The following is a 56,240-nucleotide window of genomic DNA, read 5'->3' as shown; positions in this document are numbered from 1 at the left end:
GTGTGGGCCGACGGCGCCGACACGTACACCGACGAGCCGGTCCCGGAGGGGCTCCGGGACGAGGCCCGGCACCGCAGGCGACGCCTGGAGGAGACGGTGGCGGAGCTGCACCCCGCGGCCCTGGAGGAGTTCTGCGCGGAGTCCGCGCTCTCCGAGGGGACGCTGACGGGCGCGCTCCGGGACCTGACCCTCGGCGGCGAGGCCGTGGTCGTGCTCTGCGGCTCGGCCTACCGCAACCGGGGCGTCGAACCGCTCCTCGACGCCGTCGTCGCGTACCTCCCGGCTCCGTCGGACATGCCTCCGGTACGCGGCGAGACGCCGGCGGACCCGGCGGCGCCGTTCACCGCGCTCGCGTTCAAGGTGAGCGCGACGGCCACCGGCCGTATGACCTACGTCCGCGTCTACGCGGGCACGATCACGAAGGGGGACACCGTGCTCGACACCACCACCGGCCGCACCGAGCGGATCTCCCGCATCCTGCGCGTCCAGGCCGACCGGACGACGGAGCTGGACTCGGCGCGCGCCGGGGACATCGTCGCCGTCGTCGGGCCGAAGACGGCCCGGCCGGGCGCGACGCTCTGCGCCCCGGACGCGCCGGTCCTCCTCGAACCGCCGACGACCGCCGACCCGGTGGTCTCGGTCGCCGTGGAGGCCCGCCGGAGCACGGACACCGGCCGCCTGGCGACGGCCCTCGCCCGGCTCTCCGAGGAGGACCCGTCGCTGGTCGTGCGGTCCGACCCGGAGACGGGCCAGACCGTGCTGTCAGGCCTCGGCGAACTGCACCTGGAGGTCGCGGTGGAGAAGCTGCGGCGCGACCGCGGCCTTGAGGTGACGGTGGGCCGTCCGCAGGTCGCGTACCGGGAGACGGTGGCGAAGGGTGTCACCGGCCTGCTGTACCGCCATGTCAAACAGGACGGCGGCGCGGGCCAGTTCGCCCATGTCGTCATCGACGTCGAACCGCTCGGGTCCGATGTCGACGGGGAGTTCACCTTCTCCTCGTCGGTCACGGGCGGCCGCGTACCGCAGGAGTACGTCCGCGCGGTCGAGGCCGGCTGCCGGGACGCCCTCGTCGAGGGCCCCCTCGGCGGCCACCCGGTGACGGGTGTCCGAGTCACGCTCACGGACGGCGCCACGCATCCGAAGGACTCCTCGGAGATGGCGTTCCGCACGGCGGGCCGCTTCGCCCTGCGCGAGGCGCTCCGCGCGAGCGCGATGACGCTCCTGGAGCCGGTGGCCGAGGTCACGGTCACCGTCCCGGCGGAGTCGGTCGGCGCGGTCCTCGGCGACCTCGCGGCCCGCCGGGGCCGGGTGACGGACCAGACGACCCGCTCCGGTACCGCGGTGGTGTCGGCGACGGTCCCGCTGGCCGAACTCTTCGGCTACGCGTCCCGCCTCCGCGGCCGCACCCAGGGCCGCGGCACCTTCACCACCCGCCCGGCGGGTTACGCCCCGGCCCCGCAGGGCTGAGGCCCGGCCCGGGCGTGTCCGTGAGCGCCGACTCACGGACACGCCCGGGCACCCGACCGCCGACTGGCCTGACCAGAGCCCAGGAGCTCGCCGCGAGCATCGGCGGCGAGGTCCTGGGTGGGCCACAGCTCGGATGGTGATGCTTGCTCGTCGTCAGTCGACGGCCTGGTAGAGCGTGGTCCAGAAGTCGTTCATGACCCGCGGGGAATCCGGGGTGGACAGTCCGACCTGGGTGAGCAGGACCCCGGTGAGCTGGTTGGTCCTGTCCGCGTAGGCGGTGGTGCCGGTGCCGCCGAACCAGCCGAACTGGCCGAGGGGCGCGTAGTCGCCGCGAGAGGTGCGCACCGCCATCCCGAAGCCCCAGCCGCCCTGCGAACCCTGGCCTGACGACAGGTGGGCGATGTTGTCGAACATGGCCTCGCGGGCGGCCAGTTGCCCGGGCGAGAGGCGGTTGGTGGTCATCAGCTCCACGGCGGCCCGGGACAGGATCCGTTCGGTCCCGTGCATCCCGTGGTTCAGCAGCATCCGGAAGTAGGCGTCGTAGTCGTCGACGGTGGAGACGAGCCCGCCGCCGGCGCCCTGGAACACGGGAGGCGTGCTTGCCCTTCCCCCGGCTGCCTCGTCCCACACGACGAACTCGCCGGTCTGCGGGTCGGGCCCGTACAGGGGCGGGAGCCGGTCGATCTTGTCGGCGGGCACATGGAAGGCGGTGTCCTTCATCCCCAGCGGGTCGAGGACGCGTTCGCGCAGGAACGTCTCCAGCGACTGTCCCGTGACCCTGGAGACGAGCACGCCGACCACCTCGTTGCTGAGGTCGTACTGCCACCGCACTCCGGGCTGGTACTGCAGCGGCAGCTCGCCGAGGCGGCGCATCCACTCGTCCGGCTCGGGCGCCGGCCCGGATGCCACGCTGTAGTCGAGCCGCTCGAAGGTCGCGGCCCTGATCGGGGAAGCCATCGACTCGAAGTCCGTTCCGAGCCCGAACGTGGAGGTCAGCAGGTCCCGTACGGTGATCGGCCGCTGTGCCGGCACGGTGTCGTCCAGCGGTCCGTCGGGCCGCCTCAGCACCTGCCGGTCGGCGAGTTCGGGCAGCCACCGATCCACCGGGTCGTCCAGCCGCAGCCGGCAGTCGTCGAGCAGGACCATCGCCGCCGCCATCGTGACCGGCTTGGACGTCGACGCCATCCGGAAGACCGTGTCCCGGCGCATCGGCGCGCCACCGTCGTGACGCATCGTCCCGATCGCCTCGACGTGCGTCCGGCCGCCGCGGCTGACCAGGGCGACGAGTCCGGGAATCTTCTTGGACTCGACGTGCCGTTCCAGCACCTCGCGCAGTCGGCGGAGCCCTGCGTCGGAGAAGCCGTTGTTGCTCGTTCCCATGATGAATCTCCCTGTTCACAGTGTGCGTTCCCACGGCGGCCCCGATGGCTGCCTGGCCTTTCGAGCGGCCCTGTGAAGAGCTTCCGACCTTGACCCAAGGTCAAGGTCAACCCCTATCCTCGTTCTTGTGATCGTCCGGACGTGCCGGTCGTCGCCGGCGCGGTGCGCGAGAACCGCGGCCGCCCGCGATCCGGAGGTGCGCCGACCCGATGGCAGACGGACTGACGATCGGTCAGGCGGCGGCGTTCGTCGGTGTCACGATCAAGACCGTGCGGCACTACCACCGGCTCGGGCTGGTCGCCGAGCCGGAACGCGACCGTTCCGGCTACCGCCGTTACCGGTCGGGCGAGCTGTTCCGGCTGGTCCAGGTCAGGACCCTGGCCGCGGCCGGCGTTCCGCTGGCCGAGATCGGTGACCTGCTCGACGCCGATCCCCGGACGTTCGCCGCCACCCTGGACGACGTCCATCACCAGCTCACCGAGCGGATCGACGAGCTGACCGCGCGCCGCGACAGGCTGCACCGTCTCGACCACGGCGACCGGGCCCTGCTGCCCGACCGGGCCTGCGCGGTCCTGGACCGGCTCGACGGACTCGGCTTCGGCCCCGACTACGTGGCCGGTCAGCGGGAGGCCCTGGTGCTGGCCCGGGCGCTGGTCCCGGAGATCTTCGACAGCTTCCTGACGCGGCTCGAACACTCGCTGGACGATCCCGAGTCCGTCGAGCTGACCAAGCGCGGTTGGGACGCGAGGACCTGGGATCCGGACGACCCGCGGATCGAGGAGCTGGCGGCCACGCTCGCCGACAAGCTCCTGGCCGACCGCGCGCTGCTGGCGATGCCGACCGGGTTCGGGGACCAGTCCGACGCCGCCTCCCGGTACGGGATGGTCAACCACCACCGGGAGGACCAGTCACCGTCCATCGCCCGGCTGAACACGCTGGTCGAGGCGAAGCTGCGGGCTGCCGGCATCGACGTCCCGAGGCAGTGACGGCCGCCGAGGCCCCTGTGCCAGGATGCGGGGACCTGCCGTCCACCGCACGCGGACTGGCGGGTGCCGTACGACACGAGGAGTGACACGACGATGAGCACGACCCCCGCCGGCTATCTCTCCGGGCTGTTCTCGCTCGACGGGCGCACCGCCCTCGTCACCGGCGGCAGCTCGGGAATCGGCCGCGCCATTGCCGGGGCGCTGGCCCGGGCCGGCGCGCGTGTCGTGATCCTGGCCCGCAAGGAGGACGAGCTCGCCGCGACGATGGACGAACTGACGGCCGACGGCTGCCGGGCCGCCTGGGTGAGCGCCGACCTGAGCACCCGTGAGGGGATCAAGGCCGGGGCGGAGGCCGCGGCGGCCGTCTTCGGGGAGCCCGACATCCTGGTCAACTCGGCGGGCATCAACCTCCGTCCGCCGTTCGGCGAGCTGGGCGAGGAGGTGTGGGACACGACGATGACCGTGAACCTGGAGGCGCCGTTCCTCCTCGGTCAGCGCTTCGGCCCCGGCATGGCCGAGCGGGGCTTCGGCCGGATCATCCACATCACCTCCCAGCAGGCGCACCGCGCGTTCGTCCAGAGCGGTGCGTACGGGGTCTCCAAGGGCGCCCTGGAGTCGCTGGCCCGCTCGCAGGCGGAGGCGTGGTCACCGTACGGCGTCACGGCCAACACCCTGGTCCCCGGCTTCGTCATGACCGCGCTCAACCGGCGGCTCTCCTCCGACCCGGAGAAGGTGGCGGCCCTGGCGGCCCGCACGATGGTCGGCCGCAACGGCCTCGCCGAGGACTTCGCGGGCGCTGCGGTCTTCCTGGCGAGCACCTCCTCGGCGTACGTCACGGGCCAGTCGCTCTTCGTGGACGGCGGCTTCTCCGTCCACTGACCCGATCAGGGCCGGAGCGGGCTTCCCGACCAGGCGGCGAGGGACTTGGCACAGGTGTCCAGGGCCGTCGCCGTGGGGCCCGTGGACGCGGACAGGCCGGCCGTGAGGGTCAGTGCGGGGGGTTCGGCCGGGTTGCCCACCGTCACCGCGCACTCCGCGGTGGCGGGCGGCCCCTCCGTGCCGGGTGGGACGGGGATCGTCAGGGTCAGTTCGCAGGCGGCCGCGCGGGCGCCCGAGGCTTCGAGGCGCGCGGTCATCCCCGTGATCAGCGGTTCGGCGCTGCTGTCCAGGGAGCCCGGGCCCAGCGGGAAGTCCTCGTCGACCGCCACGACGCCGATCCCCCGCAGGGTGGTGGCCCGCAGGTGCAGCGCGCGGCCGCTGTACACGCCCGCGCTGTGCAGGACGTAGACGGCGACGAGCGCGGCCCGTACGGCGGCGCCGAGATCGGCGTTCCCGTCGGGCAGCGGGAAGCTCCAGCGGGGTGCGCGGAGCCGTACCGGCGCGATCCCCTCCGCGAGCGCCGTGAGGCCGTCGTGGACGGTCTCGCCGAGGAGCCAGGGCCCGCCGGTTCCGAGCATCAGCAGCCTGCCGTGCTCGTCGACCGCGAGCGGCGCGTCCGTGTCCGTACGGCCGAGCGGGAAGAGGCGTACGCCGAGGGCGTCCGCGACCCGGTGCAGGGACGGGACGTCGAAGCGGGCTTCGCGGGGGTCGACGACGCTGCCGACGGCGGCGACGTCACGGCCGCCGGTGTCGGCGGGGAGGACGGTGAGGCCGTGGAACTCGCGCACGGCCCGCTCGGCGGCGGGGAAGAGCCTCGCGCCGACCGCCACGGAGGTCAGGATCGCGAGCATGGCGGCGTCCCCGGCGTCGCGGTCCGGCTGCCACCCGGCCCGTGTCAGCACGCCGGTCATGCTTCGTCGTGGATGATCGTGATCCCCAGCCGGTCGAGGAGCGCCGAGCAGGAGCGGCACACCTCGGCCTCGGTGCCGTGCTCGGGGTCCCCGTGCGGGCGGATCTTACGGGCGACGATCGCGGCTCCCGCGAAGTGCGGGACGGCCTCGTCGAGGCCGGCGGCACGGCCGTCGCCGCGCTTCCGGTCCCATCCGAAGAGTTCGTCGGAGACGAGCGCGGACTCGGCGCAGTAGCCGATGAACGGCTCACGCAGGGCCGGCGGGAGCCCGTCGAAGAACTCCTGGACGGCGGGGTGGAGGTGCGGCTCGCCGTCACCGGTGAGGCTGGTGTGGCTGGTGATCGTGCCGTGGATGAGCAGCGAGGCTGCCGTGCCGGGAATCAGGTCAGACATAGAAATCCTCCGCGTCCCGCATGGGAGACCGGTAGAGGGCGATCATCGCCTCGTGCTTGTCGGTGCCCACGTAGTAGTCGCCGCTGTGGTGCATGCAGAAGAACCGGCCCCCCTCGTCGATGACGAACACCTCGCCGTCCGTGGAGTCCCAACCGACCGGAAACAGTCGCACACCCAGTCTGCTGCTCAGCTCCGCCATGTCCTCGAAGAGATGGCCCCAGACGGGAACGGCCGTGAAGTCGATGTAGTCGTCGCGCTGGACGTCGTGCATCACCCGGAGCCCGGCGTGCTCGGTGAGGAAGTCGGTCGCGGCGGGGAAGGGCACCACCGGGAATCCGCGCTTCCGGCTCTCCTCGACGGCCTCCGCCACGAACGCCGAAGCCTGCTCGGCGGCGTTCCGGCCGGGAGACCAGCCGTACACGCCGAACCAGGCGTCGACATCCACGGAGGTGCGGGGACGGGACGCGCGGGGCGCCTCGCCCGCCGCTGTGCCGAGGACGGGGTCAGACAAAGTAGTCCTCCGCGTCCTGCATGGGGGCGTGGGCCAGGGCGATCATCGCCTCGTACTTGTCGGCGCCCATGTAGTAGGCGCCGGTGTGGTGCAGGTAGAAGAACCTGCCCCCCTCGTCGACGAGCACCGGGGACGAGTCCGAGCTGTCGAGGCCGACCGGGAAGAGGCGTACGCCGAGGTCACGGCTCAGCTCGGCGACGTCGGCCGGAGCCGACCGGTAGCCCAGGTACGGGGTGAAGTAGAGGTACTCCTCGCGGGGTTCGTCGATCGCCAGGCGCAGCCCGCCGTGTTCGGCGAGGAAGGCGGTCGCCGCCTCGAAGGGCTCCACCGGGAACCCTGCTTCCCGGTACTGCCCGGCGACTTCCTCGATCATCGCCGTCGCCTGCTCGGTCACGTCGCGGCCGGGGAGCCATCCGTGTTCTCCGAACCAGGCGTCGACGTCCTCCCTGGTTTCCATTCGCGCCACGGGAACTCCTTTATCCGGTGTAGGCGGAGACACCCGCCATGTCCATTGCAATCTCGCACGATCGGCACGGCGGTTTGTACTCGCCGTGGCCGAGGGGGTGCGGTTTGACCTGCTCGCCGATCTGCACGCTGTAGACCTGCGATCCCCGCATGGCCTCGCGGACGTCGTCGGCCGACTTGATCGAGGTGCCGTCCGGGTCGAGGCTCCGCAGCCGGTCCGAGACCAGATTGGCCTCCGCGCATTTACCGTGTCCCGCGCCCGGATTCCTGCCTTCGCCCTCGATCTGCGCCTTGACGTCGTCGTAGATCGACTGCATCGCGGGGTGCAGGTCGGGGAGCTTCTGGCCGGCGCCCTTGGTGGAGCTGGAGTGGCTCGTCACGGTTCCGTCGTGCAGAAGACTGCCGGAGCACGAACCGTCGAGGAGGTTCGTGCCCGGCGGGAAGTGGGTCTTGGCCAGGTCGATCTGGTGCTTGGGGTCGTTCGGGTTGTTCGGATCGGCCTTCCGCGCCTTGTCGGCGAGGTCGCGGGCCTCCTGGACGAGCGCCGCCCGCTGCTGTTCGGGCGTCAGGTGGCTGACGTCGAGCGGGTCCGTCCGGTGGTGCTTCATGCCGCCCGCCGAGCTGCCGTGCCAAGGCGGGGCCGGGGTGATGCGGTTGCCGCCGGGGTTGTTCCCGGAGCCGCCGTAGTGGCTTCCGCCGGGGGGATTGCCGTTCCCACCGCCACCGCCTCCGCCGCCGCCCTTCCCGCCGTTGTCGTGGTCGCCCTTGCGCTGGCGGGCGAAGCGGTCGCGGAGGTTGTCGTCGGTGTTCTTGTGGTCGACGGAGATCTGCTTGACGGCCTTGGGCAGCGTCTGGCCGACGTGGTCGCCCATGTTCTTCGCCGCCTTGGTGAGGGCTTCGAGCGCCTTGTCGGCGATCGGGTCGATCGCGTCCGCGATCGAGTCGCGGCCCCGGGCCCGGCCGTGCGCGGTCTTCGCCTTCGTGAGCTTGCCCGCGGTCTTGCCGTGGATGCCCGCGGAGACGGTGTTGAGCTGGGTGGAGGCGTGGGTGTGCTCGGCGTGCTCGATGTGCAGGTTCTTCAGCCCACCGCCCTTCGAGCCGCCGCCGGCCGAGGCCAGGTTCATGGCCTCCTTGCCGGACTGGACCCCGTCCTTGAAGCCCTCCTGCCCGGCGTCCTTCGTCTGGTCGAGGTCGACCCCGTCCTGCAGACCGATCGCCACCGCGCCCAGCTGGACGACGAGATCGGCGGCCATGCCCTCGAGGGCGGCCACCGCGGGCTCGGTCATCGCCGCCACGACGTAGCCGACGGCCTCCTCCACGCACTCCTTGATCAGCCGCTTGATCACCTCTTGCGTGGCCCGCATCGAGGCCGCGCCGATCAGCGCCGACAGACCGCCCGTCACCGGGATCAGGGAGATCGCGATACCCGCCTCGGCCGCCAGATAGCCCAGCTGGACGAGTGCGGCGAGCTTCATGCCCTCGATCGCGCCGGCCGCCGTGTCCAGACCGCCCGCGACCGTCCGCGCCGCACCCGAGATGTCCTTCAGGTGCTTGGTCTTGATCTTCGCCCAGTGCTCGTTGAGCGCGTCCAGCGCCTCGCCCTCACCGGACGACAACAGCCGCTCGAAGTGGTTGTTCGCGAGCTGGCCGTCGTCCTCCAGGTCCTCCGCGAACTCCCTGAGCGCGTCCGCCATCTCGCGGTACGCGTCCTCGTCGACGTTCGGCCAGGACACACCGATCAGATCGAGAAGTGTGTCCGCCCAGTCCGGAACCGTGACTGCCACGTTCCCCCGCCCCCCGTTGAAGACTGTTTGCAATCCGCAATAGTCCTACCACAGGGGGCTGGTGACGAGCCGTCCGGGCGTCAGCCCTCCTCCGGCTCCAGCCGGAGCGAGATCGAGTTGATGCAGTACCGCTGGTCCGTCGGGGTGGGGTAGCCCTCACCCTCGAAGACATGCCCCAGGTGCGAACCGCAGCGCGAGCAGCGGACCTCGGTGCGGAGCATGCCGTGCGAGCGGTCCTCGATCAGCTCGACCGCCCCGGAGTCCTTGGGGTCGAAGAACGAGGGCCAGCCGCAGTGCGACTCGAACTTCTCGTTCGACGTGAACAGCTCCGCGCCGCAGGCACGGCAGGAGTACACGCCCTTCGTCTTCGTGTCCGTGTACTCCCCGCGGAAGGCCGGCTCGGTGCCCGCCTGGCGCAGCACCTGGTACTCCGCCGGGCTGAGCTCCGCCCGCCACTGCTCGTCCGGCTTCTCGACCTCGTACGCCGCCATCAGATGCTCCTCAGTTCGCCAGCTGGTCCAGGATCCGCGGCCCGAGGTCCGTGACGTCGCCCGCGCCCATCGTCAGAACGAGATCGCCGGGCTTGGCCATTCCCGCGACGACGTCCGGGACGGTCGCCTTGTCGTGGACGGCCGTGACGTCGGCGCCGGCCCGCTGCGCGGCGGCGATGATCAGCTCGCTCGTGATGCCCGGGATCGGGTCCTCGCGGGCCGGGTAGATGTCGAGGACGACCGAGGCGTCGGCGAGGGCCAGCGCGTCGCCCATCTCCTTGCCGAGCTCCTGCGTGCGGGAGAAGAGGTGGGGCTGGAAGACGACGAGCAGGCGGGCGCCTCCGGCGGCGCCGCGCATGGCCTCCAGGTCGGCGGTCATCTCGGTGGGGTGGTGCGCGTACGAGTCGATGACCTGGACGCCGGCGGCCTCGCCCTTGAGCTGGAGGCGGCGGCCGACGCCGGTGTAGGCGGTGAGGGCCTGGGCGAGCTCGGCCGGGTCGATGCCGACGCGGGCGCCGGCGGCGAGGGCCGCGGCGGCGTTGTGGGCGTAGTGGCGGCCGGGGACGGAGACGGTGAAGGTGTGCTCGACCCCGTCGAGGAGGACGACGACCTCGCTCTTCATGCCGTTCGGGGCGATCTTCAGGATCCGGGCGTCGGAGTCCTCGGACTCGCCGACGGTGACGATGTTCAGGCCGTCGCGGTCCGCGACCCGGCGGGCCAGCTCGCGGGCGCCGGCGTGCTCGCCGACGACGAGGGTGCCGCCCGGGCGGATCTTGGCGGTGAAGGCCTCGAAGGACTCGTAGATCTCGTCCATGGAGGCGTAGTTCGCGTGGTGGTCCAGCTCGACGTTGAGGACGATCGCGACCTCGGGGTCGTACTTCTGGAAGCTGCGGTCGCTCTCGTCGGCCTCGGCGACGAAGACGTCTCCGGAGCCGTGGCGGGCGTTGGTGCCGGGGCCCGCGAGGTCGCCGCCGATGGCGTACGAGGGGTCGAGGCCCAGCTCGGTCAGGGCGACGGCCAGCATCGAGGTGGTCGTCGTCTTGCCGTGCGTGCCGGCGACCGCGATGGCGCGCAGGTCGTCCATGAGGGAGGCGAGCGCGTCGGAGCGGTGCACGACGGGGATGCCGAGCTCGGCGGCGCGGGCCAGCTCGGGGTTGTCGGCGCGGATGGCGCTGGAGACGACGACGGCGGAGGCGTCGTCGGCGAGGTGCTCGGCGGCGTGGCCGATGTGCACGGTGGCGCCGAGGGCGCGCAGCGCCTCGGCGGTCGGGGACTCCTTGGCGTCGCTGCCGGCGACCTTGGCGCCCCGCTGGGCGAGGATCTTCGCGATGCCCGACATTCCGGCACCGCCGATACCGATGAAGTGCGGTCGTTCCATGGCGGCAGGGATGGCGGGTGCCATGCGGATCTCTCCCCGGGGGTGCGTCTGGCTGTCTCGTACTGGAAGGACCAGCCTAGTGGCTCCGACCTGCCGGGCCCGGGCCAGGCACGTCGGGCGGTGCGGTGACGGCGGGGCCGCCCCGGGCCGCGCCCCCTGCACGGGGCGCGGCCCGGGACAGGCCCTAGGCGCCTTCCTGCGCGCTGTGGGCGAAGAGCTTGAGCACCGGGACGCCGACCTTGTGCCGGGCCCGGGAGGCCCAGTCCCGGTGGAAGAACTCCTCCACGTAGTGCGGGGCGGTGAGAACGATCACCTCGTCCGCCTCCGACTCCTCGACCACCGCCTTCATCTTGGTGAGCGGGTGGTCCTCGACGACCTGGCCGACCGCTTCGCAGCCGGCGTCTCTCAGGGCCTGGAGCGAGTGCTCCAGGGCCAGCTCGGCGGGGACCCGGGCGGCCTTGCCCTCCGGCTCCTCGCCCTCGTGGGCGGCTTCCTTCAGTTCGCCCATGGCGACGTCGTCGATGGCCCGCAACAGCACATCGGCCTGGTCACCACGCGGCTGCATAAGGACGATGAAGGACACGCCCTCGTCGCCGTGCAGCGTGGTGACGAACTCCACGTCGACGGACGTCAGGGGCTTCTCGATCATCAGAACGCTTGTGAACACCTCAGGAGCCCTTCTGCGGAAACCATCCTTCCCCGTGCCCGCACGGGGTCTGCGACATAAGTGTGCCCAGCGGACGGAAAGCGGAACGACAAATTCCGCCGATTGTCAGATCCGACGGTAGCGGGTGAAGAGGAAGCCGTCCTGCTCCAGCACGGAAGCCACGGCGAAGCGTGTCGGGACGGCCACCGACGGGCCTCCGGCGATCCGCTGGGCGTCGCCCGCGGTCATCGTCGGCGAGATCGCCAGACACAGCTCGTCGAGGACGCCCGCCGCCACGAACTGGCCGAGCAGCCGGGGCCCGCCCTCGGTCAGCTGGCGCCTCAGACCGCGCTCCGCGAGGGCGGCCACCGCACGGGCGGGGTCCACCCCGGCGCCGTCGCCCGCGACCACCACCTCGGCACCCGCCTCCCGGGCGGCCCGTACGCGCTCGGCGGGCGCGGCGGCCCCCGTCAGGATCAGGGTCGGCACGAGCGGCTCCGTGAAGAGCGGCAGCGAGAAGTCGAGATCCAGGGAGGCGGTCACCACGGCGATCACGGGGGCGGGGCCCTGTCCGGCGGCGGCCCGGCGGGCCGCGAAGGCCTCCCGCGCCCGGGCGGGGCGGTACCCCTCGAGGCGTACCGTTTCCGCGCCCACGACGATCACGTCGGCGAGGCCGCGCAGGGTGCCGAAGATCCGCATGTCCGTCTCGGAGGAGAGCGGCTGGGAGCGGCCGTCGTGCTGGCCGGCCCCGTCGAGGGACGAGACCATGTTGGCCCGCAGCCACACAGCGTCACCCTCCGGGTACGCGTAGGCGTCGGCCAGCTCGTCGAGGGACCATTCCCGGCCGGCGGCCGTGACCTCCCCCGCGGCGGTCTCGTGGGCTGTCATGTCCGTCACAGGGAGCAGGCGTCGCATCCTCGCAGTCTGACATGGCGCTTACAGTGGGGAACTGTGTCGACCCACGCCCTCACCGAAGCGGCTTCCACCGAAGCGGCCCCGCTCTCGCTCTGCTCCCGAGAGCCCCACGTCCCCGCCGACCGTCTCGTCGCGGAGATGGTGCCGCCGCCGCGCTTCGACTCCGTACGGTTCGACACGTACCTGCCGGACCCGAACCAGCCCAGCCAGACGGACGCCGTCAAGGCGCTGAGCGGCTTCGCCGAGGGTCTCGGCGGGGCGCACGCCTCCGGCGCCGGGAAGCGCCGCTGGTTCGCCAAGAAGCCGGCCGCCCCGAGCGGGCCGCGCGGGGTCTACCTGGACGGCGGGTACGGCGTGGGCAAGACCCACCTGCTGGCCTCCCTCTGGCACGCGACCCCCGCCGAGCCCTCGCTGAAAGCTTTCGGCACCTTCGTCGAGCTGACCAACCTGGTCGGCGCGCTCGGCTTCCAGCAGACGGTGAAGACCCTCAGCGGGCACCGTCTCCTCTGCATCGACGAGTTCGAGCTGGACGACCCGGGCGACACCGTCCTCGTCTCCAGCCTCCTCGGCAAGCTCGTCGAGGCGGGCGTGGCGCTCGCCGCCACCTCCAACACGCTCCCGGGCAAGCTCGGCGAGGGCCGCTTCGCCGCCGCCGACTTCCTCCGCGAGATCCAGGGCCTCTCCGCGCACTTCATGCCGCTGCGGATCGACGGCGAGGACTACCGTCACCGCGGCCTGCCCGAGGCCCCCGCCCCGTACTCCGACCAGGTCGTGACGGAGACCGCGTACAAGACGCCGGGGGCCTCCCTCGACGACTTCCCGCACCTGCTCGACCACCTGGCCAAGGTGCACCCGAGCCGCTACGGCGCGCTCACCGACGACCTCGCGGCGGTCTGCCTCACCGACGTCCAGCCGGTCCCCGACCAGTCGACGGCCCTCCGGCTCGTCGTCCTCGCCGACCGCCTCTACGACCGTGAGATACCCGTCCTCGCCTCCGGACTGCCCTTCGACCGGCTCTTCAGCGACGAGATGCTGAACGGCGGATACCGCAAGAAGTACTTCCGTGCGATCTCCCGGCTCACCGCGCTCGCGCGCGACGCGAAGGGGCTTGTCGGGCAGTAGGTTGGGGCCATACCCGATCGAAAGGGATCCACCATGGCCGCAACGCGCAGCGCTCACGCCGTCTGGGAGGGCGACCTCCTCAAGGGCTCCGGTGTCGTCACGCTTGACTCCTCCGGTCTCGGCAAGTTCGACGTCTCCTGGCCTGCCCGCACCGAGCAGCCGAACGGGAAGACCAGCCCGGAGGAGCTGATCGCCGCCGCGCACTCCTCGTGCTTCAACATGGCGTTCTCCAACATCCTGGCCAAGGCCGGCAACGCGCCGGAGCGCCTGGAGACCAAGGCCGACGTGACCTTCGTGCCCGGCACGGGCATCACGACCAGCCACCTCACCGTGCGCGGCACAGTCCCGGGCCTGGACTCGGACAAGTTCCAGGAGCTGGCCGAGACCGCCAAGCAGAACTGCCCGGTGAGCCAGGCCCTCACCGGTGTGACGATCACGCTCACCGCCGAACTGGCCTGACCCCCGGTCAGAACCCGCGCCACACGAGGCAGTTGTGGCCCGCATGGTTCACGTGTCACCACAGTGCGTGATACACACATGCGGGTCACACGTCACATCACACACCTGTCCGCCAACAGGAAAAGTGGGTTGCCTCATGTCCGCAACACGACGTCAGATCCTCTCCCGCACCGGCGCGTCCGTCGCCGGGATCGCCTTCACTGGCGCCCTCTCCGAACTCTTCGCCGGCAGCGCGGCCGCCGCCGGGGACCTCGGGAGGCTCGGGGCGCGGGGTGGCTACGGCCCCCTCCTCCCCGACCCCGCCGGACTCCTCGACCTCCCGGCCGGCTTCCGCTACAAGGTCCTCTCCCGGCAGGGCGATCCACTCCGCTCCGGCGAGGGGCCCGTCCCCAGCAACCACAACGGCATGGGCGCCTTCGCCGGCCGTCGCGGACGCGTCCACCTCGTCCGCAACCACGAGAACCGGGTCACCGGGAAGATCGGCGTCCCGACCGTCCCCGGCCTGACGTACGACCCGGCCGCGAAGGGCGGGTGCACCGCCCTCGAACTCGACGGCCGGAACAACGTCCTCGGCGAGCGCGTCGCCATCGCCGGGACCGCCGTCAACTGCGCCGGCGGGCCCACCCCTTGGAACACCTGGCTGACCTGCGAGGAGACCGAGGACAGGGCCGGGACGAACGGCTACACCAAGGACCACGGCTTCATCTTCGAGGTCGACGGCGCCGACCCGCACCGCACCGGCGCCGTCCCCCTCACCGCGATGGGCCGCTTCCAGCACGAGGCCATCGCCGTCGACCCGTCGAGCGGCATCGTCTACGAGACGGAGGACGCCTTCCAGCAGCCCTTCGGCCTCTTCTACCGCTTCCTCCCGCGCAAGCCGCTCGGCGGCACCGGTTCGCTGCGCGCGGGAGGTGCCCTGGAGGCCATGCGGGTGCCCGGCGTCCCCGACCTCTCCGTGATCCAGGAGACCGGCGCGCGCTTCGAGGGCGTCGAGTGGGTCCCCGTACCGGATCCGCAGGCGGCCGAGACCCCCATCCGGCTCCAGGACTTCGGACCGAAGGGCATCACGCACGCCCAGAAGCTGGAGGGCTGTTACTGGGGAGGGCGGGCCGTGTACTTCGTCTCCTCCTTCGCCCGCCTCAAGGACGGCTCCGGCGCCACCCACTTCGGGCAGGTCTGGAAGTACGAGCCGCACCGGCGCCGCCTCACGCTCGTCGTCGTCTTCGGCCCGAGCACCGACATCCAGCTCCCGGGCGAGTCGCCGGACAACATCTGTCTGACACCGAGCGGCGGCCTGCTGGTGAGCGAGGACGGCGAGGGGGCGCAGCACGTCTACGGGGTGAGCAGGAAGGGCGAGGTGTACGCGGTCGCGCGGGGAGCTCAAGACATCGGGACGCCCGAGGCGCCGGAGTGGGGCGAGTTCGCGGGCGTCACCTTCTCCCCGGACGGCTCCACGATGTACGTGAACTGCTACACGCCGGGGACGACGTTCGCGGTGACGGGCCCGTGGTGCTGAGCTGACGGGAGGGTCGGGGTCGCGGGCGAGCCGGTTCCGTCGCAGGATCGGGAGGGGACGAGGACGGGACGGGGCGCGGCGAAAGGGTCACGCGGTGGCGACGAAGAAGGACGACCGCAGTCAGGACGGCCGGAAGAAGAAGGAACAGCGGAAGCGGAACCGGCCGGACGCACCCTTGCGTGACGTGCTGCGCGTGCCCGAGGGCGAGCGGCTCGACCTCACCGCGTACGACGCCTCGGCGACCCCGGCCGGCCCCGCCGGCAAGGCGGCCGGCCTGGCCGCCACCGCCGCCCTCGCGCCGCGCCTCGCGAACCTCCAGGAACGCCTGTACGCGTCGAGCACGGCGGGCGACCGGCGGCGGCTGCTCCTCGTCCTCCAGGGCATGGACACCAGCGGCAAGGGCGGCACGGTCAAGCACGTCATCGGCCTCTTCAACCCGTCCGGCTGCCGCATCCGCGCCTTCAAGGCCCCGACCCCGGAGGAGCGGGACCACCCGTTCCTCTGGCGCATCACGAAGGCGCTCCCCCAGCCGGGCGAGATCGGCATCTTCGACCGCTCGCACTACGAGGACGTCCTCATCGCGCGCGTCCGCGCCCTGGCCCCGCGCTCAGAGCTCGGCCGTCGCTACGACCAGATCAACCGCTTCGAGAAGTCCCTCGCCGACGACGGGGTGACGGTCGTCAAGGTCTTCCTGCACCTCTCGTACGAGGAGCAGCGCAACCGCCTCCTGGAGCGCCTGGACAACCCCGAGAAGCACTGGAAGTTCAACGCGGGCGACATCGAGGAGAGGTCGGTGTGGCCGGCGTACCGGGAGGCGTACGAGATCGCCCTGGAGCGCTGCACGACGGACGAGGCCCCCTGGTACGTGGTCCCGGCGGACCGCAAGTGGTACCGGAACTGGGCGATCAGCACGCTGCTGCTCGAGCACCTGGAGGCACTGGACCCGACGTACCCGCCGGGGGACTTCGACGTGGAGGAGTGCCGGCGGCGGCTACTGGCGACGTGAGCGGCGCCGCTTCCTGACGGGAGCGCCGCGCACGCCCGGGCGATGGTGCGTCAGCTCGGTGCGTGGACTCGGGTGCTGCTGCTGCCGAGTCGCGAGCGTGAGAAACACTTTGATCGGATAACTTCCGATCGTGAACATTCCTGTACGAAACATGGCGGCGTTCGTTCTTCTGGGCGCCGCTCTTGTCGGCTGCGGCGGGGGCGCCGCCGAGACTCCCCTGCCGAAGGCGAAGACCCCGACCGCGTCCCACAGCCCGTCGCCGCGGGCCGACGCGGCGGCCGGGGCCAAGCCGGCGCCCGTGCGCGGGGCGGTGCCCACCATGGCGCCGGGGCCCGGCGGGCTCACCCCGGTGTACTCGCGCCGGGCCGCGAAGTCCCGTAAGAGCGCCGAGAAGGTCGTCGCGCTCACCTTCGACGCCGACATGACGGCCGATCAGGGGCCCCGGGCCGCGGGCGGCGAGCGCTTCGACAACCCGCAGCTGATCGCGACCCTGCGCCGCCTCAAGGTGGACGCGACCGTCTTCATGACGGGCCGCTGGGCGGAGGAGTACCCGGACCAGGCCAGGTCCATCGGCGGCGACCCGCGCTTCGAGATCGCCAACCACTCGTACAGCCACTACGCCTTCGCGTCCCCCTGCTACGGCCTCCCGACCGTCGCGGGACCCGATATGACGGCCGACGTGCAGCGGGCCTTCGACGCCTTCCGGGACGCCGGGGCCGTCAACGTCGTCCCGTACTTCCGCTTCCCCGGCGGGTGCTACGACGACGCCGCCCTGCGCGCGCTCGGCCCCGCCGGGGTGACGGCGGTCCAGTGGGACGTGGTCAGCGGCGACGCCTTCGCCAAGGACGCGGACGCCGTCGCCGAGCAGGTCCTCGACGGGGTGAAGCCCGGTTCGCTGGTCGTCATGCACTGCACGCGCAGCGCCGCCCCCGTCACCGAGCAGGCGATCCGCCGCATCGTCCCCGAGCTGCGGGCGCGCGGCTACCGCTTCGTGAAGGTCTCCGAGCTGATGGGGAACGGCTAGAAGGCCGGGCCCTTCAGCCCGAGCAGGCCGTGCGCTGGGCCTCCTGCCACTCGCAGACCGGGCAGAGCGTGATCCCCTTGGTCGACTCCGGGTACTCGGTCGGCTCCTGGCACAGCACGCAGGAGGCGAAGGGGCCCTCGGCCGCCGGTTCGGGCTTCGGGCCGGCGGGCTCGGGGATGCCGCAGTACGACGTCGCATCGGTCATGTCTTCGAGCGTACGCCCCTCGGTTCCGCTCACTCCAGGCGTGCCGTGGCCCGGCAGGCGAGGGCGGCCGTCGCCGCCGCGAGGAGCACGGCACCCGCGCAGGCGAGCCAGGGCAGGTGCGCGGTCGTCGTGCGGGAGCCGGTGACCAGGGCCGTCAGGGCGTGCTTCGCGGGGGAGCCCGTGGTGACGAGGGCGAGGAGCGAGCCGGTGACGAGGGCCGTGACCGACCAGCCGGCGGCCTTGAGGAACGGGCGGGCGGCCAGCGCGCCGACCGCGGCGCCCGTCAGGACGCAGGCCGCCGTCGAGAGCAGTCCGGCGCCCGTGGCGGCGAGCGCGCCGACCCCGCGCCGGTCGCCGATCGCGGTGAGACCGAGGACGGCGACCGTGCCGAGGAGCCCCGGCAGCGCGGTCCCGGTGAGGAGCGCCGCGAGGTGCGCGCGGCCCCGGCCGGCGGCCGCGGCGACCACGTCGCGGGCGGCGGGCGGTTCCTGGGTGAGGCAGATCCGTACGCACCAGGCCGTCACCGGCACCAGGGAGGGCCGCCGCCGAGAAGCCGAGGGCACCGAGCACGGGTTCGCCCGCGCGGACGCCGACGGCGAGGACGGCCGCGTAGAGCAGGAGGGGTGCGAGCCAGCGCTGCGAGCGGAGCAGCAGACCCGACTGGTAGCGCAGGAGCGCCGTCATACCCGTACGCCCTCTTCCGTGCCGAGGTGGTGGATGTGCCAGGAGGCCGCGAGGAGCGCCCCGAGCAGGGCGTCGGAGTGCGCCGCGTCCACGGTCAGGACGAGAGGGCGGGTGGGGTCGTCCGGGTCCGGCGGCTCGATGGCGGGGGTGCCCGGCAGGCCCTCCGGGAGCGGCTTGCCGCCGGAGGCGGTGATCCGGACCCGGGGCTCCTCCGGTACGTCCCGCGCCGTGGCCGCGACGGCCCGTACCGTCCCCGACTCCACGCCGTACACCGCGTCCGCCTCCCCCGCGAGGCGGCGCGGGTCGTGGTCGACGAAGACGGCGGTGGCGCCCGCCGCGACGCGTTCCCGGACGGCGCGGTCGAGTTCGGTGCGGGCCGTGGTGTCGAGGCCGGTCCAGGCCTCGTCGAGGACGAGGAGGTCGGGGTCGGCGAGGAGGGCCTGGGCGACGGCGACCTTCTGGCCGGTGCCCTTGGAGAGTTCCGCCAGTTCCGTACGGGCGTGCTCGCCGGCCCCGAAGCGCTCCAGCCACTCCCCCGCCCGGGCCCTGGCCGTCGCCCGGCCGAGGCCGTGGACGCGGCCCAGGTGGACCAGGTAGTCGGTGGCCGTGAAGGGCAGGGCGGCGGGGAAGCGCTCGGGGACGTACGCCGTGCGGGGCGGGCGGCCGGTGATCCGGCCCTCGCTCGGGGCGTCGATCCCGGCGACCAGGCGGAGCAGCGTCGACTTGCCGGTGCCGTTGGTGCCGACGACCCGGACGAGCGCGGAGCCGGGCAGGTCGAGGTCGGCCCCGCGCAGGACCCACGGCCCGCGCGGACCGTACCGGCGCCCGACCCGTTCCAGCCTCACCTGTTCCGGAGGGTCGTGCCGGGGAAGCCGGCCGTCCCGGCGGGGTGTTCGCGGGCGGGAAGATCGCTCGTCATGCGGGGCATCCTGACCCGGAAGCGATCGTTCCCACAAGATTCGCTCCGGACCGCGGTGGCAGACTTGCCGGGTGAGCAGCGAAGAGACCGACGTCCGCGATGAGAAGCCCCAGTTCGTCCTCCCCTTGGTGGTGCGGATCGAGCGCGACGCGCCCCCGACCCGCACCGACGCCCTGGAGACCGCCGCGCGGGCCGTCCTGGAGATCCTCACCGACGACCGTTCCCTCGGTGAGGGCGAGTGGGCGCAGGCCATGACGGACTGGGAGGACGCCCGGATCCGCAAGGTCGTGCGCCGGGCGCGTGGTGCCGAGTGGCGGCGGGCCGGGACGCTCCCGGGGATCGCCGTGACCGGCGCGGAGGCGGAAGTGCGGGTCTTCCCGCCGGTGCCGCTCGACGGCTGGCCCAAGGAGCTGGCCAAGCTCCAGGTGTCGGGCACCGACCTCGACGACCCGGCCGAGCCCGGTCCCGTACCGGACGGGGCCGTGGTGCTCTGGATCAATCCCGGGGTCGACATGTCGGCGGGCAAGACGATGGCGCAGGCGGGGCACGGCGCGCAGCTGCTGTGGTGGGCGATGCCGGACGCGGACCGGAAGGCCTGGCAGGAGGCGGGCTTCCCGCTCGCCGTGCGCACCGCGACGCCCGAGCACTGGGCCGCGCTCGCGGCGAGCGGCAGCGGGCTGCCCGTCGTGCGGGACGCCGGCTTCACGGAGATCGCGCCGGGGAAGACGGTGGTGTCCGAGGGAAGCCACCGCTTCGCTCCTCACCTGCGGCTGCGGCAGGCCTAGGGGATTCGGCGCATGACACCGCGTGCGGTCCGGCGGATCGGCCGGCGAGCGGACCGGGCCGTGTCCCTGCTGTTCCTCTTCCTCCTGGCGGGGATCGGTGCCCGCGCCGGCCGGCCCGGCAGGCGGAAGCTCAGGAGGATCGCCACGTCGGACGAGGTCCGGCTCAAGCGTGAGCGCGCCGAGCGCGAACTGTGGGCGCGCGCCGAGGAGATCGGCCGCACTTCGCCGTGGGGTCCGGCCGTGCGCACCACGCTGGTCGACACGAGTGCCCGGGGCGGGGGCAGGAACCACCTCGATCCGCACGCGCCGAAGCAGCCCGCCCTGTACTGCGTGCTGCGGCTGCACCTGTACTTCGTCGTGGACCGTCCCGCGGAGGACGTGCTCGGGGACGTGCGCTCCGGGGAGTTGCTGTCGTGGGACGTGCCCGGCGACGACGCGAGGGCGAGGCTCCAGGAGCCGCGCCCCGCGCGCAGGGCGGTCCTCGGCACCTGCGTGTCCGACCCCTCCGACGTCACCCTCGCCGTGCTGCGGGAGCGCCCGGGCACCTTGTTCGCGTGGACGCTGTCCACGATGTACCACACCGTCCCGGGCGCGTAGCGGGGGCGATCCGGCAGGTCCCCGCCCTCGTCACCCGTCACCGTCACCGTCAGTCGGTCTGCGGCCGGGTGCGGCGGGCGTAGGCGCGGGCTGCGCGGGCGCGGTCGCCGCAGCGGGTGGAGCACCAGTGCCGGCGGCCGTGGCGCAGCAGGTAGCGGTTGCAGGGGGTGGAGCCGCAGCTGGTGAGACGCTCCGCATCGGGGCCGGCGAGCAGGTCGGCGGCGTTGGCCGCGAGGGTCGCGAGGGCCCGGCCGAGGATCTGGTCGGTGGGGCAGGGCGCCGCACGGTACGGGCCGTTCTTCTCGTCCCAGTACAGCAGGGCGGCCGTGGGGGCCTTGCTCAGCGCGTCGTTGACGGCGGAGAGCGCCGTGGGCAGGGCGGGCAGCCCCGCGACCCGGGCGGCGCACAACGACCTGAGGTGTTCGCGCAGGGAGCGCAGCTGCGCCGCGCACATCTCCTGCACCCCGGCGTCGGCCGGCGCGAGGCCGTGCTCGGTGAGCCACCGGTTCGTGGCCTCGGGGGTCCCGAGGAGATCCATGAAGTGCCCCCCGGGCAGCGCGACGGCGCTGTTGACGAAGGCGAGGGCCACGTACTCGTCCGCCCCCGGTGCGGGCGGCGGCGCGGATTCGGCGGTCGAGGTCTCACTCATGGTTGTCATGGTACGGCTTGCGCTCATCCGTGAGTCATGGACTATGGTTCTCACGGATAGACCACTACCCATTCGTGAGGTTCTGATGGCTGACATCCGCACGCCCGTACAGCACGACGAGATCCCCGTCCGCGTCCTCGGAGGCCCGACGGCCCTCTTCGAGTACGGCGGCCTGCGCTTCCTGACCGATCCCACCTTCGACGCGCCCCGCGACTACGACGTGCCCGGCGGCCGGCTGACCAAGACGGCCTCCGCCTCCGCCGCCCCCGACGGCCTCGGCCGTATCGACGTGGTCCTGCTCTCCCACGACGAGCACCCCGACAACCTCGACGCGTCCGGCCGGGCCCTGCTCGCGGACGTCCCGCTGACCCTGACGACGCCCGGCGGCGGACAGCGCCTGGGGGCGGGGGCCAGGGGGCTGGCCGACTGGGAGTCGGTCGACCTGGACCGCCCCGACGGCGGCACCGTCACCGTCACCGGCGTGCCCGCCCTCCACGGCCCCGGCACCCGCGAGGAGGTCGAGGCCCTCACGGGCCAGGTCGTCGGCTTCGTCCTGACCGGGCAGGACCTGCCCACCCTCTACATCAGCGGCGACAACGCTTCGCTCGATCTGGTCCGGGAGATCGCCGAACGGTTCGGCCCGGTCGACACCGCCGTCCTCTTCGCCGGAGCGCCGCGCTTCCCCCAGCTCTTCGGCGGCCGGCTGATCGTCCTCGACAGCGCACAGGCCGCGGAGGCGGCAGAGATCCTCGGCGCCCGGCGCGTGGTTCCCGTCCACTGCGACAGCTGGGCGCACTTCACCGAGAGCCGTGACGACGTGGTCGCCGCGTTCACGAAGGCCGGGCTGGCCGACCGGCTGGACCCTGACGCGGTCCCCGTCTGAGCCCGCCTGAGGCCGGAACCTCAAATGTAGCTCTGAACGTCCCCCTCTCCGGGTTCGAACGTCCCTCCACGGGTCATCACGTGGATGACTGAGGACCGAAGGAGGGGGACATGACGGAACTCGGCATCGGCATCGGCTGGCGTCCCGAGATCGCGGAGGCGGTGGAGGCGCTGCCCGGCGTCGACTGGGTCGAGGTGGTCGCGGAGAACATCTGCGCCGACCACCTGCCCGACTCGCTGACCCGGCTGCGCGAGCGCGGCGTGACGGTCGTCCCGCATGGGGTGTCGCTGGGGCTCGGCGGCGCGGACCGGCCGGATCCGGCGCGGCTCGCGGCGCTCGGGGAGAAGGCGGTGGCGCTGGGAGCGCCGCTGGTCACGGAGCACATCGCGTTCGTACGGGCCGGGGGGCCGCTCACCGCCTCGCCGCTGCTCGAAGCGGGCCACCTGCTGCCCGTGCCCCGGACCCGGGACGCGCTCGACGTGCTCTGCGAGAACGTGCGCATCGCCCAGGACGCGCTGCCCGTACCGCTCGCCCTGGAGAACATCGCGGCCCTGATCGCCTGGCCCGGTGAGGAGCTGACGGAGGGACAGTTCCTGGCGGAGCTGGTGGAGCGTACGGGGGTACGGCTCCTCATCGACGTCGCCAACCTGCACACCAACCACGTCAACCGCGGCGAGGACCCGGCGAAGGCCCTGGCCGAGCTGCCGGTGGAGGCCATCGCGTACGTGCACGTGGCGGGCGGTGTCGAGCGGGACGGGGTCTGGCACGACACGCACGCGCACCCGGTGCCGGGGGCCGTTCTCGACGTCCTGGCGGACCTCGCGTCGCGGGTCTCGCCACCGGGGGTGCTGCTGGAGCGGGACGACGACTTCCCTCCGGCGGAGGAGCTGGCTGCGGAGCTGACGGTGATCCGCGAGATGGTGAGGGGGGCTGCCACCGCTGTGGGCACACGTTCCGCAAGGGCTGGGGGTACCTCCCAGGCGGAGCTCTGGGGGAGGGTGGGCACAGCCCACCAGCGCGGCGCCCTCTCATCGGCACCCGCACCCCGACGAGCGCCGCTGCTCATCGGCGCCGGTGCCCGCGTCTCGGGCGGCCCGATGCCGAGCGCCCCGGTCATCCCGGAGCCCGCGCCGCGGGACGACGCCCGGCAGCGGGTCGGGCTCGCGCAGGCCGCGCTGCTGTCGGCGCTCGTCGCCGGGACGCCCGCGCCCGAGGGGTTCGACAGCCGGCGCCTCGGGGTGCAGAGCCGGGCCCTCGCCGCCAAGCGGGCCGGAGTCGTCGCGAAGGTCGCCCCCGAGCTGCCGGAGATCCTCGGCAAGGGCTTCCGGCCCGCGTTCCTCGCCTACGCCAGGACCCGCCCCATGACCGGCGGCTACCGCCGTGACGCCCTCGACTTCGCCGAGCACCTGCTGCTCGCCGACCGCCCCGAGGACCCGGCGGCCCGACGTCGCCTCACGGAGTGGTGGCAGGACCGCTCCGGCAGCCGTCCGCCCGGCCGCGCCCTCCGGTTCGCCCGGGCCGCCCGCCACGCCCTCGCCAGGAGGTGACCGTGAACACCTTGGTCGTCGTCTACTACGTGGCCGCCGCAGCCGGCATCGCGCTGCTGATCACCCGTGTCGTCCGGTCGCGCGGCGGCCCCGGCGGACCGGTCCACGACCGGTACGAGGTCGCCTTCCTGAACGGCGGCCCGGCCCGGGTCGTCGACACCGCCCTCGCCGCCCTCCAGTACGACGGCAGGATCGCGATCGGCGGCCCCGGCATCGTCGCGGTCGTCCGGCCCGTCGCGCACGACCCGGTGGAGCGGGCCGTACTCCAGGAGCACGCGGCGGCCCCGCACGGGGCCCTGCACCACCTGCGGCTCGCCGTGATGCGGCACCCCGCGGTGCAGGAGATCGGTGACGGGCTCGCGGCACGCGGACTCATCGTCGCGCCGTCGAGGCGGCGCACCACCCAGGCCTGGTGCCTCGGGCTCGGTCTCACCGCCTTCTTCCTCTTCCCCGTCTCGGTCGCCCTCACGATGGTCGATCTCTCCACCGCACCGGAGATGTCGGTGCCGTTCGTCGTGAAGGTGCTGCCCGCGCTCTTCGCCACCGGGGTCACCGCCATCGTGTGCGGGGCGATCACCGGGCGGCGGATCACCCCGGCCGGGCAGGGTGCCGTCGCCTCGTACGGGCGGGCCCATGGTCACCTCGCGGACGCCGGTCACCTCGTGGCCCTGTACGGGCTGCGGGGGCTGCCCGACCCGGTGCTGCGGGAGCAACTCCTCGCCGCCGCCCGGGTGTACGCGCCTCCGCGGGGGCGCGGGCGGCGCCCCGCGGCCTCGCGTCACCACACCACGGACTACGCCGCCGCCGGTGTGGCCCTCGAGTGGTGCGCGGAGAACAGCTTCTGCGGCGGCGGCTCCTCCCCTTCCGACGGAGGCTCCGGTTCCTGCTCCTCCGGTTCGTGCTCGGGCGGCGGGTCGAGCTGCGGAGGCGGAGGCGGCAGTTCCTGTTCGAGCTCCAGCGGCAGCTCGTGCTCCAGCTCCAGTTCCAGCGGGAGTTCGTGCTCCAGCTCCAGTTCCAGCGGCTGATCACCCGTTCGAGTGGCGGGCCCGCCCGTCCTGTCATAGAACTCGGACATGGTCTGGGTTCCGCTTCTCCTCGTGGCGTGCGTCATGGCCGGCATCGGCTGCGCACGGCTGTGCCGGGCCTCCCTCGCGGCGGCCCGGCCGACGGCCCCGTCCGCCCCGGAGGACTCCGGGCTCACCCTCCTCGAAGCCGCCTATCTCGCCGGCGGTCCGCTCCGCGTCACCGACCTCACCCTCGTCGCGATGCACCGGGAGCGGCGGCTGCTCCTCGCCCACACCGGCTGGGCGACGGTCGTGGACTCCTCCACCGGCTCCCGGGACGAGTGGGAGAGCGCCGTGCTCGGCGCGATCGGGCCCGGCGGCCAGTCCCCGATCCCGGCGGTCCGTCCCGCGGTGGCCGCCGCCGATTCGGTGCGGTCGCTCGGCCGGCGGCTCGTCGACCGGGGGCTCGCCGTCCCCGACGCGGGCCGCCGGGAGATCGCGGCCGGGGTACGGGCGGTGCGGGCCGCCTTCCTGCTCTGTCTGGCGCTCGGGACGGCGGCGGCACTCCTCGTGCCCGGCGCCGAACGGCCCCTGGTCGTCGCCGCGTTCTCGCTGCCGCTGCTCGCCTCGGGGCTCTGTCTGCTGATCGGCCGGATCGAGGTGTACCCGTACACCCGCTGGGCGTCCCCGGCCGGGCAGAGGCTGCTCTCCGGCCTCTCCCCCGCCGATCCGCTCACGGCGCTGGCGACGCGCGGCCCCGCCGTCCTGGAGCCGGAGCTCCGCGCGGCACTCCGGGGACACGCTCCCGCGCGCCTCCCGTAGATCCTTTACTTCGCTCCTCCGCCGCGCCAACGATCTCTTCGTCCCCGCGCGCGCCCCACGCGCACGCGGTCACGAAGGGAAGCACCGATGCCCTCTCCCGCGCTGTACGGAGCCCTCAGCGCCCTCCTGTTCACCTCCCTGCCCCTGGCCCCCGCGCACGACGCTCCGCCGTCCGAGGCCCGCGGCACCCTGCTCGCCGCCCGCCGGGCCGCCGTCGAGGGGATCGCGTTCGGCGCCTGCCCGGCGGCCGAGAAGCTGCCGCCGTCCGTCGTGTGCGGCACGGTCCGCGTCCCGCTCGACTACGCGGACCCCGACGGGCCCCGCATCCCGCTGACCGTCAGCCGCGTCCGGGCCTCGGGGCCCGCCGCCGGCCGGCAGGGCACGCTCGTGTTCAACCCCGGGGGCCCGGGCGCCTCCTCGACGTACTTCCCCCTGGCCGCCGAGCTTCCGGAGTGGCGGCGGATCTCCGCCGCGTACGACCTCGTGGGCTACGCCCCGCGCGGGGTGGGCCGCTCGGCGCCGGTCTCCTGCCAGGACCCGGCGGACCGGGTCACGGGACCGACCCCGGCGCCGAGCCGGCCGTCCGAGACGTACAAGCGGGAGCGGATCGCGCGGGCGAAGGCGTATGCGGAGGGCTGCGCGCGCCGGACGGGCCCGGCCCTGCGCCATTACCACTCGCTCAACAACGCCCGGGACCTGGAGGTCGTCCGGGCGGCGCTCGGCGAACCGCGGCTCACGTACCTGGGCGCCTCGTACGGCACGTACATCGGCGGCCTGTACGCGACGCTCTTCCCGCACCGGGTGCGGCGGATGGTCCTCGACGCGCCGGTGGACCCGGCGCCCCGCCGGATCTGGTACCGGAACAACCTCGCCCAGTCCGAGGCGTTCGAGCGGCGCTGGGCGGACTTCCGTACATGGGTGGCGAAGCACGACGCGGTGTACGGGCTCGGGCGCACCGCGCGGGCGGTGTCCGCGAGCTACGAGCGGGTGCGCGCCGAGCTGGCGGCGCGGCCTGCGGGCGGGCGGGTCGGTCCGGGCCAGCTGCACGGGGCGATGCTGGGGACCGGCTACGACGACCGGTTCTGGCCCCTGCGGGCGGGCGCCCTCGCCGCATTTCTGAAGGGCGATCCGGAGCCGCTGATCGCGCAGGCGGCGCCCCCGGAGACGGCGGGGCCGGACGCGGGCAACGGGCGTGCGGTGTACACGGCGGTGGAGTGCAACGACGCGCCCTGGCCGGAGGAGTTCGCCGTCTGGGACCGGGACAACACCCTGCTCGCGGAGCGCGCCCCGTTCGAGACCTGGGACAACGCGTGGATGAACCTGCCCTGCGCGTACTGGAAGGCCCCCCGGCAGCGGCCGCTGGACGTCCGGACGGCGCCCGGGGTGCTGCCGCCGGTGCTGATCCTGGCGGCGGAGCGGGACGCGGCGGCCCCGTACGCGGGAGCTCTGGAGTTCCAGCGCCGGCTGTCGGGCGCGGCCCTGGTGACCGAGCGGGACGCGGGCACGCACGGTGTCGCGGGCGGACCGAACGCCTGCGTGAACGGCTATCTGGAGCGCTATCTGCTCACGGGGGCGGTACCCGGGGACGTCACGGGCCCGGAAATGACGCCGGTGCGGCGCGCGTCGTGCGCGCCGCACCCGGAGCCGGACCCGGTGTCGCTGGAGCGGAGGGCAATGAAGACGCCCGCCGTCTGATCTTCCGGGTCAAGGGGTGGCGCGCCCGGCCGGGAGCCGGGCCGCCACCAGGTTCGTACGGCCGTGTCAGGCCAGGCCCGCCACCAGGTCGGCGACGCTCTTGCGGCGACCGGTGTAGAACGGGACCTCCTCGCGGACGTGCATCCGGGCCTCGGAGGCACGCAGGTGGCGCATGAGGTCGACGATGCGGTGCAGCTCGTCGGCCTCGAAGGCGAGGATCCACTCGTAGTCGCCGAGCGAGAAGGAGGCGACCGTGTTGGCGCGGACGTCGGGGTAGCCGCGGGCCATCTTGCCGTGGTCGGCGAGCATGCGGCGACGGTCCTCGTCCGGCAGCAGGTACCAGTCGTAGGAGCGCACGAAGGGGTAGACCGAGATGTAGTCGCGCGGGTTCTCGTCGGCCAGGAAGGCCGGGATGTGCGACTTGTTGAACTCGGCGGGGCGGTGCAGCGCCATGTTGGACCAGACCGGCTCCAGGGCGCGGCCCAGCTTGGTACGGCGGAAGAGGCTGTACGCCTCCTGGAGCTCGTCGCTCGTCTCGGCGTGCCACCAGATCATGACGTCGGCGTCGGCGCGCAGACCGGAGAGGTCGTACGTGCCGCGGACGGTGATGTCCTTGGCGGCGAGCTGGTCGAACAGCTCCTGGACCTCGTCGGCGTAGCCGGCGCGGTCCTCGGGCAGAACATCGCGCAGCTTGAACACAGACCACAGGGTGTAGCGGATGACCTCGTTGAGGTCCTTCGCCTTCTTACCGGCGTTCGGGATCTTTTCGGGCGCACTCATACGCCTATTCTCGCCCGTCACGAGGAGTGCCCCGCACCGGGGTCGGTCCTTTTCGACGTGGCGATGATCTCGTCCCCGAACTCGGCGGTGATCTCGTCGGCCGCGCGGTGGGCCGAGGCGATGCACGCGGGGATGCCGACGCCGTCGTATGCGGCGCCCGCGACCCGCAGTCCGGGCAGGGCGGCGACGGCCTCGCGGAGGCGGGCGACCCGGGCGAGATGGCCGACGGGGTACTGGGGCAGGCCGCCGGTCCAGCGGGTGACCGTGGTGGCGACGGGGCGCGCGGCGAGCCCGGTGGCGGCGGCGAGGTCCTTGAGGGAGGCGGCGACGAGGTCGGTGTCCTCGCGGTGGACCTGCTCCTCCTCGCCGTGGCGGCCGACGGAGGTGCGCAGCACGAAGAGGTCGGGGGCGCCGTCGGCGACCCACCGCCACTTCTGGCTGGAGAAGGTGGAGGCCTTGATGGTGTGGCCGTCGACGGGGGGAACCAGGAAGCCGGAGCCCGGCAGGGCGGGGAGGTCCGGGCCGGCCGGGCCGGGCAGGTCGGCGCGGCGGAAGGCGAGCGTGATCAGCGCCATGGAGGCGTACTCGATGGCGGCGAGCTCGGCGGAGGCGGCGGGCGCGTGGTCGGCGAGGAGCGCGGCGGCGGGCCCGGCGGGGGTGGCGAGGACGACGGCGTCGGCGGTCAGGACGCGGTCCCCGGCGACGACCTCCCAGCCGGCCGGTCCGGTGCGGCGCAGGGCGGTGACGCGGGTACGGGTGAGGATCTCGCCGCCGGCGGCGAGGATCGCGTCGGCGACGGCGGCGGGCAGGGTGCCGACACCGCCCTCGACGCCGAGGAAGACGGAGCCGCCGAGGCCGGTGGCGGCGCCGGCCGCGTCGGCCGGGACGGCGGCTCCGGCCTGCTGGACGGCGTGGACGGCGGCGGTGAGCGTGGGGTGGCGGCGGGCGGCCTCGAAGAGGGCGGGGACGGCGGCCTTCATCGAGATGCGGTAGGCGTCGCCGGCGTATACGCCGCCGAGGAGGGGTTCGACGAGCCGGTCGACGACCTCGTGGCCCATGCGCTCGGAGACGTACGCGCCGATGGCGATGTCGTCGCCGATCTCGGTCGGGGGGAGCTCGCGGTCGAGGCCGATCCGGCGCACGCCCTCCTCGGAGAGGAGCCCCTCGACCGCGCGGCCGTCGCCGGGGACGCCCATCACATGGCCCTTGGGCATGGGGGTGAGCGTGCCGCGGGACCAGACGGAGGCGGTGGTCGTGGCCGGTGCCTGGAGCCGGTCGCCGAGGCCGACGGTCCGGGCGAGGGCGACGGCCTCGGGGCGGCGGGCGAGCAGCGACTCGGCGCCGAGGTCCACGGGCGCGCCCGCGATCTCCCCGGCGCGGAGTTTGCCGCCGAGGCGGTCGTCCGCTTCGAGGAGGGTCACCCGGTGGCCGGCGGTGGCGAGCCGGTGGGCGGCCGCGAGTCCGGCGATTCCGCCTCCGGCGACGACGACGTGGGGTCCCGTGGTGTCCGCGTTCATGGGACCACTCTCTCAAATCGCCCACGCGCCTCCGTTCCGAGGCCGGACCGTGACCGCATCGCTACCGCCGGAGGGAAACCCGTACCGAGGACTCCCACGTCCAAGGGGCACACGACTCGCCACGATTCCCTGGGGGGGAACTCATGAACGGAACACGCACGGCGTCACGTGGGCGGACAGCGGCCGCCGCCGCGCTGCTGACGGCCTCGCTCGTCCTGACCGGCTGCGCCGGCGGCTCGGCGGACCACGGCGGCGACAGCAAGCGCGACCTGGCGGCGCAGCCCGCCGACGCGGGCGGGGCCAAGGCCGCGCAGGGCCCGGCGGACGCCGCCTCGGCCGCCGAGCGCGCCCCCGCGACGCCGGGCAAGCCCGCCGTGCGGCAGCAGCACGTCATCCGTACCGCCTCGCTCAGCGTGGAGGTCGAGGACGCGGCGAAAGCCCTGGTCACGGCCCGCAGGGTGGCGGCGGGCGCCGGCGGGCGGGTGGAGAACGAGTCGACGGAGCGCATCGACGACACGTACGTCGTCTCGCGCGTGGTGCTGCGGGTGCCGCAGGAGCAGTACGAGGCGGTGCTCACCGAGCTGGCGGGCACCGGAAAGCTCCTCGCCCGCAAGGCCGACGCCAAGGACGTCACCGAGCAGGTGGTGGACGTGGAGAGCCGGATCGCCACCCAGCGGGCGAGTGTGGCGCGCGTCCGGGCGCTGATGCAGCGGGCGGAGAAGCTGGCCGACGTGGTCACCCTGGAGGGCGAGCTGAGCCGCCGTCAGGCGGACCTGGAGTCGCTCCTCGCCCAGCAGTCCTCCCTGAAGGACCGGACGACGCTGGCGACGATCACCCTCGAACTCTCCGAGAAGGAGAAGCCGGGCGCCGACAAGGAGGAGGACGAGGGCCGTCCCGGCTTCGGTGACGCGCTGGGCGGCGGGTGGAACGCGCTGGTGGGCGCTGCCGCCTGGGTCGTGATCGTGCTGGCCGCGCTGGCGCCGTGGCTCGCGGTGGCGCTGCTCGCCTTCGTGGTGTGGCGCCGCCTGGTCCGCCCGCGCCTCGCGGCGCGCCCGGGCACGGCTCCGGAGACCCGGCCCCTGTCGGAGGCGAACGCCGCGGGCGTCCCCACGGCCCCCGGGATTTCGGGAACGCCCGGCACTCCCGGCACTCCCGAGACCCCGGACTCTCCCGAGAAGTAGTTTCTTCTCATGAGCGAACGACTGGTGGTCATCGGGGGCGACGCGGCGGGCATGTCCGCCGCGTCGCAGGCGCGCAGGCTCAGGTCCGCCGGGGAGCTGGAGATCGTCGCCTTCGAGCGCGGTCACTTCTCCTCGTACTCGGCCTGCGGCATCCCGTACTGGGTCGGCGGGGACGTCGCCGCGCGGGGCGAGCTGATCGCCCGGTCCCCGGAGGAGCACCGGGCCCGGGACATCGATCTGCGGATGCGGACCGAGGTGACCGCGATCGACGTACCCGGGCGGCGGGTCCTCTCCCGGGACCTCGACGCGGGTACGGAGGCGTGGACGGACTTCGACAAGCTGGTGATCGCGACCGGGGCCCGCCCGCTGCGTCCGCCGCTGCCGGGGATCGACGCGCCCGGGGTGCACGGCGTGCAGACCCTCGACGACGGCCAGGCGCTGCTCGACTCGCTGGAGCGGACGCCGGGCCGGCGGGCGGTCGTGGTCGGAGCGGGCTACATCGGCGTGGAGATGGCGGAGGCGCTCCTCGCCCGCGGGTACGACGTGACGGTCCTGACCCGGGGCGAGCAGCCGATGGCGACGCTGGATCCGGACATGGGCCGGCTGGTGCACCGGGCGATGGACGGCCTGGGGATCACGACGGTCGCCTCGGCGGAGGTGACGAAGATCCTGACCGGCGCGGACGGCCGGGTGCGGGCGGTGGCCACGGCCGCCGACGAGTATCCGGCGGACGTGGTGGTCCTGGGGACGGGTGTGGTGCCGGAGACCTCGCTCGCGCGGGCGGCGGGGCTGCCGCTGGGCGCGCACGGCGGGCTGCTCACCGATCTCGCGATGCGGGTGCGCGGCCATGAGGACATCTGGGCCGGCGGTGACTGCGTGGAGGTCCTGGACCTGGTCTCGGGCCGGGAGCGGCACGTGCCGCTGGGGACCCACGCGAACAAGCACGGCCAGGTCATCGGGGCGAACATCGGCGGCGACTACGCCACCTTCCCCGGTGTGGTGGGCACGGCGGTGTCGAAGGTGTGCGACCTGGAGATCGCGCGGACGGGCCTGCGGGAGAAGGACGCCCGGGAGGTGGGGCTGCGGTTCGTGACGGTGACGGTGGAGTCGACGAGCCGGGCGGGCTACTACCCGGGGGCCGCGCCGATGACGGTGAAGATGCTCGCGGAGCGGCGTACGGGACGGCTGCTCGGGGTGCAGATCGTGGGGCGGGAGGGCGCGGCGAAGCGGGTGGACATCGCGGCGGTCGCGCTGACGGCGGGGATGACCGTGGAGGCGATGACGGCCCTGGACCTGGGGTACGCGCCGCCGTTCTCGCCGGTGTGGGACCCGGTGCTGATCGCGGCCCGCAAGGCCACGGCGGCTGTTCGGGCGGCGGGATGACCCGAGCGGCAGAGTGACGCGGGGTGACCGTTTGCGGGACTTTCATCACCGTGAGTGAGTGGTCGCATGATCAGACACACCCTGCGCGCGCTCTGCGCCGCCTCGCTCGTCATCGCCCCGCTCGCCCTCGCCGCCCCCGCGCACGCGGTCACGACCTGCACGGTCAACGGCCTCCCCGTGACCGGCACGGTCGTGTCCGGCACCGCCGGCAGCGACTTCATCCGCTGCGCCTCGGTCGCCAGCGGCGACCAGGTGAACGGTCTCGGCGGCAACGACACGATCGTCGTCACCGGCTCGGTCGCCGGTCTGGTGACCGGCGGTCCCGGCGCCGACTACCTCAGCACCCCCGGCACGATCTCCGGCACGGTGTCCGGGGGTGACTCGTCCGACTACCTCACGGCCGGGACCGTCGGCCCGACCGGCGCCGTGACGGGCGGGGCCGGGAGCGACCTGCTCCGGGCCTCCGTCAACGCGGGCGTCGTCGACGGCAGTCTCGGCGTCGACTTCTGCCGGGTGGGCGTCGGCAACGCCCCGATCAACTGCGAGGGCTGAGCCCCGCCTCCGCTCCCGCCGCGCGGGCGGCCGTCAGACGGCCGTCCGCGTGTGCACGTGCTCGACGAGACGCGTCAGCGCGTCCGGGTCCATCGACGGCATGACGCCGTGGCCCAGGTTGAAGACGTGCCCCTCCAGGCCCTTCGCGGCGGCGAGGACCTCGTCCGCCTTGGCCTCGACCACCTCGGTCGAGGCGAAGAGCACGGCCGGGTCCAGGTTGCCCTGGAGCGCCTTGCCGGGGCCGACGCGACGGGCGGCCTCGTCGAGCGGGACGCGCCAGTCGACACCGACGACGTCCGCGCCCGCCTCGCCCATGAGACCGAGCAGCTCGCCCGTACCCACACCGAAGTGGATGCGCGGGACGCCGTACCCGGCGACCGCGTCGAAGACCTTCACGGAGGCCGGCATCACCGAGCGGCGGTAGTCGGCCGGGGCGAGGGCACCCACCCAGGAGTCGAAGAGCTGCACGGCGGAGGCGCCGGCCTCGATCTGGACCTTGAGGAAGGCCGAGGTGATCTCGGCGAGGCGGTCGAGCAGGTCGGCCCAGAGCTGCGGGTCGCCGTACATCATCGCCTTGGTGCGCTCGTGGCTGCGCGACGGGCCGCCCTCGACGAGGTAGCTCGCGAGGGTGAAAGGCGCACCCGCGAAGCCGATGAGCGGCGTCTCGCCCAGCTCGGCGGTGAGCATCCCGATGGCCTCGGTGACGTAGTGGACGTCCTCGGGGGTCAGGTCGCGCAGCCGGGCCAGGTCGGCGCGGGTCCGGATCGGCTCGGCGACGACCGGACCGACGCCGGGCTTGATGTCGAGGTCCAGGCCGATGGCCTTGAGCGGGACGACGATGTCGCTGAAGTAGATGGCCGCGTCGACCTTGTGGCGGCGCACCGGCTGGAGCGTGATCTCGGTGACCAGCTCGGGCCGCATGCACGACTCGAGCATCGGGATGCCCTCGCGGACCTTCAGGTACTCGGGGAGGGAGCGCCCGGCCTGTCGCATGAACCAGACAGGAGTGTGCGGCACGGGCTCGCGCCGGCATGCCCGGAGGAACGCGGAGTCGTACGTCCGCGACTGCTGCTTCGTCTGCTGGCCCTGCGGGCGTTCATTGGCACTCACGCCCAGAATCTTCGCATGTGGCGGGAAGCCGCTCGTGCGGGGCGGGTGTCCCTCCCCGCACAGAGGCCCCGTTCCGCCTACTCTTCCCCGCATGGCTGCGGCTCAGGGACATTTTTCCGATCATTCCGACGGCAAAAGAGGGACGGACGAGACAGCGGACAGTACGGAGACGAACCCGGTACCCCCCGCCTTCCGGCGTGCGGTGGAGGCGCTGCGATCGGCGCGACTGCGTTCCGAGATCGAGATCGACCCGACCAGGCCCCCGCAGCGCCTGGCCCCTTACGCGTACGCGGTGGAGGCGGCCGTCGTCGACGGCGAGGACGACCTCGCGGACGGCCGGCTCGTCCTGCTGCACGATCCGGACGGCCACGAGGCCTGGAAGGGCACGTTCCGGCTCGTGACGCTCGTGCGGGCGGAGCTGGAGCCGGAGATGGCGGCGGACCCGCTGCTACCCGAGGTGTGCTGGTCCTGGCTGACCGGGGCGCTGGAGGCGCGCGGGCTCGCGTACGGGGAGGCGAGCGGGACCGTCACCATGGCGGGCTCGCACTACTTCGGCGGACTGGCGGACCGGAGACCGGCGACCCAGATCGAGATCCGGGCCTCCTGGACACCGCGCGAGGGGCTCGGCGGGGTGCCGGACACGGGGGCGCACCTGGCGGCCTGGTGCGATCTGCTCTGCCAGATCGCGGGGCTGCCTCCCGCACCGGCCGAGCCGGGGGCGGGGCCGACGGGGACGGTGACGGGCGCGGGGGTCGTTTCGCTGCCGCAGCGGAGGGGACCGCAACAGCCCTAGGAGCAGGTGCGGGACCCCCTTCTCACGGCCCTCGGAAAGGCCCTCGGATGGGGGTCCGCTCGTAGGATGATCGATCACGCGTCCGAATTGCCCTAATTGTTACTCACCAAATCGTGATCTTTCCCTAAAGGAGGGGGGCCCAGCTGCCGAAGGAACCTGTGACCCCTTCAGCAGCACGGGTTCGCCCCCCGGCTTCATCCCCGAGCCGGCTCCGTCCCGCATCCTTCCCCCCAGGAGGCCTGGTGTCCGTTCTCCTCGAGCAGCCCGCAAGCCTGGTCGCCTACCGCCCGAACAAGCCGACGGCCATGGTCGTCGTGGCCGACCCGCGCGTCCGCTCCACCGTCACCCGCCACCTGTGGGCCCTCGGAGTACGCGACGTGATCGAGGCTTCGTCCATCGCGGAGGCACGTCCCCGCGTCGGCAACCCACGCGACATCTGCGTTGCCGACGTCCACCTGCCCGACGGCAGCGGCCTGACCCTGCTGTCCGAGACCCGCGCCGCGGGCTGGCCCAACGGCCTCGCCCTCTCGGCCGCCGATGACATCGGCGCCGTGCGCAACGCCCTGGCGGGCGGCGTGAAGGGCTATGTCGTCACCGGTACCCGGACCAACATCGGCCACCCGACCCGGCCCGGAGCCGCACCCATCGGTTCCGCCGCCGCACGTCTCGGCCACCGCCGCCCCCCGGGTGCCCCGAGCCACCCGGGCGGCTACCGCGAGCTCTCCGGCCGTGAGGTCGAGGTGCTCCGGCTCGTCGCGGAGGGCCAGTCGAACAAGGCGATCGGCGTCTCGATGGGTCTCTCCGCCCTCACCGTCAAGAGCCACCTCGCCCGCATCGCCCGCAAGCTGGGCACCGGCGACCGCGCCGGCATGGTCGCGGTGGCCCTGAGGACGGGCATCATCCACTGACATGAGGCCGAGGGAAGGCAAGCGCCTGTCGACGGAACGTTCCGTCGACAGGCGCTTGCCGTTCACCGATACCCTTGACAGGTGACCGACGCCCAAGAGACCGCAGCAGACACAGCACTGCGCACCACCGGGGGCGGCCCCCCGGACGACGATGTCCCTGCGAATGGGCTTCCGATCCCGTTGCTGGAGCCCCGCGAGGGGATCCCGCCCGTCGTCGAGACCGAGGACGCCCTCGCCGAGGTGATCGCCGCCTTCGCCGCCGGAACCGGCCCCGTGGCGGTGGACGCCGAGCGCGCCTCCGGCTACCGCTACGGCCAGCGCGCCTACCTCGTGCAGCTCCGCCGCGAGGGCGCGGGCACCGCGCTCATCGACCCCGTGGGCTGCCCCGACCTCTCGGGGCTCGGCGAGGCGCTCTCCGGGACCGAGTGGATCCTGCACGCAGCGACCCAGGACCTTCCGTGCCTGCGCGACATAGGCATGCTTCCCACCTCGCTCTTCGACACCGAGCTGGCCGGACGGCTCGCGGGCTTCCCGCGCGTCGGCCTCGGCGCGATGGTCGAGTCCGTCCTCGGCTACGCCCTGGAGAAGGGCCACTCCGCCGTCGACTGGTCCACCCGCCCGCTGCCCGAGCCCTGGCTGCGGTACGCGGCCCTGGACGTCGAGCTCCTCGTCGACCTGCGCGACGCGCTGGAGAAGGAGCTCGACCGGCAGGGGAAGCTGGAGTGGGCGCACCAGGAGTTCGACGCGATCGCCTCCGCCCCGCCCGCCCCGCCGCGCAAGGACCCGTGGCGCCGCACCTCCGGCATGCACAAGGTGCGCCGCCGCCGTCAGATGGCGGTCGTACGGGAGCTGTGGACGGCCCGTGACAAGGTCGCCCAGCGGCGGGACGTCTCCCCCGGCAAGGTGCTGAGCGACGCGGCCATCGTCGAGGCGGCGCTCGCGGTGCCGGTGAACGTCGCCGCGCTCACCACGCTGCCCGGCTTCGGCAACCGGATGGGCCGCCGCCAGCTGGAACAGTGGCAGGCCGCGGTGGACCGGGCCAGGGCCCTGCCGGAGAGCGAGCTCCCCCAGCCGGGCGCGCAGGTCGCCGGCCCGCCCCCGCCGCGCGCCTGGGCGGACAAGGACCCGATCGCGGCGGCCCGCCTAGCGGCGGCCCGCACGGCGGTCTCGGCGCTCGCGGAGGAGCTGAACCTCCCCCAGGAGAACCTGATCACCCCGGACACGGTCCGCCGCGTCTGCTGGGAGCCGCCGTCCCCCGCGGACGCGGACGGCGTCGCCGCCGCCCTGGCGGGTCACGGTGCCCGACCCTGGCAGGTCGGGCTCGTGACCCCGCTGCTCGTCGAGGCGCTGGCCGCGGAGGTCTGAGCCGACAGCCCGGAGGCCCGTACGACGGAGCCTCACGAGCGGGTCCTCACGACGGGGTCCTCACTCCTCCAGCAGGGTGAGGGCCCCGTCCGCGTCCCGGTCGTAGCTTCCCTTGGTCGCGCCCTCGACCTTGCTGTTCTTCAGCCAGTCCTCGGACATGGTGTGCACCAGCTCGGCCTGGTGCTCCCAGAGCACCTGGTGGCCCGCGCAGGAGATCCGGAACATCAGCTTCTTCTTCCCGGGGATCCTCCGGTAGAGCTCGGGCGTCGAGAAGTACGTCAGTCCGAGGTCCGGCGAGGTGTTGACGATCGAGTCGTGCTCCCCGTACACGATGCACACGGGCACCTTGTCGCCGAGGACCTTGTGCAGCTCCACGGTGGTGGAGTTCCAGCCCCACCAGAAGGAGTTCCGGATCCGGTTCAGCCCCTCCGGGGAGCCGGGCACCCTGCCGCCCCAGGTGGCGCCGATGGGGTCGACCGCCATCATCGCCTTCCACACCTCGTCGAGCATGGCGGGCTCGCGCTGGCCGGGACACTTCAGGTCCCTCTGCCAGGAGTTTTCGAGGCCGCCCTTGGTGCCCACCGTCATCGGAAAGTCGAAGGCGCCCTCGGGAAGGGACACCGGCATGGGCTGCGGGGCGTCGAAATCGGTCCCGTCCTTGCTCTTCCGGCCGTTCGGCGGGAAGATCGGCGCCACCAGGAAGAGGCTGCGCACCTTGCCGTGGTGCTTGATGGCATAGGGCCCGAGCTGCTGGGACCCCGCGGAATAGCCGAAGAGGTCCAGCTTCGTGACGCCGGCGCGGTCGAGGACGAAGTCGACGACGGCGTCGACCTCGTCCCAGTCGCTCTGCGAGTTGTTCAGCTGGCTCCCGTACTCCACCGGGCCGGTGTAGATCGCGGCGTTCGGGTTCGGGACGAGGAGTCCGCGCTGGGACGGGGCCGGGCTGACGTTGCGGTGGTCGTCCATCCTCGGCCGGGTGGACAGGCCGGAGCCCTGCAGCTCCATCACGTACACGTCGTGGCCGGCCTTCGCCAGCTTCGCGGCCCAGCTGTACTCCTTGTACGGCAGGTCGAAGACCGCCACGCCCGCGACACTGCGGCCGTGCAGCATCAGGATGGTCCGGCGCGGGCCGCCGCCGTGGGAGGTGGCCTTGTGCTCCCGGACGAAGAGCTTGACCTTGTCGCCGGCGTTCGCCGGAATCGTCGAGATGTGATCCACGTAGAGATCGGTGACGGTGGACGCCGCCTGGGTGACCGTGGCCGCCATGGGTGCTCCGTTTCGCTCGGATCCGGCCCGGGGCGGGCGCCCCGGGCGCGGCCAGGTTCCGCCCGGGCGGTGCCCTGACAGGGCCGACGTGACCGGGGTGGCCGGGCAGCCGACCCGATCGGGTCACCGCGAGCGCGCGATCGGACGGGCGTACGCGGGGGGCGCGCGGGGGTCTCGGCGGCGGGCTCGGGATGTGACCTTCGCCGCTTGGGCCCCAGGGACTGGGCAGCCTGGTTACCCACAAGTAGCATGGGGGAAGCAAGCGCACGCTTAGGCGTGCGCGCCGCAGCAGCAGTGCCACCCCGCACCCTGGAGGAGAGCCATCGTGCCTCGTAGCGTCAGGGACGTCGTCTTCGTCGACGGCGTCCGCACCCCGTTCGGCAAGGCGGGCCCGAAGGGCATCTACCACGAGACCCGCGCCGACGACCTCGTCGTCAAGGCCATCCGGGAGCTGCTGCGCCGCAACCCCGGCCTCGACCCCGCGAAGATCGACGAGGTCGCCATCGCCGCGACCACGCAGATCGGCGACCAGGGCCTGACCCTCGGCCGCACGGCGGGCATCCTCGCCGGGCTGCCGCAGTCCGTGCCGGGCTACTCGATCGACCGTATGTGCGCCGGCGCGCTGACCGCCGTCACCTCGGTCGCCGGTTCGATCGCCTTCGGCGCGTACGACGCCGTCATCGCCGGTGGTGTCGAGCACATGGGCCGTCACCCCATGGGCGAGGGCGTCGACCCGAACCCGCGGTTCGTGAGCGAGAAGCTGGTCGACGAGTCCGCCCTCTTCATGGGCATGACCGCCGAGAACCTGCACGACCGCTACCCGAGCATCACCAAGCAGCGCGCCGACGAGTACGCCGTGCGCTCGCAGGAGAAGGCCGCCAAGGCGTACGCCGACGGCAAGATCCAGCAGGACCTGGTGCCGATCTCGGTCCGCCGCACCGACGCCTCCACCGGTGAGACCGGCTGGGGCCTGGTCACCGCCGACGAACCGATGCGCCCGGGCACCACCCTGGAGTCGCTGGCCAACCTGAAGACGCCGTTCCGCGTCCACGGCAACGTCACCGCGGGCAACGCGGCCGGTCTCAACGACGGCGCCACCGCCTCGATCATCGCCTCCGAGGACTTCGCCCGCGAGAACGACCTCCCGGTGAAGATGCGCCTCGTCTCGTACGCCTTCGCCGGCGTCGAGCCCGAGGTCATGGGCTACGGCCCGATCCCGGCGACCGAGAAGGCCCTCGCCAAGGCCGGTCTGTCGATCGAGGACATCGACCTCTTCGAGATCAACGAGGCCTTCGCGGTCCAGGTCCTCGCGTTCCTGGAGCACTACGGCATCGCCGACGACGACGCCCGCGTCAACCAGTACGGCGGCGCCATCGCGTACGGCCACCCGCTCGCCTCCTCCGGCGTCCGTCTGATGACGCAGCTGGCCCGCCAGTTCGAGGAGAACCCGCAGGTCCGCTACGGCCTCAACACCATGTGCGTCGGCTTCGGCATGGGCGCGACGGTCATCTGGGAAAACCCCCACTGGGAGGGCAAGTGAGCACCACCGCCGAGCTTCTGAAGGGCGCCGCCGCGCTCTTCCCCGACGAGGTCGTCACGAGCGCCCACGTACGGCACTTCGAACTGCCCGCCGGTGCGGGTCGGTTCGCGCTGATCACGCTGGACAACGGCTTCGACCACACCAAGCCGACCACCTTCGGCCCGCAGTCGCTCGCCAACCTGAACACGGCGATCGACCAGGTCGAGGCGGAGGCCGCGAACGGTGAGATCACCGGCGTCGGCATCACCGGCAAGCCGTTCATCTTCGCCGTCGGCGCCGACCTCAAGGGCGTCGAGCTGCTGAAGAAGCACGACGAGGCCCTCGCCATCGGCAAGGGCGGCCACGACGTCTTCAAGCGTCTGTCCGCGCTCGCCGTGCCGACCTTCGCGTACTACAACGGCGCGGCCATGGGCGGCGGCGTCGAGGTCGGTCTGCACTGCACCTACCGCACCGTGTCGAAGGCCCTGCCGGCCTTCTCGCTGCCCGAGGTCTTCCTCGGCCTGGTGCCCGGCTGGGGCGGCTGCGCGATCCTGCCGAACCTGATCGGCGCCGAGAAGGCCGTCTCGGTCATCATCGAGAACTCGCTGAACCAGAACCGTCAGCTCAAGGGCAAGCAGGTCTTCGAGCTCGGCATCGCCGACGCGCTGTTCGAGGGCGCGGACTTCCTGGAGCAGTCGCTGATCTGGACGGCCTCCGTCCTGAACGGCTCCGTCACCGTCGAGCGCCCCGAGATCGACCGCGGCGAGGGCTGGGACCAGGCCGTCGCCAAGGGCCGCGCCATCGCCGACTCCAAGGTGCACGGCGCCGCCCCGGCCGCCTACCGCGCCCTCGACATCATCGAGGCCGCCAAGGACGGGGACCTGCAGAAGGGCTTCGACGCCGAGGACCAGGCCCTCGCGGACCTGATCATGGGCGGCGAGCTGCGCTCCGGCATCTACGCCTTCAACCTGGTGCAGAAGCGCGGCAAGCGCCCCGCCGGTGCCCCGGACAAGTCGCTGGCCCGCCCGGTCACCAAGGTCGGTGTCGTCGGCGCCGGTCTGATGGCCTCCCAGCTGGCCCTGCTCTTCCTGCGCCGCCTCGAGGTGCCGGTCGTCCTGACCGACATCGACCAGGAGCGCGTCGACAAGGGTGTGGGCTACGTCCACGCCGAGATCGAGAAGCTGCTCGGCAAGGGCCGCATCAACCAGGACAAGGCCAACCGTCTCAAGGGCCTGGTCTCCGGTGTCCTGGACAAGGCCGAGGGCTTCGCGGACGCGGACTTCATCATCGAGGCCGTGTTCGAGGAGATGTCCGTCAAGCAGAAGGTGTTCGCGGAGGTCGAGGCGGTCGCCCCGGCGCACGCGATCCTCGCCACCAACACCTCCTCGCTGTCGGTCTCCGAGATGGCGTCGAAGCTCCAGCACCCGGAGCGCGTGGTCGGCTTCCACTTCTTCAACCCGGTCGCGATCCTCCCGCTCCTGGAGATCGTCCGCGGCGAGCAGACGGACGAGGCCTCCCTGGCCACCGCGTTCGGTGTCGCCAAGAAGCTGAAGAAGACCGCGGTCCTGACGAAGGACGCCCCGGCGTTCGTCGTGAACCGCATCCTCACCCGCTTCATGGGCGAGATCCAGAACGTCATCGACGAGGGCACGTCGGTCGAGACCGCCGAGAAGGCGATCGAGCCGCTCGGCCTGCCGATGTCCCCGCTGGTCCTCCTGGAGCTCGTCGGCCCGGCGATCGGTCTGCACGTCTCCGAGACCCTGAACCGCGCCTTCCCGGAGCGCTTCATCGTCTCCCCCAACCTGAAGGCCGTCGTCGAGGCCGGCAAGCGCGGCTTCTACGTCTACAAGCCCGAGAACGGCTTCAAGCCGGAGCTCGACCCCGAGGTCGCCGCGCTTCTCGTCCAGGGCGACTCCGTCCTGACCGAGCAGCAGGTCCGCGACCGCGTCCTCGACGCGGTGGCGCAGGAGATCGGCCTGATGCTGGAGGAGGGTGTCGTCGCCGAGGCGCAGGACATCGACCTCTGCCTGATCACGGGCGCGGGCTGGCCCTTCCACCTGGGCGGCATCACGCCGTACCTGGACCGTGAGGGCGTCTCCGAGCGCGTCAACGGCAAGCGTTTCCTGGCGCAGGGCGTGGCGAGCGTCCCGGCGTAACACCGGAGCGCGCCCCGCAGGGCGTACGTGAACGGCCCCGGCACCTGAAGAAGGTGCCGGGGCCGTTTCGCGTATGCGCTGCCGGGGGCTCAGCCCACGGGGCGCCAGCTCTCCAGGAGGAGGCCGTCCGCCGCCGCCTTCTGACGTGTGGTGATCAGCGTCCCCGCGCCGGCCAGGGCCATGGCGACCAGGCGGCCGTCGAGCCCCCGCGTGAGGACCGTGGTCAGCTGCCCGCGCCGCTCCCCGGTCTCCGACCAGCGGGCGCCCGACTCCTCCTGCTCGCTCGGGTAGGCGGCGAGGGCGAGGCGGCCGTCCGCCGACTGCTGGGCGAGGACCGTGCAGTCGAAGCCGTCGATCAGACAGCGGGTCGCGGCGAGCCGTCCCGTACCGACCGCGTCGGCGAGGCGCGTCGGAGCCAGGCCGCGGCCCGGGGACCAGGCGCGGACCCCGCCGTCCTTGTCGCAGTAGTAGAGCGTCACGTGCCCCGACGGGCCCGTCACCGCGGCGAGCGTGCCGAGGGTGACCTCCGCGGGCACGACGTCCTGGCGCACGGGCTTGGCCCCCGGCTCCTCCTGGACGTAGCGCAGCAGGCCCTTCGCGGTGGCCGTGAGGAGCTCGACGCGCCCCTGGCCGTTGACCGCCGCGACCGGGGACGGGTCGGTGCCCGAGCCGTGCAGGTCCCACCACGGGTGCCAGCCGCCGGCGTCCTTCTGCGCCCGGACGCTCAGCCCGCCGCCGCCGTTCCGCACGAAGGCGTACGCGCGGCCCTGGGCGTCCACCGCGACGGCCGGGTTGCCGGTCCACGGCCCCTTGCCGTTGGAGTGCCCGATGGAGCGCCACGCCACGGCCGGACGGCCCGTCTGGAACTGGACGCTGTGCACCAGCTCGACGTGTCCCTCGTCCCCGGCCGCGGGCCGCAGGCCGACGAGGTGGACGTAGCGGTCGGCGCCCTGGCCGACCGCGAGGAAGGGGTTCAGACCGTCGCCGCCGAGCGAGACCGGACCGCTCCAGCCGCCGTCCGGTTCCTCGGTCCAGCGCATCACCTCACCGTCCCGGGGCAGGTAGACGCTGAACCGTCCCTCCTCCCCTCTGGTCAGCCAGCCGCCCTGGAGGAGAGGGGCGGAAGTGGAACCGTGGGCAGAGGCTGTGGGGGCCTGGGATCGATTCGCCATGGGGGGATCCAGCGCTCCGGTCGTCGGGAGGAGTTCGGGTACGAACCGACTGTAGTCGCCCGCCCGAACCCCTCCGTCGGCCCGGTACCCCGCCCGCTCAGTACGTCGCCTCCCGGCCCTCCCGGCCCAACCGGCTGTGTCCGCGCCCATACAGGAAGTACACGACGATGCCGATCACCATCCACACGGCGAAGCGGAACCAGGTCTCGCCCGGCAGGTTGAGCATCAGCCAGAACGAGGCCGCGATCGAGAGGCAGGGCAGCACCGGCACCCAGGGGGTGCGGAAGGCGCGATGCAGGTCGGGGCGGGTCTTGCGGAGCACCATGACGCCGACGGCCACCATGACGAAGGCGAAGAGCGTGCCGATGTTCACCAGGGTCGCGAGTTCGTTGATGCTGGTGAAGCCGGCGACGATCGCGATGATGACGCCGAGCAGGATCGTCGGGCGGTACGGGGTCTTGAACCGCGGGTGGGTGACGGAGAAGAAGCGCGGCAGCAGGCCGTCGCGGCTCATCGCGAAGAACACGCGGGTCTGGCCGAGGAGCAGGATCAGACAGACCGTGGTGAGGCCGACGGCGGCGCCGAAGCTGATCACGCCCGCGTAGAACGGGTGCCCGGCGGCCTTGAAGGCGTCGGCGAGCGGGGCGCTCACGGACAGCTCCGTGTAGTGCTGCATGCCGGTGACGACGAGGGCCACCGCCACGTAGAGCACGGTGCAGATGAAGAGGGAGCCGAGGATGCCCCGGGGCATGTCCCGCTGCGGCAGCTTGGTCTCCTCGGCCGCGGTGGCGACCACGTCGAAGCCGATGAAGGCGAAGAAGACGACCGAGGCGGCGGTGAAGATGCCCATCACGCCGAAGTTGGTCGGCTCGTAGCCGAAGAGGAGCTGGACGAGCGGGGAGTCCCAGTTGGAACCGCCGCCCTCCGGGGTGACCGCCGGCGGGATGAACGGGTCGTAGTTGTCGCCGACGATGAAGAACAGGCCGGCGATGATCACGATCATCACCACGGTCACCTTGATGGCCACGACGACCGCGGTGATCCGGGCGGAGAGCTTCATGCCCAGGACGAGGACGACGGTCAGCACGAGGACCAGCAGGAAGGCCAGGATGTCGAAGGTACCGCCCACCACGTCCGGGCCTTGCAGCGCATTCGGTAGATGCCAGTCGATGTTGTCCATCAGCGAACGGACGTAGCCGGACCAGCCGACGGCCACCACCGCCGTACCGAGGGCGAATTCCAGGACGAGGTCCCAGCCGATGATCCACGCGGGCAGCTCGCCGATCGAGGCGTACGCGAAGGTGTACGCCGATCCCGCCACCGGCACCGTCGAGGCGAACTCGGCGTAGCACAGGGCTGCGAGGGCGCAGACGATGCCGGCCGCGACGAAGGCGAGGGCCGTGGCCGGTCCCGCGTTCTCCTTGGCGACCTTGCCCGTGAGGACGAAGATGCCGGTGCCGATGATGACACCGACACCGAAGACGGTCAGGTCCCAGGCGGACAGGGACTTTTTGAGGGCGTGCTCGGGCTCCTCGGTGTCGCGGATCGACTGCTCGACCGACTTGGTCCGGAACACTCCGGAGTTCGCGCGTGGCTGCTGGTCCGTACTCACGGTCGTACCTCCATGCCATGGGGCTGCCCGCCCTGTGGTCAGAATGCACGCGAAAGGGCCGGTCGGCACTCCGAAGAGTGATCCGACCGGCCCAATGGTGACGCCGGGTGATGGTGGTCCGTCAGTCGCGCGCGGGCTCCACGGCCTGCGTGCTCGACTCGAACCGGCCGTCCAGACGCGAGACCAGACCGGTGACCTGACGGGCGATGTCCGGGGCGGTCAGCCCGATCTCGGCCATGACCTCGGCGCGCGAGGCGTGGTCGAGGAAGCGCGGCGGGATGCCGAAGTCGCGCAGCGGCACGTCCACGCCGGCGTCGCGCAGCGCCTGGGCGACGGCCGAGCCGACGCCGCCGACACGGCTGTTGTCCTCGACGGTGACGACGACCCGGTGCTGCTCGGCGAGCGGGGCGAGGGCCTCGTCGACGGGCTTGACCCAACGGGGGTCGACGACGGTGGTCGAGATGCCCTGACGGTCGAGCAGATCGGCGATCTCCAGGCACATGGGCGCCAGGGCGCCCACCGAGACCAGGAGGACGTCCGGCCTGTCGGATCCGGGCTCGCGGAGCACGTCCATGCCGCCGACGCGGCGCAGGGCCGGTACGGCGGGGCCGACGGCGCCCTTGGAGAAGCGGACCACGGTCGGGGCGTCGGTGACCTCGACGGCCTCGCGGAGCTGGGCGCGGACCTGGTCGGCGTCGCGCGGCGCGGCGAGCCGCAGACCGGGCACGACCTGAAGGATCGACATGTCCCACATGCCGTTGTGGGAGGCGCCGTCGGTGCCGGTGACGCCGGCCCGGTCGAGGACGAAGGTGACGCCGCACTTGTGCAGGGCCACGTCCATCAGGACCTGGTCGAAGGCGCGGTTGAGGAAGGTCGCGTAGACGGCGAAGACCGGGTGGAGGCCGCCGGTGGCGAGGCCGGCCGCGGAGACCGCGGCATGCTGCTCGGCGATGCCGACGTCGAAGACGCGCTCGGGGAACGCCTTGGCGAACCTGTCGAGGCCGACGGGCTGGAGCATGGCCGCCGTGATGGCGACGATGTCCTCGCGCTCCTTGCCGAGCGCGACCATCTCCTCGGCGAAGACGCCGGTCCAGTCGGCGCCGGAGGACGCGATGGGCAGGCCGGTGTCGGGGTGGATCTTGCCGACGGCGTGGAAGCGGTCGGCCTCGTCCTGGAGGGCCGGCTGGTAGCCGCGGCCCTTCTCGGTGAGGCAGTGGACGATGACCGGGCCGCCGAAGCGCTTGGCGCGGGTCAGCGCGGACTCCAGGGCCTCGATGTCGTGGCCGTCGATGGGGCCGACGTACTTGAGGCCGAGGTCCTCGAACATGCCCTGCGGGGCGATGAAGTCCTTGAGGCCCTTCTTGGCGCCGTGCAGGGTCTCGTAGAGCGGCTTCCCGACGACGGGGGTCCGCTCCAGGATGTCCTTGCCGCGTGCGAGGAAGCGCTCGTAGCCGTCGGTGGTGCGCAGGGTCGCCAGGTGGTTGGCGAGGCCGCCGATCGTGGGCGCGTAGGAGCGCTCGTTGTCGTTGACGACGATGACGAGCGGGCGGTCCTTGGCGGCGGCGATGTTGTTCAGCGCCTCCCAGGCCATGCCGCCCGTGAGGGCTCCGTCGCCGATGACGGCAACGACATGGTCGTCCTTCCTCAGGACCTCGTTGGCCTTGGCGAGGCCGTCGGCCCAGCCGAGGACCGTCGAGGCGTGCGAGTTCTCGATCACGTCGTGCTCGGACTCCGCCTGCGAGGGGTAGCCGGAGAGGCCGCCCTTCATCTTGAGCTTGGAGAAGTCCTGGCGGCCCGTGAGCAGCTTGTGGACGTAGCTCTGGTGTCCGGTGTCCCAGAGGACCTTGTCCTTCGGGGAGTCGAACACCCGGTGCAGGGCGATGGTCAGCTCGACCACACCGAGGTTGGGGCCGAGGTGCCCGCCGGTCTTGGAGACGGCGTCCACGAGGAACGTCCTGATCTCGTCGGCCAGCTGGTCCAGCTGTTCCGGGGAGAGCCGGTCCAGATCTCGCGGTCCCCTGATACGGGTCAGCAGAGCCACCCGTGCCTCCTTGCGTTTGAGCTGGTCGAGCTTGCCGATTTGTCGAGTCTAATGTTCCGTCTTGGATCGTGGGCATCGGGCCGGGGGGTGAGGCGTCACCCTCATGGCCGACATGCCGCTGATCTGTACGGCTCTGTACGCCCGCGCACACCGCTCTCGTACGCCCTCGTGCACTGCTCCGGACGCAGCAGTGCCCGGCGCCGGTTTCGCGGCGCCGGGCGGTGTGGCGAGCGTTACGCGCGCGGGATCCGAGGTCCCTAGGCGCGGCCCGCCGACTTCTGCGTCTTGCGGGAGACCGAGTCGATGATCACGGCGATGAGCAGGACCGCTCCGGTGATCATGTACTGGATCGCGTTCGAGGACAGGTTCATCTGGTTCAGGCCCTGGACGATCGACTGGATGACCAGGATGCCCAGGAGCGCCGACCAGACCTTGCCGCGTCCGCCGAAGAGGGACGTGCCGCCGATGACCGCGGCGGCGATGCACATCATGAGCTGGTTGCCGCTGCCGAGGGAGCGGTCGGCGCCGCCGGTCGCGGAGGCGAGGAAGAGGCCGCCGATCGCGCCCATGGTGCCGGAGATCATGAAGACCGAGATCCGGATCCACGAGACGTTGATGCCCGCGCGGCGGGCTGCCTCGATGCCGCCGCCGACCGCGAAGACCTGACGGCCGTACGTGGTGCGGCGCAGGACGAAGTCGGTGACGAGCAGGATCAGCAGGAAGATCACCAGGGAGAGCGGGAGGCCCTGCTCCTGGTTGAAGCCGTACGCGGCGACGAGGACCAGGACCGCCAGGACGGTGGTGCGCAGGATGATCTCGCTCTGCGGGCGGTGCGGCAGCTCGGCGGCCTTGCGGCGGCGGGAGTCGCGCAGCTGGGCGAGGTAGAAGGCGGCGACGACGACCACGGCGAGGCCGTAGGCGGCGGCGACGTCGGAGAAGTAGTACTTCGTGAGGTCGCCGACGAAGCTGCCGATCGGGGTGGGGATGGTGGACCGGTCGCCCATCACCCAGGTCTGCAGTCCGGCCCAGCCGAGGAATCCGGCGAGGGTGACGACGAACGCGGGCACGCCGATCTTGGCGAAGACCAGACCGTGGAAGGCGCCGATCAGGGTGCCGGAGAGGATGCCGAGGACGATCGCGAGGCCGTCGGGCATGTCGGTGCCGAGGACGCCCCAGACCGCGCCGGCCAGACCCGCCACCGAGCCGACGGCGAGGTCGATCTCGCCGAGCAGCAGGACGAAGACGATGCCGACGGCCATGATGCCGGGACCGACCGCGTACAGCGTGATCTGGTCGAGGTTGTACGAGGTGATGAAGTTGCCGGTGAGCGCCTGGAAGACGATGCCGATGACGATCAGACCGACGACGACGGGCAGCGAGCCGATCTCGCCGGAGCGGATCTTGCGCTTGAACTCGTCGACGTAGCCCTTGAGGCCCTGCTGGCGGACGAGGAGGCGGGGGTCGACGGCGGGGATCGCCGCCGCGGCCGGGGCGTCCTGGCCCGTACGGGGCTCGGGGACGGCCGTCTCGCCGCTCGCGGTGGGAGGGGTCGTGCTCACTTCGCTACCTCCGCGTTGCGGGCCTGACGGCGGGTCACGGCGTTGTCCGTGGCTCCCGTGATCGCGGCGATGATCTCTTCGTGCGTGGTGGTGGCGACCGGGAAGGTGCCGTTGTTGCGGCCCAGGCGCAGCACGGCGACGGTGTCGGCCACGGCCTTGACGTCGGCCATGTTGTGGCTGATGAGGATGACGCCGAGGCCCTGCTCGCGCAGCCGCTCGACCAGGTCGAGGACCTGCGCGGTCTGCTCGACGCCGAGGGCGGCGGTCGGCTCGTCCAGGATCACGATCTTGGGGTTGCCGACGAGGGCGCGCGCGATGGCGACGACCTGCCGCTGGCCGCCGGAGAGGGCGGCGACGGGGATGCGGACGCTGGGGATGCGGATGGAGAGGGTCGAGAGGAGGTCCTTCGCCCGCTTCTCCATGGCGACCTCGTCGAGGACGCCGCCCTTCTTGATCTCCCGGCCGAGGAACAGGTTGGCGACGACGTCGAGGTTGTCGCAGAGGGCGAGGTCCTGGTAGACGGTCGCGACACCGAGGTTCTGGGAGTCGTGCGGGCGGTTGATCTCGACCGGCTCGCCCTCCCACTCGATGACGCCCTCGTCGATGGGGTGCACGCCGGCGATCGTCTTGACGAGCGTGGACTTGCCCGCTCCGTTGTCGCCGACGAGCGCGACGACCTCTCCTGCGTGGACTTCGAGATCGACACCGGAGAGGACCTGAACCGCTCCGAACCGCTTGAAGATCCCGCGCAACGCCAACACGGGCGTCTGGGACACGTGAACCAACTCCTTCGCCACCGGTGCGGCGGCGGGCAAGGCGCGCCGCCCTGGCGGCGCCGAGATCTGAGGGGGGCTTGCACGTCCGGCTCCCGGACCGACAGCGGGGTCTGGGTCGGCCGGGAACCGGACGGGTGGGTGGGGACGGAGCCCGTTCGTGGTGCGTCTCCGCCGCGCGATCCTTCACCTCTTGCACATGGCGGCCGGCCGGGAGGCCGGTCGCACGGGCGGCGAGGCGGGGACGGGGCGGTCGTACGCGGACCACGGGGCACGGGGGTCCGTCGCCGGGGATTCGGGCCCTCGCGGGCCCGGCCGGGCTCGGGAGGAGCCCGGAGGGGTTACTTGATGCCCAGCTCGGTGCACTTGGCGGCGAGGTCCGCGGTGCAGACGTCCGCGGCCTTGTAGATGCCGTCCGCGATCACCGTGGTCTGGATGTTGGTCTTGTCGACCACGACCGGCGGGAAGAGCGTGGAGGGCACGCCGTCGGTCGCGCCCTGCGCGCCGAGCTCCTTGCCCTTGAGCAGGTTCACGGCGAACTTGGCGGCCTCGGGGGCCAGCTGGAGCGGGGACTTGTAGATCGTGAAGGTCTGCGAGCCGGCGACGATGCGCTGGATGCCCGCGACCTCGGCGTCCTGGCCGCCCACCGGGACGTTCTTCACGCCGGCGTTCTCGAGGGAGGTGATGATGCCGCCGGCCATGCCGTCGTTGGCCGAGTAGACGGCGCCGATCTTGTCCTTGCCGACCGAGGAGATCGCGGCGGACATCTTCTCGCCGGCGACCTTCGGGTCCCACTCGCCGGACGCCTCGTAGGCGATCTTGCCGACCTTGCCGTCGAGCGCGGTGTGGGCGCCCTTCTTGAACAGGGCCGCGTTCGGGTCCTTCTCGTCGCCGTTGATCATCACGACGTTGGCGGTGGCCGCCTTGGAGCCGAGGGCGGCGAGGAGCGCCTGGCCCTGGAGCTCGCCGACCTTGTTGTTGTCGTGGCTGACGTAGGCGTCGGCACCCGGGACGGCGCGGTCGTACGCGACGACCTTCACGCCCTTCGCCTTCGCGTCCTTGACCCAGCCCGCGGCCTTGGCCGAGTCCACCGGGTCGAGGGCGATGACCTTGACGCCGTCGGCGATCAGCTGGTCGAACTGCTGCTTCTGCTTGACGACGTCGGAGACGGCGTTGTTGTACACGATCTCGCAGTCGGAGCAGGCGGCCTTGACGGCCTTCTCGAACTGCGGCTTGTCCAGGGCCTCGTAGCGCGAGGTCTTGTTCTCGGGAAGGAGCAGACCGATCTTGGTCGAGCTGCCCTTGTCTTCACTGTCTCCGCCACCGGCCTGGCCACAGGCGGCGAGCGAGAGGGCCATCGAGACCGCGGCCGTGGCTATGACGGCGCGACGCGTCACTGCGTTCATTGGGGTTGCCTCCCTGACGAGGCCGCGACGTTGCGGCCGAGGATGCCCGAAGTCAACTCGGCCGCAACACCGTCGTCAAGAAGTAAATTCTTAACGAGATGACAACGGTGGCTTTCGTTATCTAAGTGAAGGCAGGCGTGGAGACCGCGGCGGCCGACGGCAGGGGGCTCTCCAACAGGGTCGAATCGCCCATCTCGCTCAGGACGAGGGCGAGGGCGCCGAGCACCTCCGCGCGTCCGCCGAGCGCCCCCTGGGCCAGCGAGAGCTGCCGGGCGGCACTGGGGATCGCGTACCGCGAGACGGAGTCCCTGATGGGCGCGAGGACCAGCTCACCGGCCTCCGCGAGGTCGCCGCCGAGGACGACCCGGCTGGGGTTGAGGAGGTTGCAGAGGTTGGCGATACCGCTGCCGATGTGCCGGCCGACGTCGGCGATGACCCGGCGGCAGCCTGGGTCGCCCGCCCGGGCCAGCTGGACGACCCGCTCCATGGTGAGATCCGGGCCGTGACTGGGCTGGAGGAGCGGCAGGACGTAGCGGGCGGCCGTGAAGGTCTCCAGGCAGCCGCGGTTGCCGCAGCGGCAGACCGGTCCCGACTCGTCGAGGGTGATGTGCCCGATCTCGCCGGCGGTGCCGCCGGGCCCGCGGTAGACCCGCCCGTCGATGACGAGACCGGCGCCGACGCCGCTGGCCACCTTGATGTACGCGAGGTCCTTGACGCCCCGCCCGCTCCCCCAGACCAGCTCGCCGAGCGCGCCGAGGTTGGCGTCGTTGTCGACGTGCACGGGGACGCCGAGGCGGCCCGAGAGCTCCTCGGCGGGGTTGATGCCGCTCCAGCCCGGGAGGATCGACGTCGAGCCGAGCAGGCCGGAGGAGACGTCGATGGGGCCGGGTACGCCGAGACCGACGCCGATGACCTTGTCCCGGCCGATCCCGGTGGCCGCGATCAGCCGGGTGACCAGCTGTTCCGCCCGGTCGAAGCCCTCGGCGGCGGAGGCGTCCACGTCGAGCGGCTCGGCCTCCTCGGCCAGCACCTGGTGGGCGAGGTTGCCGACGGCGACCCGCAGATGGGTGTGGCCGAAATCGACGCCGATGACGATGCCCGCGTCCCCGGAGAGCGAGACGCTGCGGGCCCTGCGGCCCCCCGCGGAGGTCGGGGTGACCTCGACCGTCCCGCCGTCCTTCAGCTCCCGCACGATGTTGGAGACCGTGGCGGCGGACAGGCCCGTCGCCCGGGCGATCTCCGCCTGGGTGAGCGAGCCGGCCATGCGCACCGCCCGGACGACCCGTTCGAGATTGGCCCTGTGCAGAGACGTCTGCGACCCAGGAGTCTCCATCGACTCACTCACTCCCACCGTTTTCTCCAACATGTGAACTCTAAGGGGACGCTTTCGGCTTGCTCCCCGTCAAGACCTTGAGCAGTGGGCGTCGGGTGTCACGGCACACGAAAGGCCCCCGGCGCGGCGGCGCCGGGGGCCCTTCGGAGGCGGGAGAGCGGGGTTCTCGGACCCCTCTCGGGGGAGGTGCGGCTACTTCACGGCGCCGGCGGTGAGACCGGCCACCACCTGCCGCTGGAAGATGATGTACGCGGCCAGGACCGGCAGCATCGCCATGACGAGGCCGGCGAAGAGACCGGACCAGTCTCCCTTGTAGCCCTGGCTGACGGCCAGCTGGACGAGGCCCTGGGAGAGCACCTTCTTCTCCGGCTCGGTGTTGAGCACGGTCGGCAGCAGGTACTGGTTCCACTGGCCGAGGAAGTTGAAGATGCCGACGCTGATCAGGCCCGGCTTCGCCATCGGCAGCATCACCTGGAAGAAGGTCCTGGTGTGCGAGGCGCCGTCGACGAAGGCCGCTTCCGCCACCGAGGTCGGCAGGGTGCGGAAGAAGGCGGTGAGGAAGAAGACGGTGAACGGCAGCGAGTACGCGATGTACACGAGGATCAGGCCGTGCAGCGTGTTGAGCAGCGCCATGTTCTGCATCACGTAGAACAGCGGCACGAGCGCCAGGATGATCGGGAAGCTCATCCCTCCGATGAAGAGGAAGTAGATGAACCGGTTGCCCGGGAAGTCGAAGCGGGCCAGGACGTAGGCCGCCATCGAGCCGAACAGCAGGGTGCCGACGAGAGAGCCACCGACCACCAGGAGCGTGTTCAGGAAGTAGTCGCTCATGTGCGCCTCGGTCCAGGCGCGTGACCAGTTCTCGAAGTGCAGCTTGTCGGGCAGCGACCACGGCGAGGTGAAGATCGCCCTGTCGGTCTTGAAGGAGGTCATGACCGCCCAGAGCAGCGGCATGACGACCATGATCGCCCAGATGATCAGGACGCCGTGCGAGAAGACGTTGAGGGTCGCGCCCTCCTTCTTGGACTGCTTGGGGGGCGCGGGCTCCGCCGTCTTGGTGAGCACGGGCCCGGAGCCGCCCGGGGAGCCGGGGCTCTCGACGCCGGTGGTGGCAGTGTCGGTCGTCTTCATCAGAACTCCAGCCGCTCGCGCCGGCCCACCTTCATCACGACGGCCGCGAAGGCCAGCGTGACGAGGAGGAGCGCGACACCGATGGTCGTGGCGTAGGCGGCCTGACCGTCCCGGAACGCCTTCTGGTACACGTACAGCGGAAGGACGATGGTCGAGTAGTCGGGCCCGCCGCCGTTGGGGCCGACGGTCATGATCTGGACGACGGCGAAGGACTCCGCGCCGAGCGCGAGGATGCCCATGTAGATCCAGCCCGACTGCACGGTGTCCCAGAGCAGCGGCAGGGTGATCTTGAAGAACGTGGTGAAACGGTTCGCGCCGTCGAGCAGTGCCGCCTCGTAGAAGTCCCTCGGAATGGATGCCATGCCGGCCGAGAAGAGGACGACGAAGAATCCGACGGTGGACCAGACGAGAACCACCATCACGCAGATGAGGGCGAGATCCGGATCGCCGAGCCAGTCGGGCTGGACGCTGCCGAGACCGACCCCCTTCAGAACGGAATTGATCGCTCCGCTGTTCGGGTTGTAGGCGAACTGGAAGAGGAGCGCCACGATCGCGATCGACAGCACCTGCGGGAAGAAATAGACAATCTTGTAGAAAGACGATCCGCGCACACCCGCGATGGCCGCGCCCTTACGGCGCCGACCGCCGACATTGAGCATGAAGGCGAAGAACAGCGCGAGTCCGACGGTCACCAGCGGCAGCACCACCGCGAAGGTCAGGCTGTGCTGGACCGACTTCCAGAAGACCTCGTCGTCCAGCATTCTGCTGTAGTTGTCGAATCCGACCATCCCGAATTCGGGACTCAGTCCGGTCCAGTCCGTGAACGAGTAGTAGATGGACTGGATGAACGGCCAGATGACGAAGAGCGCGTAGAGCGCGAGGGGGGCCGCCAGGAACCCCACGATGAAACGGTACTTGCCGTGTTGCATTCCTACCGACCCCGATCTTCCCGCGGAGGCGCGCCGCTGCTGTGACGCGCGAAGGGCCCGGGGCCCGCTCCCGGTCGGCGGGAAGGGGCCCCGGCGCTGCTCACTGGTGCTTGTAGTGCTTGATCGACGAGTCCTGGGCCGCCTCGTCGGCGTACTTCTGGATCTTCTTGATCGTCTCGGCCGGGGTGGCACGGCCCGCCATCAGCTCACCGATGCCGGCGACACCGATCTTCTCCTTCTGGAGGGCGACGTACCAGTCCTGGAGACGCGGGTTGACGACGTTCTGGCCGGCCTTCTCCAGGGCCGCGACGCCGGACTTGAGGCCCGGGGAGAGCTCGATGCCGTCGGTGCCGCCGTTGAGGGCGGTCAGGGACTTCACGGACTGGGTGAAGTTCTTGGAGGAGGCCTCGCTGAGCATGATGCGCAGCTGCTCCATGCCGCCCGCGGGGTTCGCCGCCTTCGCCGGGACGATGAAGGGCTCGCCGCCCGCGGCCCAGATGGTGCCGAAGGGCATCTTGTCCGAGGCGTCGAGGCCGGTCGGGCCGGAGACGGCGAGACCGAAGTCGGCCGGCATGGTCTTCGCGGCCTCGTTCTCGACCCAGGAGCCGTTCGGGATGAACAGCGCCTTGCCCTCGGTCCAGGCCGTCTGCGACTGGATGTGGTCGAGGCCGGGGGTGCCCTTGAGGATGTAGCCCTTCCTGACGAGCTCGTAGTACGCCTCGAAACACGCCTTGACCGCGGAGTGCTCCCAGGCCTTCGGCTCCAGGTTGTCGATGGCGTCCAGGACCTCGCGGCCGCCGACCTTGGCGATCATCGGGTAGAGCGAGAAGGGGACGTAGTACGGGTGCTTGCCCGCGTACGTCCAGGCCGCGATGCCCTTCTTCTTCGCCTTCTCGCAGACGGCGATCATCTCGTCCCAGGTCTGCGGGTACTTCGCGTCGAGCGAGTCGAGGAGCTTCTGCGAGTACCAGACGCCGTAGACCGTGTAGGCGTAGTTCAGGATCCAGCAGGGCTGGCCGTCGAACTGGCCCATCTCGACGATGCCGGGCCGCAGGGTGTCACGGACCGTCTTCTTCGGGTCGTCGATGGACGGCGCATCCAGGAGCGGGGTCAGGTCCGCGAGCTGCTTCTGGCCGACGAGGACACCCATGTCCATCTGCTCGGCGCCCGAGTTGTCGATGAGGTCCGGCGGGTTGCCGCCGTTGAAGCGCGGCTGCAGCGTGGTGGTGATCTTCTGGGTGGGGGTGAACTTGACCTTCGCCTTGGGATAATTGGTCTCGTAGATCTTGACCGCGTCCTTGGCGTACTGCTGGCCGAATCCGCCGTCGAAGAGGACGAAGTCGAGCGGCGCCCCCTCGTTCACCGCGAGCGGGTTCTTTTCGGTCTTCGTGCCCTTCTCGACCTTTCCGTTGCCGTCGCCGCTGCTGCTCGCGCAGGCGGAGAGGAAGCCCATCGTGGGCACCGAGATCAGGCCGATCGCCGCGGAACGCTTGATCAGGTCGCGACGGCCGGGGCCCTCATTGGTGTGTGCGGGGGTGGATCCCATGCTCAAGTCCTCGCCTTCTATTCAGGACTCAGGCGGTGTACCGGTCGCCCGTACTCACTCGCCACAGGCGAAGGGCCCCGCCACCGCGGTTATTTGCAGCCGGGTCGTGCACGCGTCGGGCCGTCGCCGGAGCGTTCCGAGGAGTGCTCCGACTGGCTGGACGCCGACAGGTATAGTCCACTTCCCTTCACCTGAGCAAGATCGAAAGCAGGTTTCAGCAACCATCTTTCCCGAGTTGAGACCTCCGCGATAAGCGCGCCGAATCTGCGGCGTTTCGTCCAACCGTTGGCCCTGTAACACCCTTGACAGCACATCAGACCTCCACATATTGGAGACCTCGCCGCGCCATTGGTGGGACCGAACCGTGCCGACCGGGGTGACGTGGGGGCAAAGGGGGACATACGGCCGTGACCGAAACAGTTGTGTCACAGACCCCCCACCAAGTGAAGATTCCATAAGGAGGATCCGGGATCATAGAGCTCTCGCCGACGCCCGTCCTCGCGACGGAGGCGCGGCGAACCTGCCTGTTCCCTACGCATTTGGAGTACTACGTGGCCAAGTCTTCTGGCCTGAATCGCACGGGCGTCCTGTCCCGTGTCACGGTCGCGGCGATAACGGCGGCCCTGGTGGGCACCACGACGGCCGCGGTCGCGGCCGACGCGCCGAAGCCCAGCATCGCCGCCGCCCCCGAGCAGACCTCCGGCGCGAGCGCCTTCGCCGCCGACGCTGCCGCCGCCGCCGCTCCGGTGAACTACCTGAACGGCGTGAACAGCGCGGGCATCATCTGGCGTTACGAGCCGGTCGGTGGCGGCGCCATCCAGCGTCTCAACACCCAGTCCGGCTCCGGCTGGAACTACGACAAGCACTTCTCGCAGGCCGACATGAACGGCAACGGCGCCGCCGACGGTATGTACACCGTCAACAGCGGCGACCTGACCTACACCGCGTTCGGCGGCTCGCCCCGCTTCATCGGCGGCGGCTGGGGCATCTACAACGAGGTCTTCTCCGCCGCCAACACCGGCGGCGGCACGGCCGACGACCTGCTCGCCCGCGACAGCGCCGGTGTGCTGTGGCACTACCTGGGCA

Annotated in this window: 50 protein-coding genes and 3 pseudogenes (2 of these 53 cut by a window edge); 24 read left to right on the top strand and 29 right to left on the bottom strand. The window is 71.9% G+C overall.

Annotated features, from left to right (window positions below; genetic code table 11):
* Nucleotides 1-1,467, top strand: partial view of an elongation factor G gene (fusA, locus tag SGA01_RS09370; RefSeq protein ID WP_141295173.1) — the 3' portion only. The gene continues 549 nt to the left of window position 1, outside the view; only the last 1,467 of its 2,016 coding nucleotides appear in the window; its start codon lies off the left edge, out of view; its stop codon occupies nucleotides 1,465-1,467.
* Between the two features lie 153 nt (nucleotides 1,468-1,620).
* Here the strand turns inward: fusA and SGA01_RS09365 are convergent, their stop codons facing one another.
* Nucleotides 1,621-2,847: a serine hydrolase domain-containing protein gene (locus SGA01_RS09365; protein WP_141295171.1), complete on the bottom strand. Its 1,227-nt coding sequence runs from the start codon at nucleotides 2,845-2,847 to the stop codon at nucleotides 1,621-1,623.
* A 209-nt stretch (nucleotides 2,848-3,056) separates the two neighbouring features.
* Here SGA01_RS09365 and SGA01_RS09360 point away from each other — a divergent pair, with 209 nt between their 5' ends.
* Nucleotides 3,057-3,833, top strand: a complete 777-nt coding sequence (locus SGA01_RS09360) for a MerR family transcriptional regulator (protein WP_141295168.1) — start codon at nucleotides 3,057-3,059, stop codon at nucleotides 3,831-3,833.
* A gap of 93 nt (nucleotides 3,834-3,926) precedes the next feature.
* On the top strand, nucleotides 3,927-4,712 hold the full coding sequence (locus SGA01_RS09355) for an SDR family NAD(P)-dependent oxidoreductase (RefSeq protein ID WP_141295165.1): 786 nt from the start codon (nucleotides 3,927-3,929) through the stop codon (nucleotides 4,710-4,712).
* Nucleotides 4,713-4,717: 5 nt separating this feature from the next.
* Here the strand turns inward: SGA01_RS09355 and SGA01_RS09350 are convergent, their stop codons facing one another.
* From SGA01_RS09350 to SGA01_RS09310, 10 genes and pseudogenes are all read right to left on the bottom strand, one after another.
* Nucleotides 4,718-5,623, bottom strand: coding sequence for an SUKH-3 domain-containing protein (locus SGA01_RS09350; protein WP_141295163.1), 906 nt, complete (start codon nucleotides 5,621-5,623; stop codon nucleotides 4,718-4,720).
* A complete protein-coding gene (locus SGA01_RS09345) occupies nucleotides 5,620-6,015 on the bottom strand; it encodes a YwqJ-related putative deaminase (RefSeq protein WP_141295161.1) in 396 nt (131 codons plus the stop codon). Before SGA01_RS09345 ends, SGA01_RS09350 begins: the two co-directional genes overlap by 4 nt.
* Complete coding sequence (locus SGA01_RS09340; RefSeq protein ID WP_141295158.1) at nucleotides 6,008-6,526, bottom strand: SUKH-3 domain-containing protein; 519 nt, start codon at nucleotides 6,524-6,526, stop codon at nucleotides 6,008-6,010. The genes SGA01_RS09345 and SGA01_RS09340 overlap by 8 nt, the downstream gene beginning before the upstream one ends.
* Nucleotides 6,519-6,983 carry an SUKH-3 domain-containing protein gene (locus tag SGA01_RS09335; RefSeq protein ID WP_229918007.1) on the bottom strand — a complete coding sequence of 155 codons (465 nt, stop codon included), beginning with the start codon at nucleotides 6,981-6,983 and terminating at the stop codon, nucleotides 6,519-6,521. Before SGA01_RS09335 ends, SGA01_RS09340 begins: the two co-directional genes overlap by 8 nt.
* A gap of 19 nt (nucleotides 6,984-7,002) precedes the next feature.
* Nucleotides 7,003-7,410: pseudogene (locus SGA01_RS42575) on the bottom strand (YwqJ-related putative deaminase); the annotation flags it as partial.
* Nucleotides 7,411-7,740: 330 nt separating this feature from the next.
* Nucleotides 7,741-8,775 (bottom strand): annotated as a pseudogene (locus SGA01_RS42570) (WXG100-like domain-containing protein); the annotation flags it as partial.
* An 80-nt stretch (nucleotides 8,776-8,855) separates the two neighbouring features.
* Nucleotides 8,856-9,266, bottom strand: coding sequence for a peptide-methionine (R)-S-oxide reductase MsrB (gene msrB / locus SGA01_RS09325; protein ID WP_141295150.1), 411 nt, complete (start codon nucleotides 9,264-9,266; stop codon nucleotides 8,856-8,858).
* A 10-nt stretch (nucleotides 9,267-9,276) separates the two neighbouring features.
* On the bottom strand, nucleotides 9,277-10,668 hold the full coding sequence (gene murC / locus SGA01_RS09320; RefSeq protein WP_141295148.1) for a UDP-N-acetylmuramate--L-alanine ligase: 1,392 nt from the start codon (nucleotides 10,666-10,668) through the stop codon (nucleotides 9,277-9,279).
* Nucleotides 10,669-10,828: 160 nt separating this feature from the next.
* Nucleotides 10,829-11,311, bottom strand: coding sequence for an indole-3-glycerol phosphate synthase (locus SGA01_RS09315; RefSeq protein ID WP_141295144.1), 483 nt, complete (start codon nucleotides 11,309-11,311; stop codon nucleotides 10,829-10,831).
* A 105-nt stretch (nucleotides 11,312-11,416) separates the two neighbouring features.
* Nucleotides 11,417-12,205 (bottom strand): pyrimidine reductase family protein, encoded by a 789-nt coding sequence (locus SGA01_RS09310; protein WP_141295141.1) that lies wholly within the window; start codon nucleotides 12,203-12,205, stop codon nucleotides 11,417-11,419.
* Between the two features lie 36 nt (nucleotides 12,206-12,241).
* Here SGA01_RS09310 and zapE point away from each other — a divergent pair, with 36 nt between their 5' ends.
* From zapE to SGA01_RS09285, 5 genes are all read left to right on the top strand, one after another.
* Nucleotides 12,242-13,327, top strand: a complete 1,086-nt coding sequence (zapE, locus tag SGA01_RS09305) for a cell division protein ZapE (RefSeq protein WP_055640844.1) — start codon at nucleotides 12,242-12,244, stop codon at nucleotides 13,325-13,327.
* 33 nt (nucleotides 13,328-13,360) lie between these two features.
* Entirely contained in the window at nucleotides 13,361-13,786 is a 426-nt protein-coding gene (locus SGA01_RS09300; protein ID WP_055640845.1) for an OsmC family protein, read from the top strand.
* A gap of 136 nt (nucleotides 13,787-13,922) precedes the next feature.
* Entirely contained in the window at nucleotides 13,923-15,302 is a 1,380-nt protein-coding gene (locus tag SGA01_RS09295; protein ID WP_141295138.1) for an alkaline phosphatase PhoX, read from the top strand.
* A gap of 175 nt (nucleotides 15,303-15,477) precedes the next feature.
* A complete protein-coding gene (locus SGA01_RS09290) occupies nucleotides 15,478-16,308 on the top strand; it encodes a PPK2 family polyphosphate kinase (protein WP_229918005.1) in 831 nt (276 codons plus the stop codon).
* A 151-nt stretch (nucleotides 16,309-16,459) separates the two neighbouring features.
* Nucleotides 16,460-17,332: a polysaccharide deacetylase family protein gene (locus SGA01_RS09285; RefSeq protein ID WP_141295133.1), complete on the top strand. Its 873-nt coding sequence runs from the start codon at nucleotides 16,460-16,462 to the stop codon at nucleotides 17,330-17,332.
* Nucleotides 17,333-17,345: 13 nt separating this feature from the next.
* Here SGA01_RS09285 and SGA01_RS09280 read toward each other — a convergent pair whose 3' ends face one another.
* From SGA01_RS09280 to SGA01_RS09270, 3 genes and pseudogenes are all read right to left on the bottom strand, one after another.
* Entirely contained in the window at nucleotides 17,346-17,537 is a 192-nt protein-coding gene (locus tag SGA01_RS09280; protein ID WP_055640848.1) for a hypothetical protein, read from the bottom strand.
* Between the two features lie 29 nt (nucleotides 17,538-17,566).
* Nucleotides 17,567-18,221 (bottom strand): annotated as a pseudogene (locus tag SGA01_RS09275) (ABC transporter).
* On the bottom strand, nucleotides 18,218-19,066 hold the full coding sequence (locus SGA01_RS09270; RefSeq protein ID WP_141295130.1) for an ATP-binding cassette domain-containing protein: 849 nt from the start codon (nucleotides 19,064-19,066) through the stop codon (nucleotides 18,218-18,220). The pseudogene SGA01_RS09275 and the gene SGA01_RS09270 overlap by 4 nt, the downstream one beginning before the upstream one ends.
* Before the next feature lie 145 nt (nucleotides 19,067-19,211).
* Here SGA01_RS09270 and SGA01_RS09265 point away from each other — a divergent pair, with 145 nt between their 5' ends.
* Complete coding sequence (locus tag SGA01_RS09265; RefSeq protein WP_141295127.1) at nucleotides 19,212-19,925, top strand: aminoacyl-tRNA hydrolase; 714 nt, start codon at nucleotides 19,212-19,214, stop codon at nucleotides 19,923-19,925.
* Between the two features lie 12 nt (nucleotides 19,926-19,937).
* A complete protein-coding gene (locus SGA01_RS09260) occupies nucleotides 19,938-20,522 on the top strand; it encodes a hypothetical protein (RefSeq protein ID WP_141295125.1) in 585 nt (194 codons plus the stop codon).
* A gap of 49 nt (nucleotides 20,523-20,571) precedes the next feature.
* Here the strand turns inward: SGA01_RS09260 and SGA01_RS09255 are convergent, their stop codons facing one another.
* Nucleotides 20,572-21,171, bottom strand: coding sequence for a CGNR zinc finger domain-containing protein (locus tag SGA01_RS09255; protein WP_141295122.1), 600 nt, complete (start codon nucleotides 21,169-21,171; stop codon nucleotides 20,572-20,574).
* Nucleotides 21,172-21,256: 85 nt separating this feature from the next.
* Here SGA01_RS09255 and SGA01_RS09250 point away from each other — a divergent pair, with 85 nt between their 5' ends.
* From SGA01_RS09250 to SGA01_RS09230, 5 genes are all read left to right on the top strand, one after another.
* The gene (locus SGA01_RS09250) at nucleotides 21,257-22,054 is read left to right on the top strand and encodes an MBL fold metallo-hydrolase (protein ID WP_141295120.1); all 798 of its coding nucleotides are present in this window, start codon (nucleotides 21,257-21,259) and stop codon (nucleotides 22,052-22,054) included.
* A gap of 110 nt (nucleotides 22,055-22,164) precedes the next feature.
* A complete protein-coding gene (locus SGA01_RS09245; RefSeq protein WP_141295118.1) occupies nucleotides 22,165-23,601 on the top strand; it encodes an MbnB/TglH/ChrH family RiPP precursor modification enzyme in 1,437 nt (478 codons plus the stop codon).
* Nucleotides 23,602-23,603: 2 nt separating this feature from the next.
* Nucleotides 23,604-24,626, top strand: a complete 1,023-nt coding sequence (locus SGA01_RS09240; RefSeq protein WP_229917998.1) for a TIGR04222 domain-containing membrane protein — start codon at nucleotides 23,604-23,606, stop codon at nucleotides 24,624-24,626.
* Nucleotides 24,627-24,674: 48 nt separating this feature from the next.
* On the top strand, nucleotides 24,675-25,427 hold the full coding sequence (locus tag SGA01_RS09235; RefSeq protein ID WP_141295113.1) for a TIGR04222 domain-containing membrane protein: 753 nt from the start codon (nucleotides 24,675-24,677) through the stop codon (nucleotides 25,425-25,427).
* 87 nt (nucleotides 25,428-25,514) lie between these two features.
* Nucleotides 25,515-27,122, top strand: a complete 1,608-nt coding sequence (locus SGA01_RS09230) for an alpha/beta hydrolase (RefSeq protein ID WP_141295110.1) — start codon at nucleotides 25,515-25,517, stop codon at nucleotides 27,120-27,122.
* Between the two features lie 66 nt (nucleotides 27,123-27,188).
* On the opposite strand, the gene hemQ is transcribed toward SGA01_RS09230, so the two are convergent.
* Nucleotides 27,189-27,902: a hydrogen peroxide-dependent heme synthase gene (gene hemQ, locus SGA01_RS09225; protein WP_024755095.1), complete on the bottom strand. Its 714-nt coding sequence runs from the start codon at nucleotides 27,900-27,902 to the stop codon at nucleotides 27,189-27,191.
* A 17-nt stretch (nucleotides 27,903-27,919) separates the two neighbouring features.
* Complete coding sequence (gene hemG / locus SGA01_RS09220) at nucleotides 27,920-29,419, bottom strand: protoporphyrinogen oxidase (RefSeq protein ID WP_141295108.1); 1,500 nt, start codon at nucleotides 29,417-29,419, stop codon at nucleotides 27,920-27,922.
* 143 nt (nucleotides 29,420-29,562) lie between these two features.
* Between hemG and SGA01_RS09215 the strand changes: the two genes are divergently transcribed.
* The 3 genes from SGA01_RS09215 to SGA01_RS09205 all read left to right on the top strand — a co-directional run bounded on the left by SGA01_RS09215 (nucleotide 29,563) and on the right by SGA01_RS09205 (nucleotide 32,535).
* Nucleotides 29,563-30,600 (top strand): DUF4349 domain-containing protein, encoded by a 1,038-nt coding sequence (locus tag SGA01_RS09215; RefSeq protein ID WP_141295106.1) that lies wholly within the window; start codon nucleotides 29,563-29,565, stop codon nucleotides 30,598-30,600.
* Between the two features lie 9 nt (nucleotides 30,601-30,609).
* Complete coding sequence (locus SGA01_RS09210; protein ID WP_141295104.1) at nucleotides 30,610-31,983, top strand: FAD-dependent oxidoreductase; 1,374 nt, start codon at nucleotides 30,610-30,612, stop codon at nucleotides 31,981-31,983.
* A gap of 66 nt (nucleotides 31,984-32,049) precedes the next feature.
* Nucleotides 32,050-32,535 carry a hypothetical protein gene (locus tag SGA01_RS09205; RefSeq protein WP_141295102.1) on the top strand — a complete coding sequence of 162 codons (486 nt, stop codon included), beginning with the start codon at nucleotides 32,050-32,052 and terminating at the stop codon, nucleotides 32,533-32,535.
* A gap of 33 nt (nucleotides 32,536-32,568) precedes the next feature.
* Here SGA01_RS09205 and hemE read toward each other — a convergent pair whose 3' ends face one another.
* Nucleotides 32,569-33,645 carry a uroporphyrinogen decarboxylase gene (gene hemE, locus SGA01_RS09200; protein ID WP_141295100.1) on the bottom strand — a complete coding sequence of 359 codons (1,077 nt, stop codon included), beginning with the start codon at nucleotides 33,643-33,645 and terminating at the stop codon, nucleotides 32,569-32,571.
* Nucleotides 33,646-33,736: 91 nt separating this feature from the next.
* Between hemE and SGA01_RS09195 the strand changes: the two genes are divergently transcribed.
* From SGA01_RS09195 to SGA01_RS09185, 3 genes are all read left to right on the top strand, one after another.
* Nucleotides 33,737-34,438: a DUF3000 domain-containing protein gene (locus tag SGA01_RS09195; RefSeq protein WP_141295098.1), complete on the top strand. Its 702-nt coding sequence runs from the start codon at nucleotides 33,737-33,739 to the stop codon at nucleotides 34,436-34,438.
* A 242-nt stretch (nucleotides 34,439-34,680) separates the two neighbouring features.
* Entirely contained in the window at nucleotides 34,681-35,346 is a 666-nt protein-coding gene (locus tag SGA01_RS09190; RefSeq protein WP_017242457.1) for a response regulator transcription factor, read from the top strand.
* A gap of 81 nt (nucleotides 35,347-35,427) precedes the next feature.
* A complete protein-coding gene (locus tag SGA01_RS09185; RefSeq protein WP_141295096.1) occupies nucleotides 35,428-36,711 on the top strand; it encodes an HRDC domain-containing protein in 1,284 nt (427 codons plus the stop codon).
* 60 nt (nucleotides 36,712-36,771) lie between these two features.
* Here SGA01_RS09185 and SGA01_RS09180 read toward each other — a convergent pair whose 3' ends face one another.
* Nucleotides 36,772-37,977 carry an alpha/beta fold hydrolase gene (locus SGA01_RS09180; protein WP_141295094.1) on the bottom strand — a complete coding sequence of 402 codons (1,206 nt, stop codon included), beginning with the start codon at nucleotides 37,975-37,977 and terminating at the stop codon, nucleotides 36,772-36,774.
* Nucleotides 37,978-38,302: 325 nt separating this feature from the next.
* Between SGA01_RS09180 and SGA01_RS09175 the strand changes: the two genes are divergently transcribed.
* Complete coding sequence (locus tag SGA01_RS09175) at nucleotides 38,303-39,517, top strand: thiolase family protein (RefSeq protein WP_141295092.1); 1,215 nt, start codon at nucleotides 38,303-38,305, stop codon at nucleotides 39,515-39,517.
* A complete protein-coding gene (locus SGA01_RS09170) occupies nucleotides 39,514-41,652 on the top strand; it encodes a 3-hydroxyacyl-CoA dehydrogenase NAD-binding domain-containing protein (RefSeq protein WP_141295090.1) in 2,139 nt (712 codons plus the stop codon). Before SGA01_RS09175 ends, SGA01_RS09170 begins: the two co-directional genes overlap by 4 nt.
* Nucleotides 41,653-41,741: 89 nt before the next feature.
* Here SGA01_RS09170 and SGA01_RS09165 read toward each other — a convergent pair whose 3' ends face one another.
* From SGA01_RS09165 to ngcE, 10 genes are all read right to left on the bottom strand, one after another.
* Nucleotides 41,742-42,824 (bottom strand): PLL family lectin, encoded by a 1,083-nt coding sequence (locus SGA01_RS09165; protein WP_141295088.1) that lies wholly within the window; start codon nucleotides 42,822-42,824, stop codon nucleotides 41,742-41,744.
* Between the two features lie 97 nt (nucleotides 42,825-42,921).
* The gene (locus tag SGA01_RS09160) at nucleotides 42,922-44,436 is read right to left on the bottom strand and encodes an amino acid permease (protein ID WP_141295086.1); all 1,515 of its coding nucleotides are present in this window, start codon (nucleotides 44,434-44,436) and stop codon (nucleotides 42,922-42,924) included.
* Nucleotides 44,437-44,557: 121 nt separating this feature from the next.
* Nucleotides 44,558-46,477 (bottom strand): 1-deoxy-D-xylulose-5-phosphate synthase, encoded by a 1,920-nt coding sequence (gene dxs, locus SGA01_RS09155; RefSeq protein WP_055645968.1) that lies wholly within the window; start codon nucleotides 46,475-46,477, stop codon nucleotides 44,558-44,560.
* 257 nt (nucleotides 46,478-46,734) lie between these two features.
* Entirely contained in the window at nucleotides 46,735-48,036 is a 1,302-nt protein-coding gene (locus tag SGA01_RS09150; RefSeq protein WP_141295085.1) for a sugar ABC transporter permease, read from the bottom strand.
* Entirely contained in the window at nucleotides 48,033-48,821 is a 789-nt protein-coding gene (locus tag SGA01_RS09145) for an ATP-binding cassette domain-containing protein (RefSeq protein WP_078626871.1), read from the bottom strand. Before SGA01_RS09145 ends, SGA01_RS09150 begins: the two co-directional genes overlap by 4 nt.
* A 329-nt stretch (nucleotides 48,822-49,150) precedes the next feature.
* Nucleotides 49,151-50,215, bottom strand: coding sequence for a sugar ABC transporter substrate-binding protein (locus SGA01_RS09140; RefSeq protein ID WP_141295083.1), 1,065 nt, complete (start codon nucleotides 50,213-50,215; stop codon nucleotides 49,151-49,153).
* Nucleotides 50,216-50,336: 121 nt separating this feature from the next.
* The gene (locus tag SGA01_RS09135; RefSeq protein ID WP_141295081.1) at nucleotides 50,337-51,548 is read right to left on the bottom strand and encodes an ROK family transcriptional regulator; all 1,212 of its coding nucleotides are present in this window, start codon (nucleotides 51,546-51,548) and stop codon (nucleotides 50,337-50,339) included.
* A gap of 192 nt (nucleotides 51,549-51,740) precedes the next feature.
* Complete coding sequence (locus tag SGA01_RS09130; protein ID WP_141295079.1) at nucleotides 51,741-52,679, bottom strand: carbohydrate ABC transporter permease; 939 nt, start codon at nucleotides 52,677-52,679, stop codon at nucleotides 51,741-51,743.
* Nucleotides 52,679-53,608, bottom strand: coding sequence for a carbohydrate ABC transporter permease (locus SGA01_RS09125; RefSeq protein WP_141295077.1), 930 nt, complete (start codon nucleotides 53,606-53,608; stop codon nucleotides 52,679-52,681). The genes SGA01_RS09130 and SGA01_RS09125 overlap by 1 nt, the downstream gene beginning before the upstream one ends.
* Nucleotides 53,609-53,708: 100 nt before the next feature.
* Nucleotides 53,709-55,154: an N-acetylglucosamine/diacetylchitobiose ABC transporter substrate-binding protein gene (gene ngcE, locus SGA01_RS09120; RefSeq protein ID WP_141295075.1), complete on the bottom strand. Its 1,446-nt coding sequence runs from the start codon at nucleotides 55,152-55,154 to the stop codon at nucleotides 53,709-53,711.
* A 551-nt stretch (nucleotides 55,155-55,705) separates the two neighbouring features.
* Here ngcE and SGA01_RS09115 point away from each other — a divergent pair.
* Nucleotides 55,706-56,240 carry the 5' portion of an FG-GAP repeat domain-containing protein gene (locus SGA01_RS09115; RefSeq protein ID WP_141295074.1) on the top strand. Its footprint extends 386 nt past the window's final position, so the window shows 535 of its 921 coding nt (coding positions 1-535); the start codon lies at nucleotides 55,706-55,708; its stop codon lies beyond the right edge, outside the window.

Origin of the sequence: Streptomyces gardneri, from assembly GCF_006539185.1 — a bacterium.
Taxonomy (GTDB): domain Bacteria; phylum Actinomycetota; class Actinomycetes; order Streptomycetales; family Streptomycetaceae; genus Streptomyces; species Streptomyces gardneri.
This window is presented reverse-complemented; position numbering and strand designations above follow the sequence as displayed.

Coding starts and splice junctions, on each gene's coding strand:
- SGA01_RS09310 (WP_141295141.1), bottom strand. CDS start 12,205: ATGCGACGCCTGCTCCCTGTGACGGACATGACAGCCCACGAGACCGCC.
- SGA01_RS09165 (WP_141295088.1), bottom strand. CDS start 42,824: ATGGCGAATCGATCCCAGGCCCCCACAGCCTCTGCCCACGGTTCCACT.
- SGA01_RS09295 (WP_141295138.1), top strand. CDS start 13,923: ATGTCCGCAACACGACGTCAGATCCTCTCCCGCACCGGCGCGTCCGTC.
- SGA01_RS09255 (WP_141295122.1), bottom strand. CDS start 21,171: ATGAGTGAGACCTCGACCGCCGAATCCGCGCCGCCGCCCGCACCGGGG.
- ngcE (WP_141295075.1), bottom strand. CDS start 55,154: ATGGGATCCACCCCCGCACACACCAATGAGGGCCCCGGCCGTCGCGAC.
- SGA01_RS09335 (WP_229918007.1), bottom strand. CDS start 6,983: ATGGAAACCAGGGAGGACGTCGACGCCTGGTTCGGAGAACACGGATGG.
- SGA01_RS09135 (WP_141295081.1), bottom strand. CDS start 51,548: ATGGAGACTCCTGGGTCGCAGACGTCTCTGCACAGGGCCAATCTCGAA.
- SGA01_RS09245 (WP_141295118.1), top strand. CDS start 22,165: ATGACGGAACTCGGCATCGGCATCGGCTGGCGTCCCGAGATCGCGGAG.
- SGA01_RS09260 (WP_141295125.1), top strand. CDS start 19,938: ATGACACCGCGTGCGGTCCGGCGGATCGGCCGGCGAGCGGACCGGGCC.
- SGA01_RS09130 (WP_141295079.1), bottom strand. CDS start 52,679: ATGAAGACGACCGACACTGCCACCACCGGCGTCGAGAGCCCCGGCTCC.
- SGA01_RS09280 (WP_055640848.1), bottom strand. CDS start 17,537: ATGACCGATGCGACGTCGTACTGCGGCATCCCCGAGCCCGCCGGCCCG.
- SGA01_RS09205 (WP_141295102.1), top strand. CDS start 32,050: ATGATCAGACACACCCTGCGCGCGCTCTGCGCCGCCTCGCTCGTCATC.
- SGA01_RS09180 (WP_141295094.1), bottom strand. CDS start 37,977: ATGGCGGCCACGGTCACCCAGGCGGCGTCCACCGTCACCGATCTCTAC.
- hemG (WP_141295108.1), bottom strand. CDS start 29,419: ATGAACGCGGACACCACGGGACCCCACGTCGTCGTCGCCGGAGGCGGA.
- SGA01_RS09140 (WP_141295083.1), bottom strand. CDS start 50,215: ATGAACGCAGTGACGCGTCGCGCCGTCATAGCCACGGCCGCGGTCTCG.
- msrB (WP_141295150.1), bottom strand. CDS start 9,266: ATGGCGGCGTACGAGGTCGAGAAGCCGGACGAGCAGTGGCGGGCGGAG.
- SGA01_RS09365 (WP_141295171.1), bottom strand. CDS start 2,847: ATGGGAACGAGCAACAACGGCTTCTCCGACGCAGGGCTCCGCCGACTG.
- SGA01_RS09230 (WP_141295110.1), top strand. CDS start 25,515: ATGCCCTCTCCCGCGCTGTACGGAGCCCTCAGCGCCCTCCTGTTCACC.
- murC (WP_141295148.1), bottom strand. CDS start 10,668: ATGGCACCCGCCATCCCTGCCGCCATGGAACGACCGCACTTCATCGGT.
- SGA01_RS09195 (WP_141295098.1), top strand. CDS start 33,737: ATGGCTGCGGCTCAGGGACATTTTTCCGATCATTCCGACGGCAAAAGA.
- SGA01_RS09215 (WP_141295106.1), top strand. CDS start 29,563: ATGAACGGAACACGCACGGCGTCACGTGGGCGGACAGCGGCCGCCGCC.
- SGA01_RS09210 (WP_141295104.1), top strand. CDS start 30,610: ATGAGCGAACGACTGGTGGTCATCGGGGGCGACGCGGCGGGCATGTCC.
- SGA01_RS09285 (WP_141295133.1), top strand. CDS start 16,460: ATGGCGGCGTTCGTTCTTCTGGGCGCCGCTCTTGTCGGCTGCGGCGGG.
- SGA01_RS09125 (WP_141295077.1), bottom strand. CDS start 53,608: ATGCAACACGGCAAGTACCGTTTCATCGTGGGGTTCCTGGCGGCCCCC.
- SGA01_RS09360 (WP_141295168.1), top strand. CDS start 3,057: ATGGCAGACGGACTGACGATCGGTCAGGCGGCGGCGTTCGTCGGTGTC.
- hemQ (WP_024755095.1), bottom strand. CDS start 27,902: ATGAGTGCGCCCGAAAAGATCCCGAACGCCGGTAAGAAGGCGAAGGAC.
- SGA01_RS09345 (WP_141295161.1), bottom strand. CDS start 6,015: ATGTCTGACCTGATTCCCGGCACGGCAGCCTCGCTGCTCATCCACGGC.
- SGA01_RS09350 (WP_141295163.1), bottom strand. CDS start 5,623: ATGACCGGCGTGCTGACACGGGCCGGGTGGCAGCCGGACCGCGACGCC.
- SGA01_RS09250 (WP_141295120.1), top strand. CDS start 21,257: ATGGCTGACATCCGCACGCCCGTACAGCACGACGAGATCCCCGTCCGC.
- SGA01_RS09300 (WP_055640845.1), top strand. CDS start 13,361: ATGGCCGCAACGCGCAGCGCTCACGCCGTCTGGGAGGGCGACCTCCTC.
- SGA01_RS09355 (WP_141295165.1), top strand. CDS start 3,927: ATGAGCACGACCCCCGCCGGCTATCTCTCCGGGCTGTTCTCGCTCGAC.
- SGA01_RS09235 (WP_141295113.1), top strand. CDS start 24,675: ATGGTCTGGGTTCCGCTTCTCCTCGTGGCGTGCGTCATGGCCGGCATC.